A 44,963-nucleotide genomic window follows, 5' to 3' on the forward strand; every position below is an offset into this window, starting at 1 on the left:
TGATGAAGAGCTCCGCAGTAACCTTCGGGGTGCGCCCGCTGCCCATAGCTTTCATGCATGTCACTTTATCGCCGGACCCGTTGTAATGATACACTATTGACTGAGCACAATTGTATTGGTAGTAAGGATGGTGATAATAGCATGCTGCTTCTTTTAGTTCTTCGTTTACAGGAATATTGTACACCATTGCGAAAATTTTTCAACTTTGTCTGTTCCGTATTTTTTGAGGGTTTGCTTTACTTCATCGGGTGTTTTTTCTCTTTCGAGTTCAATGCCTTTGCTGAAGAATGTATCGGCAAAACAGATAATTTGTTCTTCAATGGATATGGGTACCATGTCTCTGTGGGGAAGCGGAAGCTTTTGCTTTCGGATTTCTTCTGCTGTCAGTCCGGTGCCGGTGTGTCTTTCACACACGAGTGCATGGTGGGGAAGACCTTCTTTTTCAAGGATTTCACGGCCCAGATAACCATGACAAATGTAAGGGTACTCTCCATGACACCCTATTTCCGGGGCGTTGGTAAGAAAAATGCCGACATCGTGAAGCATGGCTGCCTCGGACAAGAACTGTTGGTTGGCGTTTAACTCAGGGTGTTTATCTGCTATTTCAAGAGCTTTATTTCGAACCAGCCGGCTATGCATCAGAAGAATATTTCTTGCGGGATGGTTGTCGGAATAATATTTTTCAAAAATAGCGTATGCTAAATCTGTGCTTTCCAAAGACATTTTAAATCAATAGATTGTTGTTTTTTTGTCTAATTCAAACTCAATAGACTGTTAGATTTTTAAATATAAGATATAAGATGATTTGCATAACTTTGATATACTGCATTTTAGTAGATATAATTCTTTAATTGCAAGCAGTTTATTTTCAATTCATTATATATTGTAAAAATTTTTGCGAGTTTATGGACAAGCGCTATTTTGTGTCCGTCTATAAATTAGGCAAAAATTGTTTCTGATTATGTGCCTGTTCAGAAAGTGTCATTTACAAGGCTTGCGAAGTCCGAAAATACAGAATTTACTCATCGTAAATGAGTAACTTTCGGACGAGCGTAACACAGTAAATGGCACTTTATGGACAGACACTATTTAAGATGTGAAATTAATATTAATTTATTTGTGTCTTTTCTGGAGCACTTTAACCACATCCTCAATGCGGTAGCTTTTGGCAGTGAGTAATACCAGTAAATGGTAGGTCAGGTCGGCCACTTCGTTCAGAAAAAGGTCGTCGTTGTGATCTTTTGCCTCGATCACTGTTTCAACGGCTTCTTCTCCCACCTTTTGAGCTATTTTGTTGATGCCTTTTTCAAAGAGTGAGGTGGTGTAAGAGCCTTCGGGCATTTCCTGTAGACGTTGGTCGATCAGGTCCTGAAGATGTACCAGAAAATCGATGTTGCCTTTGTTTATTTCTGCAAAGCAGGTATCGTTGCCGGTGTGACAAACGGGACCGGCCGGATTGGCTTTAATAAGGATGGTGTCGTTGTCGCAATCGGGAAGTATTGACACTACTTCCAGGAAATTGCCCGATTCTTCACCTTTGGTCCAGAGCCTGTCTTTGGTGCGGCTATAGAATGTTACCTTTCCTTCTTTTTTGGTTTTGTCAAATGCCTCCTCATTCATGAACCCAAGCATAAGAACTACATTGGTTCTCGCATCCTGAATAATAGCAGGAAGTAATCCGTTTCCTAATTTCGAAAAGTCTAATTGCATGATTATTTATTTAATATTTTTGTTTGACGTGGCCGTTGCAAAGATAACAATAGTCATATAAATGAGGTTGTTCCTGACAGAGCCTTTTAGGAGTGGGTGGATATGTATACTTCTTAAACCGTTGATATTAATAGACTGTTAGATTTTTAGATATAAGATACAAGATGATTCACATAACTATGGTTTACTGCATTTTAGCAGAAATAATTGTTTGATTACAAACAGAGGACCTGCAATTTATTACAAAAGTTTAACGGCGTATTGTGATATAATATTATCTGCTTATAGGTTGATAGTCCGTTATGGTTTTACAAACATATAGCATTTATACCGAAAAATTTATTCTACACTGAGTGCAAATTATCAGGGATGTATGATTTGTCTAATATTTTAGGGGTTCTGTTATTGTGTTGTTAAAATGTTTTTACCTGACTGGTATCCCTTCTTTTTGCAAGTAGTTCTTTAGTTCGGGAATGGGAATCTCGTTGAAATGAAAAATGCTTGCAGCCAGTCCGGCATCAGCTTTGCCAATGGTAAAAACATCCTTGAAATGCTCTTTAGCACCGGCACCGCCGGATGCAATGATTGGGATTCCCAGTTCATCCGATAATCTGGCAAGGGCATCATTGGCAAATCCATTCTTTACACCATCGTGGTCCATGCTGGTGAAAAGTATTTCACCGGCTCCCCGGTCTTCGGCTTCTTTGGCCCACGAGAACAGTCTCTTCTCTGTAGGAATACGTCCTCCGTTGACTGTAACCACCCAGTCATCTCCTTGAAGTTGTTTGGCATCTATTGCAACCACAACGAACTGACTGCCAAAATTTTTAGCCATGTCGTTGATCAATTTTGGATTCCGAACGGCCGAGGAATTGATGGATATCTTATCGGCCCCGGCGCTCAGTAATGCATCTGCATCGTTAAGTTCGCTGATGCCGCCTCCTACGGTAAAGGGAATATTTATATGTTGTGCAATACGGCGGACAAGCTCAACAAAGGTCTTTCTTTTTTCATGACTGGCCGTGATATCCAGAAATACCAGTTCGTCTGCTCCCTGGCGGGCATAAAGGGCTCCCAGTTCCACCGGGTCACCTACTTCTTTTATGTCCAGAAATTTAATGCCTTTGACGGTTTGTCCGTTGCGAATGTCAAGGCATGGTATGATTCGTTTTGCAAGCATTTTGCTTAGTTTTTAGTCAATAGTCAATAGTCAATAGTCAATAGTCAATAGTCAATAGTCAATAGTCAATAGTCAATAGTCAATAGTCAATAGTCAATAGTCAATAGTTTATAGTTAGTAGTTGTCAAGTTTTTAATCAATGGGTTCTATGCACAATAGTTTGTCAAAAAAACCTGAACTCAAAGGTGTTATGGCTCAAGGTTGTTAATATGAGTGATTTATTGTTTGTTTTTGGTTTTAAAAACAATTAATCACCAGTGATTTGTAAAAGTTTAAAGGAGTATTGTTTTTCATAAACTTGCTAAAAAGTTACTACTTTTATTACGGAGAGCAGTATAAAGAGCATATTTTTGTCAAAGTCAAGGCGTTTTAATTTTTTGCACCGGAGTTAACTCGTTGTTAAAAGGAATGCAAAAATATAAAACAACAAAGAGTTTGGCAACAAAGATGCTTTTTAGTCAGGGCTCATTAATGCATTGACAATTTTAATTTGCTTATTAAGCTGGTAAGCATTTTTGCAATTTCTATGCTGTTTTTATGAAATATTGCATATTCTTTTTTGTCAATATAATCAAGTCTGTAACAAATTTCCATTTGCGTTTGAAGTTCAAATAGTGATCCCAAAGAAATTTGTAAAAACCTGATGAAATCACGGGTTTGGTTTCGTCCATATCCTTCTGCAATATTACTTGGAACCGACACAACACTTTTTTGTATTTGGTTCACTAATCCAAAGGTTTCTGCTTGTGGAAGTTTTTTAATACTTGAATAAACAAAAACAGTCAGTTCCATGGATTTTTGCCATACCAATAAGTCTTTAAAAGAGTTGACTTTTGTCATGATTTTTGTGATGGGTTATTGAATGTTTTGAAAAATAAAGAATACATGTATTTTTAATTCATCAGTATAAAATTAATTTAATTATTGGTCTGATGGAACTCGCATGATTGGGGCTTATACATATATTCTTTTGTGACAAACCTTGCCATGCTCGTTTCATTGGTATATAATCAATTTAATTCATTGGCCTAATGAAAGGGAATGTTCAGAAAACTGTGTCAATCTCTTTTTAATGGCTTCTGTCCGGAATCTGTAGGCTCAAGAAGGGCGGATTACTATCCCTTATTGACTATAAACTATCCACTATCTACTATCCACTAATGACTATCTACTATCCACTAATGACTATCTACTATCCACTAATGACTATCTACTATCCACTAAATAAAATCCTTTTTTTAATCTCCTCCATCCCAATCCTTCCCTCATAAATAGCCTTACCAAAAATTACTGCTGGGACTCCGGCCTGCTGCAGGGCATCGATGTCGCTCATGCTGCTGACACCGCCGCTGGCTATCAGGTAGAGATCGGGAAATTCATTTAGTATCTCTTTGTACAATTCTAGTGAAGGACCTTCCAGCATACCGTCTTTGCTGATGTCGGTACAGATGGTTTTGGTAATCCCCTTGTTTATGTATCCGGCAAGGAAGTCGAAGAGGTCGGTTTCTGATGTTTCGGTCCACCCCGATACAGCTATTTTCCGGTCTTTTGCATCCGATCCAAGAATAATTTTTTCGGGGCCGTATTTCGAAATCCAGCTTTCAAATTCTGAGGGGTTTTTTACTGCAATGCTGCCGCCTGTAACCATTTTAGCGCCACTTTCGAAGGCAATGCGAAGGTCTTCAGTGGTTTTCAGTCCGCCGCCAAAGTCGATAACCAGTTTGGTGCGTGATGCAATTTTTTCGAGTATCTTGTAATTGATGATTTTCCCTTGTTTTGCGCCATCGAGATCTACCAGGTGCAATCGCCGGATACCATTATCTTCGAATTGGTGCGCTACTTCCAGGGGATTTTCGTTGTATATTTTTTGGGTATCATAATCCCCTTTGCTTAGTCTGACACATTTGCCGCCGATAATGTCAATGGCCGGGATGAGCTCGATTGTTTTCATTCGTATAAATTTTGATTTTTAAGGTTGAATAGAACTCGCCTGATAGCATTTATACATGTTCTTGTTTTGGTAAACCTTGCCATGCTTGTTTCATTTGTATATTAGTTTGTCCGATTTATTGGAGTAATATTTCCTGCTTTATTCTTCATGCTGCCATCCTGCCCCCTTGCCTTATCACCTTTCCTCCATGCCCCATGCTCTATGCCCTGCCTTCTGCCTTGCAAACTTCTGCCTGTCGATTACTTATATCTGAAAATCTAATGATCTATTATGGCAATCTTTGCCATGCTCGTTTCATCCGGATAAGATAATATCGGTCAGATGAAATTCGTATGCAGAAAATTATACGCTATATCATCAGGAAATTTCTCAATATTTTCTCCCCAACTTTTCCGCTCTTTTCGGGATGGAACTGGGTAGCGAAGAAATTGTCTTTTTGCAGCGCCGCGCTAAAGGGGTGGATATAATTGGTTTCAGCTGCTGTGTCGGGGCCGGTTGGAACATAATAGCTGTGAACAAAATAGACAAACTGTTCTTCCAGTGTAGAATCAAAAAGAGGGGATTTTACACGGGAGATGTTATTCCAACCCATGTGAGGGATTTTATGCTTTGTGTCAGCGTCTTTCTGCAGGGCAAATTTCCTGACCGGTTCATCAAAAATTCCGAGACATTCGGTATTCCCTTCTTCTGAGAAGCTGCACATAAGCTGCATTCCAAGGCAAATACCCAAAACTGGCTGTTTTAGTGACGGGATCAATTCATCCAGTCCTTCTTTTTTGAGGAATGCCATGGTTGTGCTGGCCTCGCCGACACCGGGAAAAATTACTTTGTCTGCTTTACGGATTGCATCATGATCGCTGGTTATCCAGGGTTTATAACCAAGGCGTTCAAGAGCAAAGCTAACCGACCTGATGTTACCGGCATTGTATTTGATAATGGCTATATTCATTACTTAAGTTATTGGTCTAATGGAACTCGTCCCGATTTTTCGTGACGCGTTTCATTAGTATAAAATTTATCTTTCAAGGCTGAATGGAACTCGTCACGAGTAACAAGGCCTCGCTTCATTGTTGCCCTTGCATTAGTTTGTCAATCTTATTGACCAAAGCTTCAAATTCTTCAGGATTGAATAGTCGTGTCAGAAAAACGATCTTACCTTCTCTGTCGATAAGAACATTTCGTGTAACGCCGGCATTTTTTTCAGCATATAAGCTAAAGATTTCGGCCCCCGGGTCTAATGCCAGCGGGTAACTAATGCCCGTTTCTTTGGCGAATTTTTGTGCTGTTTCCAGTGGTTCGTCCCGGTCGATGCCTACCACTATCAGTCCATCGTCTTTGTGCTTTTGCCATATCTCATTTTCAATATGTGGCATTTCTTTCCGGCATACGCCGCACCAACTGGCAGTGAATTGTAATAGTACTACTTTGCCTCTTTGATCTTTCAGGCTGAATGTATTCCCACTTGTAAGTGTTGTTTCAAAAAGCGGAGCAATATCACCGGTTTTTACAATATATCCCCTGCTGTTATCGTTGGTTTGGCAGGCTGATAATGATGATAACGTGAGGAAAAAAAATAAGAATTTCGTTGTTTTCATTAGTGTAAAGTTTATTTTTCAAGGCCTAATGGAACCCGCATGCATTTAAACATATTCTTGTTGTGGCAAACTTTGCCATGCTCGTTTCATGGGCGTTCCGTTTAATGTTGGCTGAATTTCTCAGGCAAAAACAACTGTTTTATTTTTGTAAACCAGGGTTTTTCGTTCCAGGTGTGCCTTTACGGCCCTGGAAAGTACTATTTTTTCGATGTCTTTCCCTTTTTGCACAAGACTTTCCACCGAGTCGTGATGGGAAATCCGGATAATGTCCTGCTCTATAATAGGGCCTGCATCCAGGTCTGTTGTTACATAGTGGCTGGTAGCTCCTATGATTTTTACCCCTCTTGAATGGGCAGCATGATAGGGGCGGGCTCCTGCAAATGCCGGGAGAAAAGAGTGGTGGATGTTAATAATCCGGTTGGGATAGTGCTTAACAAAGCCGGAAGAAAGGATTTGCATGTACCTGGCCAGAACTATAAAGTCTATCTCGTGTTCTTTAAGTATCTTCAATTCATGACTTTCCTGTTCCTGTTTGTTGTCTTTGTTAACCGGGACATGGAAAAACGGGATGTTAAATTGTGCTGCAACATTTTCAAGTTCTTTATGATTACTGATGATAACCGGAATAACTACCTTCAGTTCGCCGGCCTGGTAGCGTGCTAAAAGATCGTACAGACAATGTGAGCTTTTGGAGACAAAAACTGCCATTCGCGGGATCTTATCCGAAAATTTCAGGTCCCAGTTCATTTCAAGTGGTTTTCCCAGAAGCGGGCCAAATACTGTTCCTATGTCATCTCTGTCAAGAGAAAAGCCTTCCATATCCCACTCTACTCGCATAAAAAAGCGGTTCTCTTCACGGTTGGTATATTGGTCAAGGGCAACAATATTGCCGTTATTCTGGTGTATGAAGTCGGTCACTCTGGCCACGATTCCCCGCTGGTCAGGGCAATGAATTCTTAATATCGCTGTTTCTATGTTTTCCATAATGAATGATTGAACTTTCTCCGACTTACACGTTAATTCGTGTCTGTTATTAAAGTGCCGGTTGCAAGCTTAACACAACAAATATTACTTTACAATACTCTGTTAAACTTTTACAGTTGTTTGGTAATTAATTTACATAGTTAATGTTACAAGCCACAACTCTCTCATAATAAAAACTTTGCGTTATTGCGTCTCTGCGTTTAGGTTTTTTTTAAACTGACTAATAACTTTATGGACAGACACACATACTGTAAAAATTCTTTGCCAGTTTATAGACAAGCTCTAATTAGTGTCTGTCTATAAAGTAGGAAAAGTTTCCTGCTTATCATGTTTCCGTTCAGAAAGTGTCATTTACAAGGCTTGCGAAGTCCGAAAGTACGGAGTTTACTCATCGTAAATGAGTAGTTTTCGGACGAGCGTAACACAGTAAATGGCACTTTATGGACGGAAACTAATTAGTTAGGAGTCACAAAAGTAATAATTTATAACCTGTAAAGCGGATTAAATGTCTGTTTGTTCTCCGGTTTTCAGGTTTTTTACAAAATTGATAATTGCTTCCTGATCATGCCCGTAATTTTCCAGATGTTTTATAAAAGCGCTTCCTACGATGGCTCCATGGGCATATTGGCATACCTCTTTAAATGTTTCATGATTGCTGATCCCGAAACCAACCATTCTGGGGGTGGAAAGTTTCATCGAATTGATTCGCTTAAAATATTTGATCTGTCTTTTTGACAATCCTTGACGCGTGCCGGTAACAGCGGCCGAAGAAACCATGTAAAGAAATGATGTTGAAGCCTGATCCAGATTTAAGATTCGCTGCTTTGGCGTTTGCGGGGTTATCAGGAAAATGTTGCTGATTTTGTTTCGGGCAAAGACAGGTTCATATTTTTCAATGTAGGTCTCGTAGGGAAGGTCGGGGATTATTAAACCGCTGATGCCTGTTTCTTTGCATCTTTCAATGAATGCATTGAACCCGAATTTTAGTACGGGGTTCAGATAACCCATCAGTATCAGGGGAATGCTGACCTGTTGCTTTATGTCTTTTAGCTGCTCGAAAAGGACTTTAAGGGACATCCCATTGGTCAAAGCTCTGGAGCTGCTGTTTTGAATAACCGGTCCGTCTGCCAGCGGATCGGAATAGGGCATTCCTATTTCTACAAAATCAGCCCCCCCTTCTTCGAGTGCTTTAAGTATGGGGACGGTGCTGTTTAATTCCGGGAAACCTGCTGTAAAATAAACCGATAATAGGTTTCTTTTTTGCTTGAAAAGAGATATGAGTTTTTTCATAATGACTTCATTAATATAAAGTTACTTTATATGGCCTGTTGGAGCTCGTTCCGGCTAATCGTGACTTGCTTCATTAATTTTACAGGAGTTTCAATTTCTCCATATAAGCTTTCATGTCTTTATCTCCTCTTCCGGAGATAGTGACAACAACGTTCTGTTCCGATTTCAGTTCAAGCTGGTCAAGTGCAGCAAGGGCGTGTGCCGATTCCAGGGCAGGAATAATGCCTTCTTTGCGGGTGATTAGCAAAGCTGCATCGAGCGCTTCCTGGTCGGTCACCGAAAGATATCTGGCTCTTCCGGTCTGGTTGAGCCAGGCATGTAACGGCCCTATTCCCGGATAGTCGAGACCGGCCGAAATGCTGTAAGGTTCGGTAATTTGTCCGTCGTCGGTTTGCATCAGGTAGGTCATGCTGCCATGAATGACTCCGGTTTCTCCCAGTGCGATGGATGCAGCTGTTTTTCCCGAGGTTAATCCCTGACCCGATGCTTCGGCTCCGATGAGCTTAACTTCCGGAGTGCTGAGATAATGGTAAAACGAGCCGGCCGCGTTGGAGCCTCCTCCAACACATGCAACGACATAATCGGGTTCGGCTTTCCCCGTTTTGTTACGCAGTTGCCATTGTATTTCGCCGCTAATGACCGATTGTAACCGGGCAACCAGATCGGGATACGGATGGGGACCAACAACCGAGCCAATCAGGTAATAAGTGTTAAGCGGATTGGCAATCCAGTCGCGGAGGGCCTCATTGGTGGCGTCTTTCAGAGTTCGGCTACCCGATATGGCAGTTTTTACTTCAGCGCCAAGCATTTTCATTCGCGCAACATTGGGGGCCTGGCGCTCAATATCGGTTTCTCCCATGTAAACCACGCATTTAAGTCCCATCAGAGCACATACTGTAGCAGTGGCTACACCATGCTGTCCGGCGCCTGTTTCTGCAATAATTCGCTTTTTCCCCATTTCGCGGGCCAGAAGTATCTGCCCAATAGTGTTGTTGATCTTGTGGCTCCCGGTGTGTGCCAGGTCTTCCCGCTTCAGCCAGATATTGCACCCGTAATGTTCAGAAAGACGGGTGGCATAATAAAGCGGTGTGGGGCGGCCGGCATAATCTTCAAGCAATGTCTTAAAACTCTTCCTGAAAGTGTCCGAATTCAGGATTTTCAGATATTTCTTTTTCAAGCTTTCTATGTTCGGAATGAGCATTTCAGGAATGTAGGCACCACCAAAGGGGCCGTAAAATCCTTTTTTGTCAGGGTGAAATGAAGTTGACATATTTCTATTTTATTAAGTTGATTTTTGTTTCATAGCCATCATAAAACGGCGTACAGCTTCAATGTTTTTCAGCCCGGGAGATACTTCAAACCGGCTGTTGATATCAACAGCATAAGGGCGATACGGACAATTATGTCTGATGCTCTGTGAATCAGCTTCTTCAATGCCTCCACTTAGAAAAAACGGCTTTTCTTCATTGAAATTATTTAATACCGACCAGTCGAATTTTTCTCCACTGCCTCCATGTTTGTCGGTTGGTGTATCGAAAAGGAAAAAGTCGCAGGCGTTGTTGTACGTCAAGACGTCATCGAGGTCTGACGGTTGCTTCAGACTAAATGCTTTAATGACTTCGTAACCGGCCCGACGGATTTCCATACAATGTTCCGGCGTTTCTTTGCCATGCAGTTGAGCGACTTGCAGATTAAATCTTTGGCAGGTCGCCTTAATTGTTTTTATATCGGCATTTACAAAAACCCCGGTTTTTTTTATGGTTTCGGGGATGGCCATCGCTGTTTCAGGAGTAAGGATACTTCCAGCATAACGTGGACTTTTGTTATAGAAAATGAAACCGATGTAGTGGGGTTTCAGTTTAACCAGTTGTTCAATATTTTGCCGGTCACGCATTCCGCAAACTTTTATTTTGATCGGATTGTCCATTTTTTCGGTCTTTTTTTTCTAAAATCAGTCTCAGTTATTGGTCTGATTGCATGCCCCGGTTCATAGGGAGGATGCAAATGCTTATGCATATTCTTGTAATTGAGTCGCTGGCAAAAGGTATCTTTATCCTGGTTGCTCTATCTTATATCAAAAGTCCGTTAAATTTTTACAATGCATTTCAAAATCAATAGCTTGTGGTTAAAAGGTTGTACTTATTGAAATACAGTATATCAAGATTATATGAATCATCTTATATCTAAAAAATCTAACGATCTATTGTTATATCTGATAATCTAAAATATCTCACAATCAATTTTAAAAATCCTGTCATGCCCGGTTTAATTGTTTTTGGATTAGTTCTTTTTTCAATTTCATACAGGCTTGTCCCGGATTTTTGTGTTTCATGAAATACTCTCCCATCAGGAAGCCTTTAAAACCGGCATCTTTCAAAAACAGAATATCCTCGCTTGAGTGGATTCCGCTTTCAGCAATCGGCAGGATGTCATCGGGAAGTGAGGACGCCAGCCGGGCAGCATGTTTCAGGTTGACTTCAAATGTTTTCAGATTCCTGTTATTGATTCCTACCATGTTTACGTAAGTATTAATCTTTTCTGTCTCCTGCTCGTCATGTAACTCCATCAGTACTTCCATTCCCAGGTAATTGGCCAGAGCGGCAAGATCGCGTGCCTGCTCTTTTCCCAGGATGGCGGCAATGAGTAATATCGCACTTGCACCTATGGCTTTGGCCTCATAAACCTGGTAGGGGTCGATGATAAATTCTTTTCGAATAATGGGGAGAGAGGTCAGATCGCGGGCTGAACTCAGGTCTTCACTGCTGCCTCCAAAAAAGGTGCGATCGGTTAAAACCGATATTCCCGCTACTCCGGCCTTTTGATAGTCAGGAATGACGTCTTTAAGTTTTGCAGAGGTATTGATATCTCCTTTGGAGGGTGACCGTCGTTTGAATTCCGCGATAACAGGGAAATCAGGGTTATCTCTCAGACTTTGCTTAAGCGAAGGGGCAGATGTGGAAAAATGCCGGTAATATTCCAGCTCTTTGACGGAAACTTTTTGTTTGATGGTCTTTAACTCTTCCTTTTTGTGTGCCACTATTTTGTCAAGTATATTCATGATAAAGAAGGATATGTGATTGTTTTATTGATTTTCCAGTAAAATTTTCATTGCCTTTGCAGCTTTTCCTCCAAATAGCGAATCTTTGGCTTTTTCCATACTTTGCTCAAAAGAGAGATTGTTGTCTATGGTGTTTATTCCCAGTGCTGCATTGGCAAGTACAGCGTTGTTTTGGGCACTGGTACCTTTGCCGGCCAAAACTTTTTTAAAGATGGACGCTGATTCTTCAACAGTATTCCCTCCAAAGATGTCTTCGGGGTTGTTTCTGGGGAGATTAATATCCTGAGGGGTAAGTAACTTTTCGCCGTCCTGCGAAATTACTTTGAAAGCATCGGTCAAAGATACTTCATCATATCCGTCGATACTATGTACTATGCTGAATTTCTTGTCGGAATGCTGATAAATGTATTGGTAAATTCTGGCCAGTTCCAGACTGAAAACCCCCACCAGCTGGTTTTGCGGGTCAGATGGGTTAACCATAGGCCCCAGCATGTTGAAGAATGTTTTGATTCCCAACTCGCGTCGTATAGGGCCTACCGCTTTCATGGCAGGGTGAAACAGCGGGGCATGCAAGAAGCAGATGCCTGCTTTGTCTATCTGTTTTTTTAAAAGCTCATTGTCGTTGGTAAATTTATAGCCCATGTATTCCATAACATTGGAAGAACCACAGGCGGAACTAACACCCGCATTTCCGTGCTTGGCCACTTTATAACCTGCCCCGGCAACGACCAGCGATGCCAGGGTAGAAATGTTAAATGTATTTTTAGCATCTCCACCGGTGCCACACATATCAATGGTTTCAAATTCCGATAAATCGAGTTTTTTACACTGTTCCAGCAATCCGTCGCGGAAGCCGGAGAGCTCCTCTACGGTGACAGGACGCATCATGAAGACCGAAAGAAATGCAACAACTTCCGATTTGCTATAGTTTTCACTGGTAATGTTAACCAGTATTTCCCGGGCTTCCTCTCTTGAAAGAGTATTGTAGTCGAAAAGCCTTGTCAATGTTGGTTGTAACATGATATTTATCAGTTAGTTATTGGTTGAAAATCCAATCATAGTAATTAGTGCCTGTCCATAAAGTACCAGTTGTAAACGTAACGCAGCGAATATTACTTTACAATAGTCAGTTAAATTTTTACAGATGTCTGGCCATTAATTGTTTACACAACTAATGGCATTACACAATTAATGGCACAAACCACAACTCTCTTAAAAACTTTGCGTCATTGCGTCTCTGCGTTTAGGCTTTTTTTAACTGATATTGACTTTCTGAACAGACACTAATTATCCTTCGAGCCAGTTCTTTATCATTTGTTTCCCATGTTCGGTGAGTATTGACTCGGGATGGAACTGTACAGCTCTGACATCATATTTTTCATGCGTGAGCCCCATGATTTGTCCCTGAATATCGCGGGCGGTGACATGGAGCACTTTTGGAAGATCGCTTTCGTTAACCACCCACGAGTGATAACGTCCCCCCATGAATGTATCCGGAAGGGTGTTGAACAGCAGCTCGCTTCTGTCGCAAACAGAGATGGGGGTAGCTATACCATGATAGACCCTCGGCAGGTTGTATATACTGCCTCCGAACACTTCCGCTATGGCCTGGCAACCAAGGCAAACTCCCAAAATGGAATGTGTGGGAGCCAGCGCTTTTATGAGCGGCTTCAGGATGCCTGCCTCATCCGGGATTCCCGGCCCCGGTGATAATACTATTTTATCGTAACTCCGGGCGTCCTCTACCGTAATTTTGTCGTTACGAAAAACATCCACTTCCTGATCGGCCACTTCTTCAAGGTAATGAACCAGGTTGTAAGTAAATGAGTCGTAGTTGTCTATAACAAGTATCTTCATTAGTTGCTTGGTTTAAATGTTATGATTAAACGAGTCCGGTCACTCCCCGATGATATCGAGGCAGGCATTGCAACTGGCACTTTCTGAACAGACACACATTTTGTAAAAACTTTTGCGTGTTTATAGACGAGCATTAATTATTGCCAGCTAACCACTTTTCTCAGAAATCTCTTGCCATTTCAATTGCCGATTTCAGAGCACCCAGTTTATTATTGACTTCCTGTAATTCTTTTTCTTCCACCGATTCTGAAACAATGCCTGCGCCGGCCTGATAAAACAAGGTATTGTCTTTGCTGAGGAACGAGCGAATCATAATGGCCTGGTTGAAGGAGCCGTCCAGTCCCATTTTGCCAATGCAGCCACCATAATACCCCCGGTTGTGGGGTTCATATTTATTGATTAGTTCCATGGCTTTATATTTGGGAGCGCCTGATAGAGTTCCTGCCGGAAAGGTATCAGCCATTACTTTGGCAATATCTTTGGGATTACGAAGTTTTCCGTTGACTTCTGACACAAGGTGTAAAACATGACTGTAGTACTGGACTTCCTTGTAAGTTTTAACCTCTACTTCGCGGCAGTTGCGTCCCAGATCGTTTCGGGCCAGATCGACAAGCATGACGTGTTCGGCATTTTCTTTCGGGTCCTTACCCAGCTCTTCGGCCAGTTTCATGTCTTTCAGGTCGTCCCCGGTACGGCGAAATGTTCCTGCTATCGGATTGATGGTTGCCACCCCGCTTTCAATAATGAGCTGGCTCTCGGGTGATGACCCCATCAGGCGATAATTGCCATAATCGAAATAAAAAAGATAGGGGGAAGGATTAATGTGGCGCAATGCCCGGTAAACATTGAATTCGTCGCCTTTGAACGATTGCTGAAACTGCCTTGACAAAACAATCTGAAAAACATCGCCGCGGTGACAGTGCTCCTTCCCACGAGTAACCATCTGCATGTAGGTTTTACCATCGAGGGGAGAGCGTTCGTCTTCGACGGGTTGGAAAGTGAAGGACGGAACTGACCTGCTTTTTAGTATTTCCAGCGTTTCGTTGAGCTGCGATTTTTCTCCGGGAAGGAGATGCTCCACCAGAAACAGTTGATTGGTAAAATGATTAAAAGCAATAACCGAACGATAGAGGTGATAGCGAATGTCAGGGATGGCATGAGGTGCTTCGGTGTTGATGTCGAGTTCCAGGTCTTCGAAATACCGAACCGCATCATAAGCAGTATAACCAAATAGCCCATAAGCCGGAACCGGACAACTTTTTTGTTCTTTTTCAGGAATATCAAAGCTGTCGATGAAGTTCTGTATCAAAACCGGCACTGATTTTTCCGCCGGAAGCTGAGTTTCGTCAACCGAGCCATCGGTATAACGGCATTTTACGGTTTCATTTTCGACGATAAAATCGGCCATCGGCTTAAAGCAGATGAACGAAAGTGAATTATGGCCTCCATGATAGTCGGAGCTTTCCAGCAGGATGGTGTTGGGGAAAAGATCGCGCAACTTCAGGTAGATGCTGACCGGTGTTACAATGTCGCCTACATGGGCAGGTATGCGACTGCACACGAGGTTTAATTTTTGTTTCTTCATAGGTCGGTTTTTAGTATTGTTGCAAAATATGGTTTCTGGCATGTTGGTTTATTACAAAAAAAGGCTTGCCGGGGTTCGGCAAGCCTTTAATACTATCATCTTATTTACAATATAAGCATGAGGCTGTCACCTTCACCCCGTAAGAGGAAGAAAAAAATGACGCCACCACCAAATATTGTAAAATGTATTGCTCATGTCTGGAAAATATTTCTGTTCTGTTTTCAGGGCATTCATTTTTTTGCCCTGTTTTTATGATTTTTGTTATGTTTTGATTTTGCAAGTATAAGGAATGATTTTTTTAAATGCAAGAGATTTGGTTTTTTTCGATTGCAATTTTTCTGACAGGGAGTGGGCAAAGCACGATGGCTGTTGTTGTGCTGTGAATAAAGCAGGTTAAACTACCTCCACTTTATTTTCTTAACACTCTTGGTCTTCTTGATGTTTTCGGGCAAATTATTTTGCACAGCATCCTTGAGGCGGTCGATGAGTAACTGTCGGGTAAAATTCTGGTGTGCCACAATGCTTACTTCCCGCACCGGCTCTGGTTCGGTAAATCGGCGAACAAAAGGCTTGTCTGTCATTGGTTCCACCGAGAGTTCGGGTACCAGAGTGTAACCGATTCCCTTTCTAACCATGGACTTCAAGGCTTCAATACTGCCGCTTTCATAGAAAAAACCGAAGGCGTTGTTGTTTTGATTGTTTTTACCACAAATGTCGAGTGTCTGGTTCCTGAAGCAATGTCCTTCTGTTAGTACGAGTACTTTTGCAGGGTCGAGAAGCTTGTCCTCAATCAGCTCGTTATGCATAAAGGGATGGTCATAAGGCGCATAGAAAAGAAAAGGTTCGTAAAAAAGGGGTATTTCCCTGATTTGTTTCTCTTCGGCCGGTGTTACCATGAGTCCGATATCAATTCTGTCGTTGTGCAGAGCTTTTAACAGCTGTTCCGATTCGATTTCTTCAATGCGCAAATGTGTTTTTGGGTTTTCCTCGACGAATTGAGGCAAAAAGCGTGGAATAAGGTAAGGCGCAAGGGTAGGAATAATACCCAGTCTGAACTCACCTTCGATGCTTTTTTGTTCTGTTGATACATAATTTCGTAAATCACTGATTTCGCGCAATATCTGACGAGCGCGAATAATGATTTCTTCGCCAGCCTGGGTGGGTTCAATCGGTTTTTTACCCCTGTTGAATATTTGTACACCAATTTCCTCTTCCAGTTTTCTCACCTGCATGGTGAGGGTAGGCTGGGTAATGTGGCAACTTTCGGCTGCATCCACAAAGTGTCTGTGATCGTCCAGGGCGACAATGTACTCGAGTTGTTGAATGTTCATGATATCTGAGTATTTGGTGCAAAAGTTATAAAAAAACGGAAACCGATTGATTCCCGTTTTTGAATAAGTATAAGTGCGGTATAAAAAGCATATTTTTGTAAAAATCAAGGCGTTTTAAATTTTTGCACCGGAGTTAACTCGTCGTTAATGAGGATGCAAAAATTTAAAACAACACAGAGTTTGGCAACAAAGATGCTTTTTAGACCGGGCTCATAAGTATATTTTTATTTCTCAGCCATTATGTCTGCTCACCGGCATAAATGAAAACTTCTGAGAAAAAAATCGTCTGCTAAAAGATGTCCTTCATTTTACTGAAAAAACCGTTTTGTTCCTTGCGTGGTGTGAAGGAGTCTGACTCTTTCATTTTTTCCATTAATTTTCTTTCATCTTTTGAGAGATCGGCTGGTATCCAGACATTTATTCTGACCAACATGTCTCCCTGATGATAACTGTTGACTTCGGGTAGACCTTTTCCGCGTAATCTGAGTATTTTTCCGGGTTGTGTTCCGGGTTCTATTTTCACTTTCACTTTTCCTTCAACTGTCGGAATTTCAGCAGCCGTCCCCAGTATAGCATCCGGAACACTAAGCTGGAGATTGTATATAAGGTTGCTTCCATCCCTGGTCAGTTCGGGGTGCTTTTCTTCTTCGATATGTACCAGCAAATCACCGTTTATTCCGCCTCGACGTGCAGCATTCCCCTTCCCTGAAACAGAGAGCTGCATCCCCTCTTCCACACCTGCCGGAATGTTGATGGTGATAATTTCTTCTTTGCGGATAACGCCATCACCATTACAATGCGGACATTTCTTTGTGATGGTTTTTCCTTCGCCACCACAAGTCGGGCAGGTAGATCTGGTCTGCATCTGTCCCAGCAGGGTATTGGCAACTCTGGTTACGCGTCCGGTTCCTCCACAGGTAGAACATGTGCTGTAAGCAGTCCCGTTTTCGGCACCTGTACCGTTGCAATACTCACAGGCAACGTATTTCTTGACTTTAATTTTTTTCTCTACGCCGTTGGCAATTTCTTTTAATGTTAACTTGACTTTTACCCGCAGATTGGAACCTTTATTAACTCTCTGGCTGCCTCTTGAGGAGCCGCCAAAACCGCCGAATCCACCAAAGCTGCCAAAACCGCCGCCAAAAATATCGCCGAAGTGTGAAAAAATGTCTTCCATAGTCATTCCTCCACCTCCAAAGCCGCTACCGGAAGCTCCACCAACACCGGCGTGTCCGAATTGGTCGTATCTTTGTCGCTTTTCTGCGTTACCGAGTACTTCGTAGGCTTCTGCCGCTTCCTTAAATTTGTTTTCTGCCTCTTTGTCACCTGGATTTTTGTCCGGGTGATATTTTAAGGCCTTTTTGCGGTAAGCTTTTTTTATTTCTTCTGCACTTGCATTTCTCGAAACCTCCAGTACTTCGTAATAGTCCCTTTTTGACATGATAATGATTGGGTTTTATTCGCCTACGACAACTTTTGGATACCTTATTACTTTGTCGTTAAGTTTATAGCCTTTTTGAATACAATCGATGATTTTGCCTTTTTTATCTTCAGAGGGAGCAGGTATCTTAGTAACCGCTTCATGCAATTCACTGTCAAATTCCTGCTCTTCGGTCTCTATTTCTGTAACACCCTGCTGTTTCAAAAATTCTTTAAATTTGTTGTATATCAGGCCGATACCTTCTTTTACGGCATCCAGATCGCTGGCAGTACCCAAATGCGCTCTGGCACGGTCAAAATCATCTATCACCGGCAGAAGACCAAGCAACAACCCTTCTCCCGCACTTTTTGAGAGTTCCATTTTTTCTCTGAGCGTACGTTTGCGGAAGTTATCGTATTCGGCAATTAATCGCAGATGTTTGTCATTCAGGTCTTCCAATTGCCGTTTCAAAAGTTCTATTTCGTCACGGGCGTCTTCCTTTGCTTCTTTGCATTCCTGCTCCTGCCGGCTTTCTTCTTCTACTTCGCTCTTTTCTTCTTGCTCTTCTACTTCTTGCCGGTCGGTAGATATGGTTTCTTTTTCTGCTTTTTTGCTATTTTTTTGTTGCCCGGTATTTTGCTTCTCTTCCTGCTTTTTATTTTCTTCCGTTACTTTTTTTCTGCTCATCTCCTGAAATATTTTTAATACAATTCTCTTTTAGACTTAGCTATCATGCATTATTCATAAATGATCTGTTACAATGCCCGATTATCGGCAAGCCACAACTCTCTCATAATAAAAATTTTGTGTCATTGCGTCTTTCTGCGTTTAGGCTTTTTTAACTGACTATTGTGTCTATATACTTGCAAAAATTTCCACATGGCCAGAAACAACTTTTGCGTAATTTATAGACGAACACTATTTAGTGCGTGTCTATAAACTCGCAAAGATTTTTACAATATGTGTGTCTGTTCAGAAAGTGCCAGTTGCAAGGCTTGAGAAGCCGCCAAAAACGGAGTTTACTACACGTAAATGAGTATTTTGGCGGCGAGCGTAACACAGCAAATGGTACTTTATGGACAGACACTATTTAATATTTAGCCGACAAAAGTATACAATTTCTTTGCCATATTAAAAACCGGGACATTTTGACACTTTACCGGGCGGTAAAAATGACAAAGACAGCAAAAGATATTTTTCTTTTACTGCCTTTGTGTCCCTTTAAATAATAAGTAGTGTCGGTTTTCATGCAACTTTTATCGTTGCAATCTTACCAGGTCTTGTTCTATTTCTTCAATGCTTGTTCCAACAGCGACAATACGTCCGTGGCCGTCCACCAGATAATCTTTCATTTTGCGGGTAGCATCAAATTTTCTGGCAATTTCCGAATCTCTGCCTTCGAATGTGCAGATATGATACATATCAAATAAACTATCGCTCTCGATAACCTGCATCAAAGGCGTTTTAAATCTGTCGAGAGAAATGCTGACTATAACAAATTTTTCACCATTCAGAAACGTTTGATTATGAAATCTTTGATATACTTCCCTTTTTTTGTAGCTTTCAAGTCTCGACGGAGCATCATAGGATGCCCAGAAATCGTAAAGCACCATTTTTCCCCGCAGGCTGTCCGAATGAAACGGAACACCGTTGATCAGGGGCCGGTTTATATCAGGAACCTTGTTCCCGACATCTGTTCCCACCTGTGGTTCTGGTGAACCGTTGATGAATGACAGGAATAGAATACCGGCCAAAATGGTGATTAATAGTAACTTGTTCCTCATAAGTAAAATCTTTCCTCGTTTGTTACACCGCAAAGTTTCAATAAATAATTTGGACTGGTCAAAGTTTTTCGATGAACAACTATAATTATGTGACCAGTGAACTTTTTTTCGAAACAAAACTATGCTGTAAAACAGGAAAAATAAAGATGAGTTTATTTGGATTTTTGAAAAATAATGTTAATTTTTAGGCGACTAAAATTAAAACACTGACATTCAATTACTTGTAAGTAGTTAAAAACATGTAAAAAAGACAAACTTGAGTAGATTAATAAAGAATAAATTCTTTAAATACGGCTAATTTCTGCACCAAGGGGGTTTAATCTTTCATCTATTTTTTCGTATCCCCTGTCGATTTGTTCTATGTTGTGGATGGTGCTTTTTCCCTTGGCAGAGAGAGCTGCAATTAATAATGCCACGCCTGCCCTGATATCGGGAGAAGTCATTACACTTCCTCTTAATGGTGTTTCCTGGTTTAGCCCTATTACAGTTGCCCTGTGGGGGTCGCAGAGGATGATTCGGGCACCCATGTCGATTAATTTATCCACGAAAAACAAGCGACTCTCGAACATTTTCTGATGGATTAGAACGCTTCCGTTGGCCTGAGTCGCAACTACCAGAAATACGCTCAGGAGGTCGGGAGTCAGTCCCGGCCATGGTGCATCCGATATGGTCATAATAGAGCCGTCTATGAAAGTTTCGATGGCATATTTTTGTTTTGGGGGGATATAAATATTGTTGTTACTGATCTCCATGGTTATTCCCATCCTCCTGAAAGCCAGAGGAATGATTCCAAGGTGTTCAGTAGCAGCATCTTTGATGGTAATTTCGCTGCCGGTCATTGCAGCCAGACCAATAAAACTTCCTATTTCAATCATGTCGGACAACACCCTGTGTTCACATCCTCTTAACCGGGACACTCCTTCTATGGTCAGGAGATTTGAGCCGATACCGTTGATACGCGCACCCATGCTTACCAGCATTTTGCATAATTGCTGAATATAAGGTTCACAGGCGGCATTATAAATTGTTGTTGTGCCCGGGGTTAGTACAGCAGCCATAACTATATTGGCGGTGCCTGTGACGGAAGCCTCATCGAGCAGCATATAGCTACCCTTTAAATTTTCTGCATGTACGGTATAAAAAATATCTTCAGAGTTGAAGTCGAACGATGCGCCCAGCTTCTCAAAGCCGTAGAAGTGCGTATCCATTCGACGTCTTCCTATCTTATCACCGCCGGGCTTTGGGAAAAAAGCTTTTCCGAATCTGGCAAGCAACGGGCCCATTATCATAATAGAGCCCCTGAGCGAAGAGGCTCTTTTTTTGAATTCTTTGGTCTTCAGGTAGTCCAGATTTATATTAACGGCACTGAAGCTGTATTTCCGCCGGGAGACTTTTTGAATTGAAACACCGAGGTCGCGTAGAAGCTCTACCAGATTATTGACATCCAGAATATCGGGAAGGTTGTCGATGGTCACTGTTTCGGGCGTCAACAGGGTGGCACAAATAACCTGCAGCGCTTCATTTTTAGCTCCCTGGGGAGTGATTTCTCCTTTAAGCGGACGGCCGCCTGCGACTTCAAAGCTGCTCATAGTTCCGAAGTATTGGGTCGGTTTTGGAATTAATTATTTTTACGGATGTGCTTTTTTCTCTGGCGGCCATGATTATTGTTGCTTGGCTGGTGCTCCCTGAAATCAGCAATGCGTGGTTGACCTTCAAACTTGAGCTTTCCCTTTGACAGACGTTCCATATCACTCAGTATCCTGTCGTCGGTTGCATTATCTTTGTTCCAGTTAGACAGGGATTTTTTCATGTGGTTTCCGATAAGCATTATCAGATGACGTTTAAGGGGTCCTTCTTCCATTTTGGCAGCTTCGTTTATCATTTGTTCCACAAGGCGGCCATAATGCTTAAAGGTCATGTTTCCCTGATTGTAATAAATAGGGTCCGGCTTTGCGTTAAAGTTTTCCCTGGCCGGCGGATCGTAAGGGTAATCAATGTCGAGTTTGAAATTCGCCATGATGGCCAGATGGTCCCACAATTTGTGTTTGAAATCGCTGACATCGCGTAAATGAGGAAACAGATTTCCCATGACGCCGATGATGGCTTTTGCAAAGCGGGTTCTTTCTTCCCGGTCCTCTATGGTACACGCATGGTCTACCATCTTCTGAATATGACGACCATATTCAGGTAAAACCAGTTTTTTTCGGTTCGAATTATAATCCATTGGTTGTAAGAAATGTTTGACTTCGCTGTTGCCGGTGGGGTCAGGAAAACAAATATCCGAACACAACAGCATGTTTCTGATAAAGAAAAATCTCCGGATTGAATTTTATATTCCGGGTTGTTATCTTAAAAATAAAATAAAACTGTGGCTCTCAATTGGTTAATGTACATCAAACGATGCGAGACAGATTTCTGATTGGCAGTTTGGAGAAATCACAACTCCCTGCTCGTTTCATAAGTAAGCTTAAAATGGCATTTCCGGGTCTGCAAATATCGGCTTTTGTATCAATAAATATTGTATCTGCCTTAAAAAAATTAGCTAAATACAATTTTGTCTGGTAAGTATGACGAATTTTCGTGGTCGTAATCCTTTGTAGACTAATTGTCTTGCAAAACTAAGAGATTATTTTAAGTTTGGCAAATTTTAGCAGCAATTGTTTTTGTCCGGCATTATTAAAAAAGACTGTGGCTTTAACGTTAGGGTGTTCTCCTTCAATATGCAGTACTTTACCTCGTCCAAAACGTTCGTGTTCTACAATAATGCCCGGCTGTATTTCTTTTCCACCGACCGGATCATAGCCATCAAACTTTTTTGTAGCAGATTGTCTGTTCAATACTTTTCCTGAAAAATTTACTTTTTGATTCGTGCCGGGAAGTCTCTCTTTGAAATTGAATGAACGTCTTTCGGACATTCTTTTACTGCTCAGGGGTGTTTTTGGCGGAGCGAAGCTGCTGGTTTCCCCGGGGATGTTGAGGTATGACTGATCAATTTCGCCAAGGAAGCGACTGGGGCGGGCAAAAGTCAGCTCGCCGAATTTATACCGGCTTCGTGAGAAGGTGAGCGTGGCTCTTTCCTGTGCTCTTGTTAACGCTACATAGAACAGACGTCGCTCTTCTTCCAGGCCTGCTTCGCTTGTTGAGGCCATGCCTGACGGGAACAATCCTTCTTCAATACCGACGATATAAACGTTTTTGAATTCGAGTCCTTTGGCGGAATGAATGGTCATGAGGGTTACTTTGTTGATGTCGTCGGGTTTTTCTGTATCCTGGTCTGTCAGAAGAGAGACTTCCTGCAAAAAATCAACAAGTCCGTTACTATCCCCGCTTTCCTGTCTGTCGTCAGAAAACTCGCGAATGGCGTTAAACAGTTCTTCCAGGTTTTCGAGTCGTGTCTGGCTTTCATGTGTTTTGTCCTGATGCAGCTCTTTCAGGATACCGCTTTGCGTAGCAATTTCATTTGTAATATCGAATGCCGAGAGGTTTGGCACCTGACTGATAAACCCGGAAATAAGCCGGGTAAAGCTATTTAGTTTTCTGAGTGTTCCGGTATTGAAGCCGGCGTTGGGAAGGGCCGGATTGGTGAGAACAGCCCATAAGCTAACATTGTTGTGGTTGGCCAGAGCCTCAATTTTATCCATAGTGGTTTTGCCGATTCCCCTGGCCGGATAGTTGATGATTCTTTTTAAGGCTTCATTGTCGTTCGGATTGACCGATACTCTCAGATAGGCTAAAAGGTCCTTTATTTCTTTACGCTGATAAAAAGAAAGGCCGCCATATATTTTATAAGGTATGTTTTTTTTACGCAGCGCTTCTTCAAAAATTCTCGACTGGGCATTGGTACGGTACAAAATTGCAAAATCCTTGTATTGGCATTGGTGTCTGAGCCGAACTTCGTTAATGTCGTTGACAACAATAAAGCCCTCGTCAACATCGGAATGGGCCTGAATCAGATTGATTCTTGCACCTTCATCGTTTTGCGAATAGACCTTTTTGTGTATTTGGCCCCTGTTCCTTACAATGATGCTGTTTGCTGCGTTGACAATAGTCTGCGTGGAGCGGTAGTTTTGTTCAAGCTTGAAAAGTTTGTAATCCGGATAGTCATTTCTGAAGTTAAGTATATTCTCAATTTTAGCTCCCCGGAAGCTGTAAATACTCTGGGCATCATCACCTACCACACAGATGTTTTTATGTTTTTCGGCCAGTTTCCTGGTTATCAGATATTGAGAGAAGTTGGTGTCCTGATACTCATCAACCAGGATATATTTGAAGCGTTCCTGATATTTGGCTAATACTTCGGGATGATCGCGAAAAAGGATGTTTGTATTTAGCAAAAGATCGTCGAAATCCATGGCTCCTGCTTTTCTGCATTCGCGCATGTAGTGTTCATAAATTTCAGGCATCATGCGGATATTGGCAGCTGCATCGGCCATGGTTCGTTTTTGATCACGTGCGTATGCCGCCGGTACAATGAGGTCATTTTTTGCAGAAGAAATACGCCCGAGAATTGTTCCCGGTTTGTAAGCTTTATCTTTGTTCAGCTTCATATTTCTGAGGATGCCGTTGATAAGGCTCTTTGAGTCGGTTGTATCATATATGGTAAAAGTAGCCGGAAAATTAATGTATTTGGCTTCCATCCTCAGAATTCGGGCAAAAATTGAATGAAATGTACCCATCCAGAGTTTCGATGCCATTTCCTGACCTACAATCCGACCAATGCGCTCCTTCATTTCACGAGCGGCTTTATTGGTGAAGGTAAGCGCCAAAATACTCCAGGGTGGCACGCCATTACTCAACAAATACGCGATTCGATAAGTAAGCACACGCGTTTTTCCCGATCCGGCCCCGGCAATAACCAGTGCCGGTCCGTCTATATCGACGACTGCTTTGTATTGTGCTTCGTTAAGTTGTTCCAGGTAATTTTCCACAGAAACTTTCGGTTTTCAAAAATTTGAATATAGCTATTCTTTAATTTTCGGACATCAGTTCGATAGAAAAGTTAGGCATATAAATATCCGCGTGGACATTCTCTTTGTTCTGCTCCGTTACTTCAATAAATCCAGGATTTTCGGGTATTTCCACGGACTGGATCAGCCATCTGGCCTGGGGCATCGGGGTAAGCGAGAAATGATCTTCATTTCCCCACCGGTTGAAATTTTTTATTAGTAGTATATTTTCTCCTTTCTTCAGATTGAGTACAACCTCACAAGTCATGGGTTTTTCCATATTATCATTTCCGGCAAGCAGCACTTCCTCCTTGTTTAGCCAAACCTGAATACCATCATTACCGGTTATCCGGTACAGATGTTTTTGCGGATTCTCAGAATCGATTTCTACATAATAGTAATGATGTGTTAGTGGCAATGGTTTCAGATTGTCTTTATGTCCGGAATTTACCATCCATGATCCGTGTGAAATTTGGAGGCGATTGTTTCCGTTTGGGTTAACATGAAGGTCTTTTAAAGCTCCGTAGAAGGGCTTTGACCTGAATATCTGACCGGTCTGAATGGTATCGTTTTCTGAACGTATCAGGTTACTACGATTGCCTTTTAGTGTTTCTACCATCTCTGATGATTCCGTCTTGATTTTAATGGTTTTTCCCACTTCGAAGGAAGTAAATTTCAGTAGGGCGGATGGTTTTTGTTTGATTCCAAGGTTCCATCGCAAAGCTGTGTTCGATGGTATCTCTGAAAGTCTGTCCATGCCGGAAATGCTTCTGAATGGGGTGGCATTATTTAAATGAAGGGAGATTGTATCGTTGAGAGCGGTATATAATGGTTCACCGGCAATCGGTTGGATAGTATCTTTCATTGTTACTTCAAGGACAGGAAGTTGCATCGGATCGGCCATGGCAGGAGAAGTCCATGTGATTTCATGTTTTTGTCCGCGACTGAAAAACGCCGGTTCAATGCCGCTTCCAAGGAATCTCACTTTTTCTATTTCATTGCCGGGTGCTGAGAAAACAATTTTCTGTGAAGAAGGGACCGAATCGATGAACAGATACAGATGGTCATCTTTCCAGGTAGCCAGCCATGAGTTTGATGTATCGCCAAGCGGATTCTTCTGCGTGCGAAAGATAGCATCCCGGTTAACCTTGATCCATCTTCCCATATGGTTCAAAATCTCTTTTTCCAATTCATCCAGGGAGCCGTCTCCTTTGGGGGCAAGATTGAGAGCATAATTTCCACCCTCCGAAATTACTTTTACCAATTCGCGTATTTTGCTTCGTGCAATACCAAGTGTATCGACAGTTGTTTTATTCTTTTTGTATCCTAAAGATGGCCTCAATGCAGAACTTCGTTGTATCCATGGAATATCCGGAATAATCACCGGTGCGTGATTAAAAGGAGAAGCAATGAAATCACCCATATTGTTGCCAATTCCGTTGCTGATAAGGCACTGTGGTTGAAGACTTTTTATGAGTTCGCGCAATTCCCGGCTTTGGGCAGGCGTATTTATTCCCGAATAGAAATAGATGGCAGAAATGTCACCATAATTGGTTAGCAATTCCCTGATTTGGTCAAGATTATTTTGATGATGGGCTTCGGTAACCGGTGCTCCGTAATGTGAAGACATAGGCGATGCTGCGGGCAAATGCCAGTCGGTCAGTGAAAAGTTGATTCCAATACCGATATTGGCATTATTACAAGCATCGGCTATTTCTTCCATCAGATCATGATCAAATGTGGTAAAGTCGACGATATTAAATGGGGTTGTTTCGGTTTTGAAGAGACAAAAACCGTCGTGATGTTTGACTGTGAAAATGATATTTTTGATACCAAGGTCTCTGGCAAGATTGATGAGCTTTGCCGGGTCCCAGTTTTTAGGTGTTAAATCTCTGGCAGTTTGTTCATATTCATCGGCAAACATTCCGGTTTCGGCCCATATATTTTCAGCTCTTTCAGCTTTTTTGCCTTCCCATTCGCCACCTAAAACCGAGTAAACACCAAAATGAACAAACAAAGAGAGTTTATCAGCATTCCATTGCTGCAGATGGTCAACTGGTAATCCCACTTCTTCATTGATTTGCTCTGGTTCTTGTTTCTCTTTTTTGGCATCTGAACACATGGTAGAGACCAGAGCAACTGATAGAAGAATAATATGTGCGATGAGCATTGTATATTTTTGCATAGCTATCAAGAGTTCATTAAACTTTTACAATACGTTGCAAACCCATTGCTTGTGATTTAAAGGTTGTATCTGTTAATGCAGTATATAAGATTGTATGAATGAGCCCGGTCTAAAAAGCATCTTTGTTGCCAAGCTCTGTGTTGTTTCAAATTTTTGCATCCTCATTAACAACGAGTTAACTCCGGTACAAAAATTTAAAACGCCTTGATTTTGACAAAAATATGCTTTTTATACCGCACTCATGAATCGTCTTATATCAAAATATCTAACAATCTATTGTACTTAATAGAGGGGCACTAAATATTTTTCGTCTATAAACCTGCAAAAATATTTAATGACTTTTTACGTGTCAAAGATAAGAATTCCTGTTCGACGGAGCATGAATTTGTAAAAATGCTTAAAACCGTTGGGTACATTCACAATTTAAGAATCTGTTGATACGTTAAATGATTAGTGTCTGTTCATAAAGTGCCATTTACAGCGTTACGCTCGTCCGAAAATTACTCATTTACGATGAGTAAACTCCGTATTTTCGGACTTCGCAAGCCTTGTAAATGACACTTTCTGAACAGACACATGATAAGAAAAAAACTTTCTCGACTTTGTAGACAGAATTATATTTTTGCACATTAAAAAAATGTAAGGAATGACATACGTCCGTTTCATTATCGTTTTGCTTTTTTCATTTGCCTGCATTGAATTAACGCATGGACAAATTGTAGCTGAGAATTCGGTGGTTGTTCAAACAGAGTATCCGACCGAGGTAGTCAATGATCCGGTTTTTTGTTTCACCACGGAAGGACCCATGGTTGTGAGTTATGAAAACGGAACATCCGGTTTGTCTTTAACCTGGTACAACCATGATATGGGTGATAATTCATGGAACAATGTTTTACAGAGCGGGGGAGAGCAATTGAGTTTGAATGATGAAGGAGGTTACCGGCTTGTCGTTGAAGACAACGGTAATGTAGTACTTGACCAACGTTTTTGGGTTTTCAATTCTCAGGCAATAACCGATGTTGAAGCCGAAATTGTTTACGACGATTGTTTCGGGGTTGATTTGTTGGCTTCAGCCGATACTGTCCCACTGTTTTATTATGATCCTGTTGATGGGTCACAGGAACCGCTTGATTACGGGCTCTCCTTTGCATGGACGACAGAACCCGATAGCGATGAGCAGCACAATGGCAGGGCTGTTTCGTTTAATGCGCCTTATGAGGATTTGACCTATGTGGTAACTGTCACCGACAGGTTTGGTAATGATGCTGAAGCGCAGGCAGACTATCAGGCTATTGCTGTGAAGGCCGATTTTGAAACAGAAAGTTTAAAGGATACCGTTCTTAATGAACGACATGATGAAGTCAGGGGATCGGCCCCCATTGAAATCAAGTTTACCGATACTTCCCTGGGAAAAATTACAGCGTGGGAGTGGACCTTCGGTAATTCGGGCAGGTCCATTGAGCAGAACCCCCGTTTTGTCTTTTCCGAAGCGGGCCAGGACAGCGTTTATCTGAAAGTGGTGAACAGGGATTCGGGATGTGAAGATTTGAGTGATCCCTTTGTTGTAAATATATGGGAATCGGAACTGGAGGTACCGAATGTGTTTACCCCCAACGGCGATGGCATTAATGACGAATTCAGGGCAGCCTACAAATCACTGAAAAAGTTTGAAATGGTGGTTTTTAATCGTTGGGGCAGGAAAGTATACGAGAGTACCGATCCTGCTGTGGGTTGGGATGGAGATGGCCATGCGCCGGGGGTTTATTTTTATTACATCTATGCTGAAGGATACAACGATGGAGAGGTACACAAGAAGGAGGGGGCTGTTCATTTGATTAAAGGGAAATAGTTTGGTTTTTTTAGCGGCTTGTTATTCGTAGGTATTCAGATTTAAGGCTACTTTTTTGTCAATAAGGAATCAGGTTATAAATTATAAAGTATCCCCCCGAAATTCTGTTTTTTCACTATGAGGCATTTATAGGTAGTGATTTTTATGATCCGGAACCAGGCAATCAGGTGTGGTTCAAAACAGAGAACAACGAACAGGGGGGGAAGTGTGGCAATGAATGTGAAACGAACCGGTTAAGAACCGGCTCTATTCTTCTTTGCCGGAACACTTTACAATGATCTCTTCCAGCGAGCGTTTGGGCACATGATGTACCTGGTTTTCGTCGCGCCAGTATTTAATATTGTCGTCTTTCACGTCTTCTATGACCACCTCTTCGCGTGGTTTACCAAGCGCAATAACTTCAACAATTTTCAGGTGCCTGGGGAGTTTTAGGGCTTTTTGTAGTTTTAATCGGTCTACCGAACCGATGATGCATCCGCCCAATCCCTGCTCTACAGCTCCCAACAGAATGCTTTGCGCAGCAATACCATCGTCGCAGAAATAGGTGTCCGAAATGTTTACGTCATTCAAAATGACAATGTAAGCCGAAGGGCGTTCACCCTGTGCCGGTCCGTCCCAGTCTTTCAGGTAACCTGCCCATGATAAATGCGGAAATATCAGTTCATTGGTTTTAGCATCACATGAAATGAAGTATTTCAAGGTTTGTGCATTGCGGGCAGATGGAGAAAGTCTGGCCAGGTCCACGAGACTCTCCAGTACGTATTCGGGGATGGTGATGTCCTGGTAAAAACGACGATAACTACGGTTTCGCCTGACTAAATCTTTTAAGTTGTTCATAATAAATAAATCGGTAGATTTTAAATGGATTATTCTACTATTAACCGACTATTGTGGTATTCTGAATTCAGAATTTTAAAAACGTTTACCTACAATATCCCAGTCGACACAATTCCAGAATTCTTCTATATAATCGGGACGTCTGTTCTGATAGTCGAGATAATAGGCATGCTCCCATACATCGCAGGTAAGGATCGGAATCATTCCATTGCGCATAGGATTACCTGCATTGCTTTCTTTTATGATTTCAAGTTTTCCGTTTCTGTTTTTCACAAGCCATGCCCAGCCTGAGCCGAAAAGCGTGGTGGCAGCCTGCGAAAATTTTTCCCTGAATGCGCCGAAAGAGCCAAATGCTTCATCAATAGCCTGAGCCAGGGGGCCTGTGGGTGCATTGCCACCGTTAGGCGACAGGGAAGAAAAATAGAACGTATGGTTCCAAACCTGTGCCCCGTTGTTATAAATGCTTCCGTCGGCTTCTTTGATGATGGTTTCCAGATCAGCATTTTCAAATTTGGTGCCCGGAACCAGGTTGTTCAGATTATTGACATAGGTTTGATGATGCATTCCGTAATGGAACTCCAATGTTCGTTTCGAAATATGAGGCTCCAGAGCATCCGTAGCATAGGGTAATTGTGGAAGTGAAAATTTCATGATTTTGTGTTTTTATTTTGACAAAAGGGTAGATTTTACTTTTTCTATAGAATGAACTATAGAATGAATCTTGCTTTTGCGAGGAAGAAGAGCAACGGACAAATGCTATTCTGCCTCTCAAAATTATAGGGCTTGCGTACAACCCAAATATAATAAAAATAACGATTTTTTTCAGGATTATTATGACAAAAGCTTTCTGCCGGGAGAAATGACTTATTAAAAAATTCTTTTTGGTTTTTTTCTGTATTTTCCGGTATTATCCTGATCAATAAGGGGATTCGAAGATGGCTGGCAAGGAACGGCAGGCCGTCTGCCACGGTTTCGGATGCGAAAGTTTTGATTGAACTCATATATAAGAGAAAGTTCGTGAGCGCCGGCCGATCTCCAGCCCAATCCGCTGATGGTAATGTCGTAGCTGTAACCAAACCTCACATTTCCGTGCCGGTAAGACAGTGACACAACAACAGCATCCTGGTTGATTTTGTTTTCTACCTCGTTATTCAGCAGCGGCAGTCCGCGATACCATACTCCCACTTCCAAAGGATCATTAAACCAGTATGCTCCCACATCGGCCTGGTTAAAATTCTGCTGACGCTGAATGCGGAAAGTGCCTGAAAACGATCGGTCACCCTTGATACGTCTGCGTTTTTCGGTCCAGAAATTAATTCCTCCAAACAGAATATATTTCCCTGGCAGCTGCATTTCTTCTCCCAGGAAGGAGTAGTTGGGAGTAGCCAGATGGTCGGCTGTTATCCCGAGCCACATAAAAGGGCTGTAAAAAAGAACCGAAGAAGCAAAATCTACATACTGGGCTTGTTCGTTCGACAACTGATCCCAGGACCCTGATGCGCCGCCACCAATTTGTTCGTCGGCAAACCGCAATTTGCTAAAATCGATGGCCCGGTTTCCGTACGCGAACTGAATGGCCGGAACAACCTGCCATTCTTCTGAAATTTGTATGTTATAGGAATACTGTAGTGCAGCGTGAGTAGTAGTTAGTCCTGCTGTGCCTGCCTTGTCTTGTATTAACTGTAACCCGAGTCCGCTGTTAAATGCATTAAAATAGTTGTCAAATGAAACGGCATATGTGCTGAAAGCCTTTTCAATTCCCGGCCATTGGTTTCGGTAATTCAAAACCAGTCTCGCTCCGTCGGTGGCCCCTGCCAGTGAGGGGCTAAGGTATAACGGAGAAGCATAAAACTGTGAAAAATGAAGGTCCTGTGCTCCGGCTCCTGTCAGAACAAAATTGATGAATAGCAATATAAGTCCTTGTTTTCTCATAAAAATACTCTGCATGTTCCGCAATTTTTTCCAGTCTTGCCTCTAATTGTTTTAATAGCAGTTAACTATTTTATAAATGAGTCTGCTTCTGAGAGACTTTTAGGAATAGACTCATTATTATTCTACATTCTACCAAATAGTCGGTTAATCTTTTGCAAATACCTTAGATTCAATTGGTTATATTCACGGATTTGTTTTGATAAAATGCATATTTTCAATGGGATACGAATCATCTTATATCTTAAATCTAGTAATCTAACGGTCTATTATTCAGGGTTGAGGGTTTAATACCTCATATTTCTTATCGGTTGTAAAGAATACTTAGTGTCTGTCCATTAAGTGCCATTTACTGTGTTACGCTCGTCCGAAAATTACTCATTTACGATGAGTAAACTCCGTATTTTCGGACTTCGCAAGCCTTGTAAATGACACTTTCTGGACAGACACACATATTGTAAAAATTTATGCGAGTTTATAGACACGCACTACTTACTACCTGAGCAAAGTAACATCTCCGGTCTTTTCAATGCGCCTGCCATCACTCAGGGTAGCGGTTACGCGCCAGATATAGACCCCCTGCGGACACAGATTGTTCTTATAGTAACCGTCCCACCCACGGTTGATATCGCTACTCTCAAACAGAAGTTCACCCCATCGCGAAAATATCTGAAGCCGGTACTCAACAATTCCTTTCTGGAGGAAAGGATAAAACACGTGGTTGTTCCGGTCGCCATACTGATAATGACCGTCTGAGGGGCCGTTTTTGTTGGGTGTAAATGCGTTTGGGAAATCAATTTCGCCCCCTTGCAATGCTTTTACGGCATTCGGAATTGTCAATTCATCGGAACAATTATATTCATTGTTTACCAGCAATGTAACATCGTAACTCCCCGTTTCCTGATAAATATGTGTTGGGGAAAAGTCGTGTGATGTATTTCCGTCACCGAAAAACCATGAATAGGAAACGGCTCCTTCAGATTTGTTGAGGAATGTTACGCCGTCATTCGGGATATATACCACTTTTGGAACAGGTTCAAAAAGAGCTGACGGTGTTGGATAAGCTTCAACTATAACATCATTGACGGTAGTTTCTCCGCCGGTTCCATAAGCCGTTAGCGATACTTTGTATTTGCCTGGAATTCTATATGTGTGTGTCGGATTTTTTTCATCTGAATACTGACCGTCTCCGAAATCCCACAGGAAAGTCTTTGCGTCGATTGTATTATTATAAAAATTTACCGTGAGCGGGGGACAGCCCGCTGTATCAGGTCCATAGCTGATATCGGGGACCATAGGGATAATGGAAATTGTTTTGGAATAGCGGGCTTCACAATGTTCGCTATAAGCGAGTAAATTTATTTCATAATCACCTGAATATGAATATTTATGATCTCCGGGATGTTGTTCCTCAGAAGTGGTGCCATCCCCGAAAGTCCAAAGGTAGTTCCAGTTGCCTGTAGTCCGATTGTCGATAGTAATCGTGTTATCAGGCATTTGCTGCTCTTCGGGGATTGCCGTAAAAACCGGATCGGGTGTAGCGTGCACCACAACGTCGGTTGAAGCTTCTTCTGTGCAACCGAAGGATGAGATTCCGGTAACTTTTACTGTGTATAAAACAGAGTCGGTGGTGTTGTTTTCAAAAACATGTGATGTCTGATACTCCCCTGTTTCAGTGTTTCCATCACCAAAATTCCAGTGATATTCCCTGGCCCCCGATTCTGTTGTCAGTTGAGTGGAAAGAGGTGCACAGCCACTTTGGGGGTTTGCGGTGAGAGATATCTCTCTTACCGGATATACTGTTATGTAATGAGTTTGGAGGTCAGTGCAACCATATTGGTTTTCTGCGATGAGCTCAACGAGATAGGATTGGACATAAGTCTCGGTATTGACAAATGTGTGTGCCGGGTCCTTGTCATTGACTTCGGGGCTATTGTCCCCAAAGTTCCATGTGTAGTTTTGTCCTTCTGATGAAGTGTTTGCAAAGGTTACTTCGAGTGGAGAACAGCCGTCTGCCGGAGTAGCTTCAAACGAGGCAACAGGGACTGGTTTAACGATTAATTCGTAAAAGGAAGTGTCGTTGCAACCATAATCGTTTTGTGCCTGTAATTCAATAATGACGGTGTCGGGAACATTCGATGATGCCACAAAAATATGGGTTGGATTTTCCTGGCTTGAAGAGCTTCCGTCACCAAAGTTCCATTGATAACTGTCGGCATTAAGAGAGTTGTTTTCGAATGTAATTTCAACCGGAGAACAGCCTTCATCAGTGAATGGGGCTATATCAGCCACAGCCTGCGGCATGAACTCTATGGTTTGAGACGCCTCCGCCGTACATCCATCGGGAGAAACTTCTCTCCAGGTGAATGTGTAGATGCCTGGTTCTTCAACATTTACTTCTGATGTTGAGCTGGTGGCGTCAAGAATTGTTGCATTTCCGTGGCCTGAGGTAACCGACCATTCCCCTCCGGCCATATCGGGGAAAGCTTCAATGGTTGCATCAAGGCCGCATATTTGATAGTCATCCGCAACGGATGGTACGGGAGTTTCCGAAAATGTCAGAGCAACTGTGTCCCTGTCTGTACATCCATCTATGTCGAGTGACCAGACGAGCTCATATGTTCCGTAAGTGTCGGCAGTGACCAGGGAATTGAATAGAGATGAATCCTCGATGTCAAGGTTTCCTGGCCCTGATATAACTGTCCAAAGTGCAGTTCCGGAGCTGTTGTTGCCCTGTAGCTGATATTCAGAAGCACAGATTTGCTCATCCGGGCCGGCATGGGCTACCGGTTGCTCTTTTACGATAACTGTGATGTTAGTTTGATCGGAGCATCCCATGTCGTCAATAACCTCATAGGTAAATTCAAACGTTCCGGTTTCTGTTGAGAAAAACTCAGGATTGGCGGTATTGGTGTCTGAAAGTTTGTCAATATGTGCGCCCGACCATTGGTGAGAAACATAAGTAGTACTTCCTCCCGAAGTTATCGGCATGAGTTCTGCAGGGGTTCCTGCGCAAACTTCAACAGGATTGGGATCGAAGTCCACCGAAACGTCCTCTACTTCTATTACAATGACTGATTGATTGGAACAGCCGGTGTCATCGGTTACGGTTACAGTAAGCATATAAGACCCTACGACCGAAGTGTTAAATTCCGGGTTTTGTATGCCGGTATCACTGAGGGGTACTGTATCGCCCGTCCACTGAAATGAATACGGTGGTGTTCCCGCACTGATATTTGCATTGAGTTGAAGGTCAAGGCCAGGGCAAAGAAAGGCGGTATCTCCCGGCGTAATTTCAATGTTCGGTGCCTCTCTCACTTCAATATTGACAGACCCGGTAGCAGAGCATCCGTCTGAGCTTGTTACATTATAATATATGGCATGTGTTCCTGGACCGGCATCAGCAGGGGTAAAAACTCCGGTTGCCGGATCGGTTCCGGGGCCGGACCATGTTCCACCGGGGGTTGCAGGATTAAGCGTGTAAGGAGCGTCGGTTTCGCAGAACGGCCCGGCCGGGTCAATACTGCTATCCGGCAAATCTACGATGACTACCATGGCTGTGGAGATAACAGGATCGTGATCTCCGTTATCAGGATCGGCTGGCGGGCCTGCGATACTGGGATCGTCATAAGGATTGCAGGCATTCCAGTTTCGGATGGTGACAATGAAATGATCGCCGACATCGTAACCTGCTGGTATATAAATGTTTTCAGATAAAGCGAAGGGAGGTGAAGGGGCAAGAACAGTATCTGCATTATAGTGATTGATCGGGCCGGCATAAGGCCATGAATAAGTATTCCCTGCGACTTCTGCAGTAGAGATATTGGTAGAACCGGTTCCGTAGATCCATTGTGTCCATCGGTTTCTGTAATTCGGAGTATCTTCTTCATCCGGAGGAGTACAGTTCCATTGACTAACATCGGTAAATTGCACGGCTCCGTCATCGCCAATACAGATAGGGAATACTTCCGGGCTTATGTTGATGTTTCCTCCGTTTTGGTTGTCAATATCCCAAACGGTGGCGGTTTGTGTCTGGACAGAACTGGTACATAACACACCGTCAACCATCAGGTAAGCATCGGCCTCGTAATTACACTGGTCTCCTCCCGGTGGATAAATATGTGTTGCATTGGCCTGCCAGTTGCCGGCAGATATTTCGGTGGCGGGTATGATGTCCGGATCGGAGCCGTCACCCCAGTCAAAATAGATGCTGACATCACCTGTACCTCCGTCATCGACTCCGCGAAAAGTCACAATACGTTCTACTCTCACGGGGGCGCAACGTTTGTCAAATATCCAGTCGTCGTTTTGCCCGCCCTGATAATCGCAGCTTTGTGCATAGATACTTCTTACCGGCAGCATACAAAGTACCACTGCGATCAATAACCCTGTGAAAGTTTTTGTTGTCATTAAAAAAAGTACTGACCCTTTCTACCCAATTCTTTCATCTCACTATAAACAAAATATGAATTTTATCAGATTAAGTCAATTACAAATGCATTTGTGAGATGTATCATTTTTTTTATCCCCTGAAAATGGAATATTTACTAACCTGCTTTATTCATAATTTTTCTATTACGATGCTCAACTATCGGCAGAATACAAGCGTTCTCATCAAATTTAACCTGGAAATAGTTCACTATTTCCTGCCTTAAATTTGTCTGCGGTTGCTTGTATTATTTGATATTAGAGCATCTCATAACGAAAATTTATGAATAAAACAGACTAAAGTTGTTTTATGTGTCAACAGACTGTCAGGTTTCCAGATTTAAGATGTCGGATAATCCAATATTACTTTGGTATACTGCATCTTGGCAGGGAAAGGGTTTTGATTGCAAACAATTGGCTTGCAATCCATTGGGAAAACCTAACGTAATATTGATGTATAAAATACGGCATAAAGCGTTAAACTGGCAATGATTTTTACATTCTCAAAGTGAGAGAAAACAAGTATAGCAACAGCAACACGAGCTTTTAACTCAGAAGAAAAATCAGCAATGGTTAACGCACTATTTTAAACGTTTGAGTCCTTTGGCTTTTTGTTTGTTTCATTACCAAAGTCCGGATGGATTTTTGGCCCTTATCTTTTCAACGTATGATAAATAAAATAATTGCTTCGATACTTCCTTATTTGCCCAAAAAATTTGTGTGGCTTTTTTCCAGGCGTTATATTGCCGGGGAGACAATTGATGATGCGGTGCGCGTTGCAAGGGACCTGGCCGGGAAGGGCATGGTTGCTACCATTGATCATCTGGGAGAATATATTACCGATATTAAGGATGCAGAAGCCGTTCAGCAGATTTATCTGGGAATGATTGATCGGTTTGAATCGGAAAAATTGTCGGTCACTTATTCTTTAAAACCTTCAAACTTTGGGCTTCTGATAGATTTTGAGACTTGCTTTGAACTGGTTAAAAGTGTGGTGGAAAAGGCAAATCGGCACCACTCGTTTGTTCGGATTGATATGGAGGACAGCAGTTGCGTGGATGCCGAGCTGGAGCTTTACCGACGATTGCACAAAATATATCCTTTAAATGTTGGTATTGTTATTCAGGCGTACCTGAAGCGTTTAACGGGCGATCTTCAATTTTTGGCTGAATTACATTCACCATCGGCTCCTGTTAATGTTCGCCTTTGTAAAGGAATTTATGTTGAACCTCCTGAAATTGCTATCCGTGACAGGAAGGCCATTAATAAACAATTTATAGAAGCCCTTGAATTTTTCTTTGATAGGGGAATTTACGTCGGGATTGCTACTCACGACCGGGCATTGACCGATACGGCCCGGCAATTGATAAAAAAGTATTCGCTGACTTCTGCCGACTATGAGTTTCAAATGCTCTATGGTGTTACGCCTGAATTGCGTTCCGAAATTATAGCTGCCGGACATCAAATGAGAGTATATGTGCCTTACGGAAAAGAATGGCTGGGCTATTCATCACGTCGGCTGAAAGAAAATCCCAAAATGGTTTTTTATATTATTAAGGCTCTCTTTAAAAGAGGATAAACCTGTTTAAAGAAAGGGTCGTTTCACGTTCGAAACGACCCTTTACACACAGGAATTGTTGGGAGGAAATAAAAAATGTTTCCACGCTTCAAATGTCTTCTTTTATTGTCTTTTCTGTGTTATCTCTATGTTATCGGTGTTTTAAATTCTTTATGCAGTGTAAAGGTTTTTCCAACCCAAATTATTTCTGGGAAGATTGATTTTAACATTCCGTTTTTGGCGGCTTCGCAAGCTTTGCAACTGGCACTTTCTGGACAGACATACATATTGTGATAATCTTTACGAACTTATAGACGAGCACAAGAAAGAAAGAGAAAACCGGATAAAATGGTCGTATTTCTGCCAAAATGGCGCTATATCTCTGGTTTGTATGACTTTGTGGCATTTTAATTTCGTCGTTTATGTCATTTAGACGCTTGTTTTGTATTGGCATTTCCTTTGATATTTTCTTTACAGAATGATTAAAAAAGAAATGTCAAACCAAAAAAAATCAGGAGGATATAGCTATGACAATTGTAAGAAGATTTAACAACCAGGTGCCCGACATCGCCAACATTTTTGATGATTTCTTTGGAGGTGATTTCTTTGACACTCCTGCTCGCAGAACTTCCACTCCCGCTGTTAACGTTAAGGAGAATGACGATGAATATGTTATTGAGGTTGCAGCACCGGGAATGAAAAAAGATGATTTTAAAGTTGAAATCGATAACGGTGTGCTTAGCATCTCTGCCGAAGTGGAAGAAAAAGACGAGCAAAAAGATGAGGACAAAGGGTACACTCGTCGCGAATTCTGTTATTCATCATTCAACCGTTCATTTGCCATCCCTAAAGATGAGGTTGATGAAAGCAAAATTGATGCAAAATACAAAGATGGTTTGCTGAGAATTACCTTGCAGAAGCGTGATGAGGTTAAACCAAAACCTGCTCGTATGATTGAAATTAAGTAAGACAGGTTATCGACGATGAACAACTATCTGTGATGGTGAAATGATAAGTCCCTCTGCTTTGCAGGGGGTTTTTTTATGCTTGCACAGGAGCAGATTCAATTATCACCACTCAATTTCTTTTAGTCCGTGATTTTTCAACCATTCGTTGGTTTTAGAAAAATGTTTACAACCGAAGAAGCCATTATGTGCAGAAAAAGGGGAGGGGTGGGCTGCTTTCAGCACCAGGTGTTTCGATGTATCAATAAGTGCTGCTTTGTTTTGGGCATATCGTCCCCATAATAAAAAGACGATATTGTTGCGTGTTTCCGAGACAACTTTAATTGCAGCATCTGTAAATTGTTCCCATCCTTTGCCCTGATGCGAGCCGGGAGTACGCGCCCTGACAGTTAACGTGGCATTTAGCAGCAGGACGCCCTGCCTGGCCCAACGGGTCAAATCGCCCGATGGCGGAGGCGGTGTCCCTGTATCGTTGGCAATTTCTTTAAAAATATTCTGTAGCGAAGGAGGCTGGCGGATACCATCGGGGACAGAAAAGCAAAGTCCCTGTGCCTGGCCCGGGCCATGGTAGGGATCTTGTCCGAGGAGTACCACTTTTACCTTTTCGAGTGGCGTATGATTAAAGGCATTGAATATCATCGGGCCGGGAGGGTAAACCTGATGCTTCCTTTTTTCATCAACAAGAAATTTTTTCAGCTCTGAAAAATACGGAGCATTAAATTCTTCACTCAGTGCTTCTTTCCAGCTTTCTTCTATTCGGGGATCAATCTGAGACATGTTTTATTAATATAAAATTAGTCTAAGTTTTTGTCTTGATGGAATCTGCATCCCAGCATTTATACACGCTCTTTTTCCGAATGAACGGGACAAGTTATGAAAATCTCTGCCAGCTCGTTTCAAATGGTTTTGTTTTACTGCAAAGATAGCAAGATCGATAATACTTCCCAGTAAAATCAGAACACCCGCGAAACACATGTGGCTTCGCGGGTGTTACATTAAACCCGGATAAAGTTTAGTTGATTGACAAATGGTTGGTAATTCCGGTTTATGTTGTTTCAAAACGTCTGGCTACCTCATCCCAGTTTACTACATTCCAGAATGCATCAATATATTCGGGACGCTTATTCTGATATTTCAGGTAGTAGGCATGTTCCCAAACGTCCAGTCCAAGGATGGGAGTTCCCTTAAGTTCGGAAACATCCATGAGCGGGTTGTCCTGATTTGGGGTGCTTCCCACTACAAGTTTACCATTGTTTTGTTTAACCAGCCATGCCCACCCTGAACCGAAGCGGGTAGCTGCTGCATTGTTAAAAGTTTCTTTAAACTGATCAAATGAGCCAAATTCTTTTTCGATGGCTGCCAACAATTCTCCTTCGGGCTTACCTCCTGCATCGGGCGCCATTACTTTCCAAAAGAGGTTATGATTGTAATAACCGCCTCCATTGTTGCGCACAGCTGTTGAGTGTCTGGAGACATTGGCCAGAAGTTCTTCAATGCTTTTCCCGTCGAGGTCGCTACCTTCAATGGCTGCATTTAATTTACTGGTATAGCCGCCATGATGTTTGGTATGGTGGATTTCCATGGTACGAGCATCGATATACGGTTCGAGTGCGTCGTAAGCATAATCGAGTTTTGGAAGTTCAAATGCCATAATGTTTAAGTTTTTTATGATTAGACAATCGATTTAATTCATATTTCAGATAAACTTGTCCAAAATTAATGCTTATTTAAATTTAATCCAAATAATTGAGACTAAAAATTGTTAAATAATTGGCTGCAGACTTTAGACAAAAGTATACTCAACCTAAGGCATATAAAACTTAAACAAAGATGGTGGAACTGTCAGGTGATGAAATTTTCAGACGATTCAGACTATTTAGTGCCTGTCTATAAAGTAGGAAAAGTTTCTTACTTATCATGTGTCTGTTCAGAAAGTGTCATTTACAAGGCTTGCGAAGTCCGAAAATACGGAGTTTACTCATCGTAAATGAGTAATTTTCGGACGAGCGTAACACAGTAAATGGCACTTTATGGGCAGACATTGTTTATCAGTAGTTGTTGAAGCAGGTTAGTGGGTGACTTTTTTGCCGCCGGTTCCAACGGTGAAAAAGTCTTTTAGCGATTCAATTTCTGATTGGCGTGCCTCTGTCAGGGTTCCTTCAAAAGCAATAACTCCGTTGTCAACGAAAAGTACTTTGTCGGCAACACGCAAAATACTTGTCACTTCGTGTGTGACCATCAGAATAGTCATTCCAAGCTGATCGCGAAGTTTAAGGATGAGTTCGTCAAGATTGGCCAGAGAGACAGGATCAAGTCCTGCTCCCGGTTCATCGCAAAACAAAAGGGGCGGATCCATAATAATGGCTCTGGCCAGAGCCGCTCTTTTTAACATGCCTCCGCTTAATTGTGAAGGATAGAGATAATAGGCATCTTCGAGATTAACAAGATTGAGTTTGGTACGAACCAGGTCTTCAATGGCATCTGCAGGCAAATTGGTATGTTGTTCCAGTGGCAGGGCTACATTGTCACCAACGGTCAGGGAATTCAATAGTGCCCCGTTTTGATAAAAAACACCGAGTTTTAAATAGAACTTTAGTTCCTGTTCTTCGTCAATGGTAACTATGTCTTGTCCAAAAATTGAGATGGTATTCGGAGTTACCGGGTAAAGACCCAGCATGTGCTTCATAATGGTACTCTTCCCTGAACCACTGCCTCCAAGTATCACGGTTACGTCTCCTTCCTCAATTGAAAAGGTCACATTTTTAAGCACTTCTTTTTCCCCAAATGATACTTTGAGTCCCTTAACTTCTATGATCTTTTCTTTATTCATAACATGTCATGCCTTAAAGATCAGTAAAATATCAGCCCCAGAATCAGATCGGCAATAATAACCAATGTAATGGCTGCTACTACTGCACTGGTAGTAGACCGCCCTACTCCCTCGGCTCCTTCTTTCACCCTGAAGCCGAAGAAGGCTCCCGTGATAACGATGATAAAAGCAAAAGCAATGCTTTTGATTATTCCTGTAAGAATGTCTTTTTGATAAAGAGCCTCGGGCATCCTGTTAAAAAATATTTCGGGTGTAATATCCAGGTAAAGATTGGCAGCAACGGCGCCTCCAAAAATTCCGGCAACAGAAGCAAGAATGGTCAGAAAAGGCAAAGTGACGAGGCTTCCGTATATTTTGGGAATCACCACAAACCGAACGGGATTCAGGCCCATGGTCCGTAGTGCATCAATCTCGGATGTTACCTTCATTGTGGCAATTTCGGCCGCAATGGACGAACCGCTACGCCCGGCAACCATAATGGCTGTGATAAGCGGGCCCATTTCAGCCATCATAGCAATTACGGTAAGGTCTACAATATAGACATTAGCGCCAAAGTTGCGAAGTTGAGAAGAAGACTGAAGAGCCAGAACCAGCCCGATTATAAAAGCCATTGCCATGACAATGGGCAGGGCATTTACACCTATTGAGATGGCCTGGTTTACAAACTCGCCCTTCCTGCGTTGTTTCCTGTTGAACAGGTCTCTGACCGACCAGAAAAGGATATCCGAAACGAGATAAAAGAAAGAAGCGACATATTCGGCCAGGAAATGCCCTGCTCTATCGCCCAGTAAATAGAGAATCCCTTCCTTTGTATGCGACTGTTCGGTTTTTTGTTTAACAGGACTGAAAAGTGACAGTTTGTTTTCTATGTCTTTTCCTGCATTTTCGATTTTCAGGGAGATGTTATATCTTCCTGCATTCTCGGGCAGACGATGTATTGCCAGGGCGCCTGCACTATCTATATTATCCAGGCCGGACAGATCGACAGAAAGGTCACTTTCACCGCTTTTACGAAACAAAAGTTCAATGTCGTTCAGGAATTCGGCAGTATTATGAATGGTCAGGTTTTTTTTAAGCCTCACCACATTACCGTCGAGGGTGAAATGATTCGATTTATTTGTCCACTTTTTTTTTCTCACGAATATCAACTTTGAGCTGAGAGTGTTTTTCTGATTTGCTGTGCAAAATTTTCAAGTTCCTCATAAAAAAGATTACTGATGCTTTCGGCCATCAGATTGAGACTTCTTTCTTCAAGAGTTGATTTTCTGTTGCTTATGTGGGTAAGAATACTTGTTCCGGAACGGGTGTCAATCAATTCGAACCTCAATTTAAGGTGTGCAATGAAGTCTTTTTTGTTTTGAGCGGTTCCAACCTCTATTTCGAATACAGTTGTGTTGATATGATATTCTGGCGTGTGTTCCCAGAATCTGTCCGACACTCTTAAAAAGAGATTTTTGGCCGACAAAAAATCGATAATCATGGGCGTAAGTACTGTTGAGGGTTGAACGGCCCATTCGTGCTCTCCAAAATATCGTATCTGGTGCGAGTCATCCCTGAAAACAATTCTCCGGCTTGAATAGGCCGGATATACATCCACATCCCCGACTTCACACCTTGCATTGAAGAGAACCGAATCTTCAAGAAAGGGCTGACTTACCTTGCCTGGTTGCTCAAGGGTATAGTATTTCTTGACAACGGTTTTTTGTGATCCGCATCCTGTGAGGATAATGGTCATGATCAGAATTGGAAATATTATCTGTTTCATATTAATCCTTTAATTTGTCATCGGGCAGGTTTTTAACTTTGCTTTTGCGGATGAGTACCGATGGATTGTTATTGATTTTTCTGGAAGCTTCTTCAAGATTGCGAAGGGTTGATTGCAGCATCTCCTGGGTTTCCACGAGTCCTTTGGTGCCCTTGTTGATATCATCATCTACCTTGATGAGAAGATCTTTTGTTCGTCTGACCACTCCGGCCAGATCGTCAATTAATTGTGTGATATTTGTTTCTTTCAGTTTTTGTGATATTTCGCGAGTATTCCCTATAATATCTCCAATAGAATCGCTTTGAACCAGCTGGTCTATCCGGGCCATTGTTTTTTCCAGAGTGCTGGTTGTTTCAAGAATTGAGGTACTGATTTTATTGGCATTTTCTATGGTAGAATCTATATCCTTCTTGTTTTCAAAAATTATGGTATCAAGCCGTAAAATGGCCCGATCGGCATCGTCCGTCATTTTGCTGAATTTCCGCAAGGCTGTAATGATTTTTGCCAGAGTATCGGGGTGAGTGAAAACTTGCAGGTTGTTGAGGACGTTTTCAGCTTTTTCGGCAATAATTTCGGCCTTTCCGGTTATTTCTGATGTCAAAGAAGAACCCGCCTGGATGTGTGAACCCGGTGTCAGAAGATCGGCTTCATTGGTTCCACCACGTATTTCTATTGCTTTCATTCCCGTAATTCCGAGTGAAACAATATCTGCTTTTGCGTCTTCCTTTATGGGGGTCCCCGACTTAAGCGAGAGTTCTACAATAATACTGGTGATATCCTGTGGGTTAATACGAATGCCTGAAATTGTACCTACGTTGATACCGAGGTATTTTACCGGGCTTCCAACTTCCATTCCGCTTACCGAGACATCGTGAAAATTTACATAATAGGTGTCGGATTTTTCGAACAACTCCCTGGCTGTAAAATATACGACCAGAAACAAAAGCAGGGCGGAACTGAGCATGATAAAAATTCCCAGTCTTATCTTTTTGGATCGGTTATTCATTCGTATAAAATTTATTTAACTAATTGGCCGAATGGAACTCGCATGATTGGGGTTTGTACATGCTCTCTTGTGACAAACCTTGCCATACTTGTTTCATTAGTATATAATTTACTTAAGTTATTGGCCTAATGGGACTCGTGACTTTTATCCATGTCCTTTTGTGGCGGATTTCTTTGTAAGCAAATCGGCGGAGCCGAGGGAGAAATCAAAGCGCCATGCTCGTACCATTCGTATGAAATTTATCTATTAAGGCCTGTGGAACTCGTCCCTGCCTGCCCCGATTTATCATGGAGTAATTGAGACTCGTTTCATTGGTTAATTATGGCCAGTCTATAATCTCGCAAAAATTTTCACAATATGTGTGTCTGTTCAGAAAGTTCCTGTTGCACGGCTTACGAAGCCGCCAAAAACGAAGTTTACTTTTCGTAATTGAGTATTTTGGCAGCAAGCATTACACAGCAAATGGTACTTTATGGACAGACACTAATTAACGGTATTTTATCAAAGATAATTGAATTTTATTTTTTAGAAGGGATTTTACGGACAGTTTCTACCCCCTCTGAATTCTTCGCACTGAAAGACATTACCAATGTCCCTTTTGTTCCATCCCTGGCACTGATGGCATAACAGATCATTTCATCTGCCGGATCGGTCATACCTTCGAAACGATATGACTTCATAATTATCAGGTCTTCAGGATTATATTTTTTTCTGGCCCCGATGGCTTCAATAAAATTGCCGGAAGGCCGCATTTCTTCTGTAAAACCCTCTTTATTAAGGTTTCCCATTGCTTCAGATAATGTATCCATGGCATTAAAATTAAATGGTTGAAACGAGTCCCGATTACTCCCCGATAAATCGGGGCAGGGAGGTATGAGTGTCATTAATAACTTAACCTGCTTTATTCATAAGTTTTCGTC

At 42.1% G+C, this 44,963-nt stretch carries 38 protein-coding genes; 3 read left to right on the forward strand and 35 right to left on the reverse strand.

Annotated features, from left to right (window positions below):
* The 24 genes from OQ5_RS21055 to OQ5_RS22020 all read right to left on the reverse strand — a co-directional run.
* On the reverse strand, positions 1-187 hold a 187-nt coding region (locus tag OQ5_RS21055), incomplete at its 3' end, for a hypothetical protein (RefSeq protein WP_044107859.1).
* A complete protein-coding gene (locus OQ5_RS0112800; protein WP_016777864.1) occupies positions 166-723 on the reverse strand; it encodes an HD domain-containing protein in 558 nt (185 codons plus the stop codon). The genes OQ5_RS0112800 and OQ5_RS21055, both read right to left, overlap by 22 nt.
* Positions 724-1,113: 390 nt before the next feature.
* Positions 1,114-1,710 (reverse strand): bifunctional phosphoribosyl-AMP cyclohydrolase/phosphoribosyl-ATP diphosphatase HisIE, encoded by a 597-nt coding sequence (gene hisIE, locus OQ5_RS0112805; protein WP_016777865.1) that lies wholly within the window; start codon positions 1,708-1,710, stop codon positions 1,114-1,116.
* Between the two features lie 424 nt (positions 1,711-2,134).
* Entirely contained in the window at positions 2,135-2,890 is a 756-nt protein-coding gene (gene hisF, locus OQ5_RS0112810) for an imidazole glycerol phosphate synthase subunit HisF (RefSeq protein WP_016777866.1), read from the reverse strand.
* A 468-nt stretch (positions 2,891-3,358) separates the two neighbouring features.
* Complete coding sequence (locus OQ5_RS0112815; protein WP_016777867.1) at positions 3,359-3,730, reverse strand: four helix bundle protein; 372 nt, start codon at positions 3,728-3,730, stop codon at positions 3,359-3,361.
* A gap of 373 nt (positions 3,731-4,103) precedes the next feature.
* Entirely contained in the window at positions 4,104-4,841 is a 738-nt protein-coding gene (gene hisA / locus OQ5_RS0112820; protein WP_016777868.1) for a 1-(5-phosphoribosyl)-5-[(5-phosphoribosylamino)methylideneamino]imidazole-4-carboxamide isomerase, read from the reverse strand.
* 349 nt (positions 4,842-5,190) lie between these two features.
* Positions 5,191-5,790, reverse strand: a complete 600-nt coding sequence (gene hisH / locus OQ5_RS0112825) for an imidazole glycerol phosphate synthase subunit HisH (RefSeq protein ID WP_016777869.1) — start codon at positions 5,788-5,790, stop codon at positions 5,191-5,193.
* A 115-nt stretch (positions 5,791-5,905) separates the two neighbouring features.
* On the reverse strand, positions 5,906-6,436 hold the full coding sequence (locus tag OQ5_RS0112830; protein WP_016777870.1) for a TlpA family protein disulfide reductase: 531 nt from the start codon (positions 6,434-6,436) through the stop codon (positions 5,906-5,908).
* A gap of 120 nt (positions 6,437-6,556) precedes the next feature.
* Positions 6,557-7,420 carry a formyltetrahydrofolate deformylase gene (purU, locus tag OQ5_RS0112835; protein ID WP_016777871.1) on the reverse strand — a complete coding sequence of 288 codons (864 nt, stop codon included), beginning with the start codon at positions 7,418-7,420 and terminating at the stop codon, positions 6,557-6,559.
* Between the two features lie 501 nt (positions 7,421-7,921).
* Positions 7,922-8,710 (reverse strand): tryptophan synthase subunit alpha, encoded by a 789-nt coding sequence (trpA, locus tag OQ5_RS0112840; protein WP_016777872.1) that lies wholly within the window; start codon positions 8,708-8,710, stop codon positions 7,922-7,924.
* A 79-nt stretch (positions 8,711-8,789) separates the two neighbouring features.
* Entirely contained in the window at positions 8,790-9,980 is a 1,191-nt protein-coding gene (gene trpB / locus OQ5_RS0112845; protein WP_016777873.1) for a tryptophan synthase subunit beta, read from the reverse strand.
* Positions 9,981-9,992: 12 nt separating this feature from the next.
* Positions 9,993-10,637 (reverse strand): phosphoribosylanthranilate isomerase, encoded by a 645-nt coding sequence (locus OQ5_RS0112850; RefSeq protein WP_016777874.1) that lies wholly within the window; start codon positions 10,635-10,637, stop codon positions 9,993-9,995.
* A 327-nt stretch (positions 10,638-10,964) separates the two neighbouring features.
* On the reverse strand, positions 10,965-11,768 hold the full coding sequence (trpC, locus tag OQ5_RS0112860) for an indole-3-glycerol phosphate synthase TrpC (protein WP_016777876.1): 804 nt from the start codon (positions 11,766-11,768) through the stop codon (positions 10,965-10,967).
* A gap of 24 nt (positions 11,769-11,792) precedes the next feature.
* Entirely contained in the window at positions 11,793-12,788 is a 996-nt protein-coding gene (gene trpD / locus OQ5_RS0112865) for an anthranilate phosphoribosyltransferase (protein WP_016777877.1), read from the reverse strand.
* Positions 12,789-13,055: 267 nt separating this feature from the next.
* Entirely contained in the window at positions 13,056-13,625 is a 570-nt protein-coding gene (locus OQ5_RS0112870) for an anthranilate synthase component II (protein ID WP_016777878.1), read from the reverse strand.
* A gap of 160 nt (positions 13,626-13,785) precedes the next feature.
* Complete coding sequence (locus OQ5_RS0112875) at positions 13,786-15,210, reverse strand: anthranilate synthase component I family protein (protein WP_016777879.1); 1,425 nt, start codon at positions 15,208-15,210, stop codon at positions 13,786-13,788.
* Positions 15,211-15,608: 398 nt separating this feature from the next.
* Positions 15,609-16,541 (reverse strand): LysR substrate-binding domain-containing protein, encoded by a 933-nt coding sequence (locus OQ5_RS0112885; RefSeq protein ID WP_026055279.1) that lies wholly within the window; start codon positions 16,539-16,541, stop codon positions 15,609-15,611.
* Between the two features lie 289 nt (positions 16,542-16,830).
* Positions 16,831-17,982 (reverse strand): molecular chaperone DnaJ, encoded by a 1,152-nt coding sequence (gene dnaJ / locus OQ5_RS0112890; protein WP_016777882.1) that lies wholly within the window; start codon positions 17,980-17,982, stop codon positions 16,831-16,833.
* A gap of 15 nt (positions 17,983-17,997) precedes the next feature.
* Positions 17,998-18,648 (reverse strand): nucleotide exchange factor GrpE, encoded by a 651-nt coding sequence (locus OQ5_RS0112895; RefSeq protein WP_016777883.1) that lies wholly within the window; start codon positions 18,646-18,648, stop codon positions 17,998-18,000.
* A 569-nt stretch (positions 18,649-19,217) separates the two neighbouring features.
* Positions 19,218-19,745 (reverse strand): TlpA family protein disulfide reductase, encoded by a 528-nt coding sequence (locus tag OQ5_RS0112900; RefSeq protein WP_016777884.1) that lies wholly within the window; start codon positions 19,743-19,745, stop codon positions 19,218-19,220.
* A 284-nt stretch (positions 19,746-20,029) separates the two neighbouring features.
* Positions 20,030-21,334 (reverse strand): UDP-N-acetylglucosamine 1-carboxyvinyltransferase, encoded by a 1,305-nt coding sequence (murA, locus tag OQ5_RS0112905; protein WP_016777885.1) that lies wholly within the window; start codon positions 21,332-21,334, stop codon positions 20,030-20,032.
* Between the two features lie 29 nt (positions 21,335-21,363).
* A complete protein-coding gene (locus OQ5_RS0112910; RefSeq protein ID WP_026055280.1) occupies positions 21,364-21,969 on the reverse strand; it encodes a DUF4290 domain-containing protein in 606 nt (201 codons plus the stop codon).
* A gap of 394 nt (positions 21,970-22,363) precedes the next feature.
* Positions 22,364-24,673, reverse strand: a complete 2,310-nt coding sequence (locus tag OQ5_RS0112925; protein ID WP_016777889.1) for an ATP-dependent helicase — start codon at positions 24,671-24,673, stop codon at positions 22,364-22,366.
* Positions 24,674-24,713: 40 nt separating this feature from the next.
* The gene (locus tag OQ5_RS22020; protein ID WP_026055281.1) at positions 24,714-26,876 is read right to left on the reverse strand and encodes an alpha-L-fucosidase; all 2,163 of its coding nucleotides are present in this window, start codon (positions 26,874-26,876) and stop codon (positions 24,714-24,716) included.
* A 646-nt stretch (positions 26,877-27,522) separates the two neighbouring features.
* Between OQ5_RS22020 and OQ5_RS0112935 the strand changes: the two genes are divergently transcribed.
* On the forward strand, positions 27,523-28,725 hold the full coding sequence (locus OQ5_RS0112935; protein WP_016777891.1) for a gliding motility-associated C-terminal domain-containing protein: 1,203 nt from the start codon (positions 27,523-27,525) through the stop codon (positions 28,723-28,725).
* Positions 28,726-28,971: 246 nt separating this feature from the next.
* Here the strand turns inward: OQ5_RS0112935 and OQ5_RS0112940 are convergent, their stop codons facing one another.
* The 4 genes from OQ5_RS0112940 to OQ5_RS0112955 form a co-directional block, all read right to left on the reverse strand.
* The gene (locus OQ5_RS0112940; RefSeq protein WP_016777892.1) at positions 28,972-29,562 is read right to left on the reverse strand and encodes a nitroreductase family protein; all 591 of its coding nucleotides are present in this window, start codon (positions 29,560-29,562) and stop codon (positions 28,972-28,974) included.
* A gap of 75 nt (positions 29,563-29,637) precedes the next feature.
* On the reverse strand, positions 29,638-30,213 hold the full coding sequence (locus OQ5_RS0112945) for a superoxide dismutase (protein ID WP_016777893.1): 576 nt from the start codon (positions 30,211-30,213) through the stop codon (positions 29,638-29,640).
* Between the two features lie 216 nt (positions 30,214-30,429).
* Complete coding sequence (locus OQ5_RS0112950; RefSeq protein ID WP_016777894.1) at positions 30,430-31,509, reverse strand: PorP/SprF family type IX secretion system membrane protein; 1,080 nt, start codon at positions 31,507-31,509, stop codon at positions 30,430-30,432.
* Between the two features lie 477 nt (positions 31,510-31,986).
* Positions 31,987-35,901 (reverse strand): PKD domain-containing protein, encoded by a 3,915-nt coding sequence (locus OQ5_RS0112955; RefSeq protein WP_016777895.1) that lies wholly within the window; start codon positions 35,899-35,901, stop codon positions 31,987-31,989.
* 685 nt (positions 35,902-36,586) lie between these two features.
* Between OQ5_RS0112955 and OQ5_RS0112960 the strand changes: the two genes are divergently transcribed.
* On the forward strand, positions 36,587-37,498 hold the full coding sequence (locus tag OQ5_RS0112960) for a proline dehydrogenase family protein (RefSeq protein WP_026055282.1): 912 nt from the start codon (positions 36,587-36,589) through the stop codon (positions 37,496-37,498).
* A gap of 506 nt (positions 37,499-38,004) precedes the next feature.
* A complete protein-coding gene (locus OQ5_RS0112970; RefSeq protein WP_016777898.1) occupies positions 38,005-38,445 on the forward strand; it encodes an Hsp20/alpha crystallin family protein in 441 nt (146 codons plus the stop codon).
* 102 nt (positions 38,446-38,547) lie between these two features.
* Here OQ5_RS0112970 and ung read toward each other — a convergent pair whose 3' ends face one another.
* The 7 genes from ung to OQ5_RS0113005 form a co-directional block, all read right to left on the reverse strand.
* Positions 38,548-39,219 carry a uracil-DNA glycosylase gene (ung, locus tag OQ5_RS0112975; RefSeq protein WP_016777899.1) on the reverse strand — a complete coding sequence of 224 codons (672 nt, stop codon included), beginning with the start codon at positions 39,217-39,219 and terminating at the stop codon, positions 38,548-38,550.
* A 268-nt stretch (positions 39,220-39,487) separates the two neighbouring features.
* The gene (locus OQ5_RS0112980) at positions 39,488-40,093 is read right to left on the reverse strand and encodes a superoxide dismutase (RefSeq protein ID WP_016777900.1); all 606 of its coding nucleotides are present in this window, start codon (positions 40,091-40,093) and stop codon (positions 39,488-39,490) included.
* 417 nt (positions 40,094-40,510) lie between these two features.
* Complete coding sequence (locus OQ5_RS0112985; RefSeq protein ID WP_016777901.1) at positions 40,511-41,272, reverse strand: ABC transporter ATP-binding protein; 762 nt, start codon at positions 41,270-41,272, stop codon at positions 40,511-40,513.
* Positions 41,273-41,292: 20 nt separating this feature from the next.
* Positions 41,293-42,411, reverse strand: a complete 1,119-nt coding sequence (locus tag OQ5_RS0112990; protein WP_255297529.1) for an ABC transporter permease — start codon at positions 42,409-42,411, stop codon at positions 41,293-41,295.
* A 5-nt stretch (positions 42,412-42,416) separates the two neighbouring features.
* Positions 42,417-43,037 (reverse strand): ABC-type transport auxiliary lipoprotein family protein, encoded by a 621-nt coding sequence (locus OQ5_RS0112995; protein WP_016777903.1) that lies wholly within the window; start codon positions 43,035-43,037, stop codon positions 42,417-42,419.
* Position 43,038: 1 nt separating this feature from the next.
* Positions 43,039-44,043: an MlaD family protein gene (locus OQ5_RS0113000; RefSeq protein WP_026055284.1), complete on the reverse strand. Its 1,005-nt coding sequence runs from the start codon at positions 44,041-44,043 to the stop codon at positions 43,039-43,041.
* Positions 44,044-44,561: 518 nt separating this feature from the next.
* Positions 44,562-44,852, reverse strand: a complete 291-nt coding sequence (locus OQ5_RS0113005) for a hypothetical protein (protein ID WP_026055285.1) — start codon at positions 44,850-44,852, stop codon at positions 44,562-44,564.
* Between the last annotated feature and the right edge of the window lie 111 nt (positions 44,853-44,963).

Source organism: Anaerophaga thermohalophila str. Valhall (assembly GCF_000250735.1).
GTDB lineage: Bacteria > Bacteroidota > Bacteroidia > Bacteroidales > Marinilabiliaceae > Anaerophaga > Anaerophaga thermohalophila_A.

Excerpts from the sequence above, each read along its gene's own strand:
- OQ5_RS0112800 (WP_016777864.1), bottom strand. The coding sequence starts at position 723 with ATGTCTTTGGAAAGCACAGATTTAGCATACGCTATTTTTGAAAAATAT.
- hisIE (WP_016777865.1), bottom strand. The coding sequence starts at position 1,710 with ATGCAATTAGACTTTTCGAAATTAGGAAACGGATTACTTCCTGCTATT.
- hisF (WP_016777866.1), bottom strand. The coding sequence starts at position 2,890 with ATGCTTGCAAAACGAATCATACCATGCCTTGACATTCGCAACGGACAA.
- OQ5_RS0112815 (WP_016777867.1), bottom strand. The coding sequence starts at position 3,730 with ATGACAAAAGTCAACTCTTTTAAAGACTTATTGGTATGGCAAAAATCC.
- hisA (WP_016777868.1), bottom strand. The coding sequence starts at position 4,841 with ATGAAAACAATCGAGCTCATCCCGGCCATTGACATTATCGGCGGCAAA.
- hisH (WP_016777869.1), bottom strand. The coding sequence starts at position 5,790 with ATGAATATAGCCATTATCAAATACAATGCCGGTAACATCAGGTCGGTT.
- OQ5_RS0112830 (WP_016777870.1), bottom strand. The coding sequence starts at position 6,436 with ATGAAAACAACGAAATTCTTATTTTTTTTCCTCACGTTATCATCATTA.
- purU (WP_016777871.1), bottom strand. The coding sequence starts at position 7,420 with ATGGAAAACATAGAAACAGCGATATTAAGAATTCATTGCCCTGACCAG.
- trpA (WP_016777872.1), bottom strand. The coding sequence starts at position 8,710 with ATGAAAAAACTCATATCTCTTTTCAAGCAAAAAAGAAACCTATTATCG.
- trpB (WP_016777873.1), bottom strand. The coding sequence starts at position 9,980 with ATGTCAACTTCATTTCACCCTGACAAAAAAGGATTTTACGGCCCCTTT.
- OQ5_RS0112850 (WP_016777874.1), bottom strand. The coding sequence starts at position 10,637 with ATGGACAATCCGATCAAAATAAAAGTTTGCGGAATGCGTGACCGGCAA.
- trpC (WP_016777876.1), bottom strand. The coding sequence starts at position 11,768 with ATGAATATACTTGACAAAATAGTGGCACACAAAAAGGAAGAGTTAAAG.
- trpD (WP_016777877.1), bottom strand. The coding sequence starts at position 12,788 with ATGTTACAACCAACATTGACAAGGCTTTTCGACTACAATACTCTTTCA.
- OQ5_RS0112870 (WP_016777878.1), bottom strand. The coding sequence starts at position 13,625 with ATGAAGATACTTGTTATAGACAACTACGACTCATTTACTTACAACCTG.
- OQ5_RS0112875 (WP_016777879.1), bottom strand. The coding sequence starts at position 15,210 with ATGAAGAAACAAAAATTAAACCTCGTGTGCAGTCGCATACCTGCCCAT.
- OQ5_RS0112885 (WP_026055279.1), bottom strand. The coding sequence starts at position 16,541 with ATGAACATTCAACAACTCGAGTACATTGTCGCCCTGGACGATCACAGA.
- dnaJ (WP_016777882.1), bottom strand. The coding sequence starts at position 17,982 with ATGTCAAAAAGGGACTATTACGAAGTACTGGAGGTTTCGAGAAATGCA.
- OQ5_RS0112895 (WP_016777883.1), bottom strand. The coding sequence starts at position 18,648 with ATGAGCAGAAAAAAAGTAACGGAAGAAAATAAAAAGCAGGAAGAGAAG.
- OQ5_RS0112900 (WP_016777884.1), bottom strand. The coding sequence starts at position 19,745 with ATGAGGAACAAGTTACTATTAATCACCATTTTGGCCGGTATTCTATTC.
- murA (WP_016777885.1), bottom strand. The coding sequence starts at position 21,334 with ATGAGCAGCTTTGAAGTCGCAGGCGGCCGTCCGCTTAAAGGAGAAATC.
- OQ5_RS0112910 (WP_026055280.1), bottom strand. The coding sequence starts at position 21,969 with ATGGATTATAATTCGAACCGAAAAAAACTGGTTTTACCTGAATATGGT.
- OQ5_RS22020 (WP_026055281.1), bottom strand. The coding sequence starts at position 26,876 with ATGCAAAAATATACAATGCTCATCGCACATATTATTCTTCTATCAGTT.
- OQ5_RS0112935 (WP_016777891.1), top strand. The coding sequence starts at position 27,523 with ATGACATACGTCCGTTTCATTATCGTTTTGCTTTTTTCATTTGCCTGC.
- OQ5_RS0112940 (WP_016777892.1), bottom strand. The coding sequence starts at position 29,562 with ATGAACAACTTAAAAGATTTAGTCAGGCGAAACCGTAGTTATCGTCGT.
- OQ5_RS0112945 (WP_016777893.1), bottom strand. The coding sequence starts at position 30,213 with ATGAAATTTTCACTTCCACAATTACCCTATGCTACGGATGCTCTGGAG.
- OQ5_RS0112950 (WP_016777894.1), bottom strand. The coding sequence starts at position 31,509 with ATGCAGAGTATTTTTATGAGAAAACAAGGACTTATATTGCTATTCATC.
- OQ5_RS0112955 (WP_016777895.1), bottom strand. The coding sequence starts at position 35,901 with ATGACAACAAAAACTTTCACAGGGTTATTGATCGCAGTGGTACTTTGT.
- OQ5_RS0112960 (WP_026055282.1), top strand. The coding sequence starts at position 36,587 with ATGATAAATAAAATAATTGCTTCGATACTTCCTTATTTGCCCAAAAAA.
- OQ5_RS0112970 (WP_016777898.1), top strand. The coding sequence starts at position 38,005 with ATGACAATTGTAAGAAGATTTAACAACCAGGTGCCCGACATCGCCAAC.
- ung (WP_016777899.1), bottom strand. The coding sequence starts at position 39,219 with ATGTCTCAGATTGATCCCCGAATAGAAGAAAGCTGGAAAGAAGCACTG.
- OQ5_RS0112980 (WP_016777900.1), bottom strand. The coding sequence starts at position 40,093 with ATGGCATTTGAACTTCCAAAACTCGATTATGCTTACGACGCACTCGAA.
- OQ5_RS0112985 (WP_016777901.1), bottom strand. The coding sequence starts at position 41,272 with ATGAATAAAGAAAAGATCATAGAAGTTAAGGGACTCAAAGTATCATTT.
- OQ5_RS0112995 (WP_016777903.1), bottom strand. The coding sequence starts at position 43,037 with ATGAAACAGATAATATTTCCAATTCTGATCATGACCATTATCCTCACA.
- OQ5_RS0113000 (WP_026055284.1), bottom strand. The coding sequence starts at position 44,043 with ATGAATAACCGATCCAAAAAGATAAGACTGGGAATTTTTATCATGCTC.
- OQ5_RS0113005 (WP_026055285.1), bottom strand. The coding sequence starts at position 44,852 with ATGGATACATTATCTGAAGCAATGGGAAACCTTAATAAAGAGGGTTTT.